This window comes from Pseudarthrobacter sp. MDT1-56, from assembly GCF_059383555.1.
In genome coordinates, this window is record NZ_JBWZCK010000001.1 from 55136 (window position 1) to 110979 (window position 55844).

General features: G+C 68.9%; 51 protein-coding genes and 1 tRNA gene (2 of these 52 running past the window's edge). 27 read left to right on the forward strand and 25 right to left on the reverse strand.

Annotated features, from left to right (window positions below):
- The 3 genes in view from AC50YC_RS00275 to AC50YC_RS00285 are tightly spaced (at most 58 nt apart) and all read right to left on the reverse strand, a layout consistent with a single transcriptional unit that may run on beyond the window.
- Window positions 1–755: the 5' portion of an App1 family protein phosphatidate phosphatase gene (locus tag AC50YC_RS00275; protein WP_494951656.1), read on the reverse strand. It extends 316 nt beyond the left edge of the window; only the first 755 of its 1071 coding nucleotides appear in the window; the start codon lies at window positions 753–755; its stop codon lies off the left edge, out of view.
- A gap of 58 nt (window positions 756–813) precedes the next feature.
- On the reverse strand, window positions 814–1569 hold the full coding sequence (locus tag AC50YC_RS00280; RefSeq protein ID WP_494951657.1) for a DUF72 domain-containing protein: 756 nt from the start codon (window positions 1567–1569) through the stop codon (window positions 814–816).
- Window positions 1570–1597: 28 nt separating this feature from the next.
- Window positions 1598–2479, reverse strand: a complete 882-nt coding sequence (locus AC50YC_RS00285) for an aldo/keto reductase (RefSeq protein WP_494951658.1) — start codon at window positions 2477–2479, stop codon at window positions 1598–1600.
- Between the two features lie 47 nt (window positions 2480–2526).
- On the opposite strand from AC50YC_RS00285, the gene AC50YC_RS00290 reads away from it, so the two are divergent.
- From AC50YC_RS00290 to AC50YC_RS00310, 5 genes are all read left to right on the forward strand, one after another.
- Window positions 2527–4320 (forward strand): glycoside hydrolase family 15 protein, encoded by a 1794-nt coding sequence (locus AC50YC_RS00290; RefSeq protein WP_494951659.1) that lies wholly within the window; start codon window positions 2527–2529, stop codon window positions 4318–4320.
- A gap of 124 nt (window positions 4321–4444) precedes the next feature.
- Complete coding sequence (locus AC50YC_RS00295; protein WP_494951660.1) at window positions 4445–4753, forward strand: YegP family protein; 309 nt, start codon at window positions 4445–4447, stop codon at window positions 4751–4753.
- A 43-nt stretch (window positions 4754–4796) separates the two neighbouring features.
- Complete coding sequence (locus tag AC50YC_RS00300) at window positions 4797–5513, forward strand: HAD family hydrolase (RefSeq protein WP_494952157.1); 717 nt, start codon at window positions 4797–4799, stop codon at window positions 5511–5513.
- A 65-nt stretch (window positions 5514–5578) separates the two neighbouring features.
- Complete coding sequence (locus AC50YC_RS00305; RefSeq protein WP_494951661.1) at window positions 5579–5887, forward strand: hypothetical protein; 309 nt, start codon at window positions 5579–5581, stop codon at window positions 5885–5887.
- A gap of 94 nt (window positions 5888–5981) precedes the next feature.
- A complete protein-coding gene (locus AC50YC_RS00310; protein WP_494951662.1) occupies window positions 5982–6743 on the forward strand; it encodes an SDR family oxidoreductase in 762 nt (253 codons plus the stop codon).
- 14 nt (window positions 6744–6757) lie between these two features.
- Here the strand turns inward: AC50YC_RS00310 and AC50YC_RS00315 are convergent, their stop codons facing one another.
- Window positions 6758–7165, reverse strand: a complete 408-nt coding sequence (locus AC50YC_RS00315; protein WP_494951663.1) for a sterol carrier family protein — start codon at window positions 7163–7165, stop codon at window positions 6758–6760.
- Window positions 7166–7420: 255 nt separating this feature from the next.
- Here AC50YC_RS00315 and AC50YC_RS00320 point away from each other — a divergent pair, with 255 nt between their 5' ends.
- Window positions 7421–9784, forward strand: a complete 2364-nt coding sequence (locus AC50YC_RS00320; protein ID WP_494951664.1) for a PIG-L family deacetylase — start codon at window positions 7421–7423, stop codon at window positions 9782–9784.
- A 107-nt stretch (window positions 9785–9891) separates the two neighbouring features.
- Here AC50YC_RS00320 and AC50YC_RS00325 read toward each other — a convergent pair whose 3' ends face one another.
- Entirely contained in the window at window positions 9892–10908 is a 1017-nt protein-coding gene (locus tag AC50YC_RS00325; protein WP_494951665.1) for an asparaginase, read from the reverse strand.
- A gap of 35 nt (window positions 10909–10943) precedes the next feature.
- Complete coding sequence (locus tag AC50YC_RS00330) at window positions 10944–12596, reverse strand: molybdopterin-dependent oxidoreductase (RefSeq protein WP_494951666.1); 1653 nt, start codon at window positions 12594–12596, stop codon at window positions 10944–10946.
- Window positions 12597–12975: 379 nt separating this feature from the next.
- Between AC50YC_RS00330 and purD the strand changes: the two genes are divergently transcribed.
- The gene (gene purD, locus AC50YC_RS00335; protein ID WP_494951667.1) at window positions 12976–14286 is read left to right on the forward strand and encodes a phosphoribosylamine--glycine ligase; all 1311 of its coding nucleotides are present in this window, start codon (window positions 12976–12978) and stop codon (window positions 14284–14286) included.
- A 2-nt stretch (window positions 14287–14288) separates the two neighbouring features.
- Window positions 14289–15263 (forward strand): phosphoribosylaminoimidazolesuccinocarboxamide synthase, encoded by a 975-nt coding sequence (locus tag AC50YC_RS00340; RefSeq protein ID WP_494951668.1) that lies wholly within the window; start codon window positions 14289–14291, stop codon window positions 15261–15263.
- A 22-nt stretch (window positions 15264–15285) separates the two neighbouring features.
- Here AC50YC_RS00340 and AC50YC_RS00345 read toward each other — a convergent pair whose 3' ends face one another.
- Window positions 15286–16554: a helix-turn-helix domain-containing protein gene (locus tag AC50YC_RS00345; protein WP_494951669.1), complete on the reverse strand. Its 1269-nt coding sequence runs from the start codon at window positions 16552–16554 to the stop codon at window positions 15286–15288.
- A 143-nt stretch (window positions 16555–16697) separates the two neighbouring features.
- Here AC50YC_RS00345 and AC50YC_RS00350 point away from each other — a divergent pair, with 143 nt between their 5' ends.
- Window positions 16698–16943 (forward strand): hypothetical protein, encoded by a 246-nt coding sequence (locus tag AC50YC_RS00350; RefSeq protein ID WP_494951670.1) that lies wholly within the window; start codon window positions 16698–16700, stop codon window positions 16941–16943.
- A gap of 142 nt (window positions 16944–17085) precedes the next feature.
- Here AC50YC_RS00350 and AC50YC_RS00355 read toward each other — a convergent pair.
- From AC50YC_RS00355 to AC50YC_RS00375, 5 genes are all read right to left on the reverse strand, one after another.
- Window positions 17086–17162 (reverse strand) — tRNA-Pro (locus AC50YC_RS00355).
- A gap of 105 nt (window positions 17163–17267) precedes the next feature.
- A complete protein-coding gene (locus tag AC50YC_RS00360) occupies window positions 17268–19097 on the reverse strand; it encodes an ABC transporter ATP-binding protein (RefSeq protein ID WP_494951671.1) in 1830 nt (609 codons plus the stop codon).
- A complete protein-coding gene (locus tag AC50YC_RS00365; RefSeq protein ID WP_494951672.1) occupies window positions 19094–20926 on the reverse strand; it encodes an ABC transporter ATP-binding protein in 1833 nt (610 codons plus the stop codon). The genes AC50YC_RS00360 and AC50YC_RS00365 overlap by 4 nt, the downstream gene beginning before the upstream one ends.
- 271 nt (window positions 20927–21197) lie before the next feature.
- Window positions 21198–22145: a metallophosphoesterase gene (locus AC50YC_RS00370; protein WP_494951673.1), complete on the reverse strand. Its 948-nt coding sequence runs from the start codon at window positions 22143–22145 to the stop codon at window positions 21198–21200.
- Window positions 22142–24430, reverse strand: a complete 2289-nt coding sequence (locus tag AC50YC_RS00375) for a transglycosylase domain-containing protein (RefSeq protein WP_494951674.1) — start codon at window positions 24428–24430, stop codon at window positions 22142–22144. Before AC50YC_RS00375 ends, AC50YC_RS00370 begins: the two co-directional genes overlap by 4 nt.
- Window positions 24431–24467: 37 nt before the next feature.
- Between AC50YC_RS00375 and sp36 the strand changes: the two genes are divergently transcribed.
- The 3 genes from sp36 to AC50YC_RS00390 are packed head-to-tail and all read left to right on the forward strand — an operon-like array spanning window position 24468 to window position 26125.
- Window positions 24468–24623 carry a Sp36 family protein gene (gene sp36, locus AC50YC_RS00380; RefSeq protein WP_494951675.1) on the forward strand — a complete coding sequence of 52 codons (156 nt, stop codon included), beginning with the start codon at window positions 24468–24470 and terminating at the stop codon, window positions 24621–24623.
- A 2-nt stretch (window positions 24624–24625) separates the two neighbouring features.
- Window positions 24626–25195, forward strand: a complete 570-nt coding sequence (locus AC50YC_RS00385) for a RidA family protein (protein ID WP_494951676.1) — start codon at window positions 24626–24628, stop codon at window positions 25193–25195.
- Window positions 25196–25213: 18 nt separating this feature from the next.
- Complete coding sequence (locus AC50YC_RS00390; protein WP_494951677.1) at window positions 25214–26125, forward strand: NUDIX hydrolase; 912 nt, start codon at window positions 25214–25216, stop codon at window positions 26123–26125.
- A gap of 798 nt (window positions 26126–26923) precedes the next feature.
- Here AC50YC_RS00390 and AC50YC_RS00395 read toward each other — a convergent pair.
- Window positions 26924–27601: a Crp/Fnr family transcriptional regulator gene (locus AC50YC_RS00395; protein ID WP_011693220.1), complete on the reverse strand. Its 678-nt coding sequence runs from the start codon at window positions 27599–27601 to the stop codon at window positions 26924–26926.
- Window positions 27602–27808: 207 nt separating this feature from the next.
- On the opposite strand from AC50YC_RS00395, the gene AC50YC_RS00400 reads away from it, so the two are divergent.
- Window positions 27809–28993, forward strand: a complete 1185-nt coding sequence (locus tag AC50YC_RS00400; RefSeq protein ID WP_494951678.1) for a MarP family serine protease — start codon at window positions 27809–27811, stop codon at window positions 28991–28993.
- 35 nt (window positions 28994–29028) lie between these two features.
- Here AC50YC_RS00400 and AC50YC_RS00405 read toward each other — a convergent pair whose 3' ends face one another.
- Together AC50YC_RS00405 and aroQ are read right to left on the reverse strand one after the other, a co-directional pair.
- A complete protein-coding gene (locus AC50YC_RS00405) occupies window positions 29029–30141 on the reverse strand; it encodes a DUF2332 domain-containing protein (RefSeq protein WP_494951679.1) in 1113 nt (370 codons plus the stop codon).
- Window positions 30142–30143: 2 nt separating this feature from the next.
- The gene (gene aroQ, locus AC50YC_RS00410) at window positions 30144–30617 is read right to left on the reverse strand and encodes a type II 3-dehydroquinate dehydratase (protein ID WP_494951680.1); all 474 of its coding nucleotides are present in this window, start codon (window positions 30615–30617) and stop codon (window positions 30144–30146) included.
- Window positions 30618–30805: 188 nt separating this feature from the next.
- Between aroQ and AC50YC_RS00415 the strand changes: the two genes are divergently transcribed.
- Window positions 30806–31783, forward strand: a complete 978-nt coding sequence (locus tag AC50YC_RS00415; protein ID WP_494951681.1) for an SMP-30/gluconolactonase/LRE family protein — start codon at window positions 30806–30808, stop codon at window positions 31781–31783.
- 32 nt (window positions 31784–31815) lie between these two features.
- Here the strand turns inward: AC50YC_RS00415 and AC50YC_RS00420 are convergent, their stop codons facing one another.
- Genes AC50YC_RS00420 through acs form a run of 3 tightly spaced genes read right to left on the reverse strand, consistent with a single transcriptional unit; the run spans window position 31816 to window position 35499 of the window.
- A complete protein-coding gene (locus AC50YC_RS00420; protein WP_494951682.1) occupies window positions 31816–32187 on the reverse strand; it encodes an SRPBCC family protein in 372 nt (123 codons plus the stop codon).
- On the reverse strand, window positions 32184–33425 hold the full coding sequence (locus tag AC50YC_RS00425) for a flavin monoamine oxidase family protein (RefSeq protein ID WP_494951683.1): 1242 nt from the start codon (window positions 33423–33425) through the stop codon (window positions 32184–32186). Before AC50YC_RS00425 ends, AC50YC_RS00420 begins: the two co-directional genes overlap by 4 nt.
- Window positions 33426–33468: 43 nt before the next feature.
- Window positions 33469–35499, reverse strand: a complete 2031-nt coding sequence (acs, locus tag AC50YC_RS00430) for an acetate--CoA ligase (protein WP_494951684.1) — start codon at window positions 35497–35499, stop codon at window positions 33469–33471.
- Window positions 35500–35906: 407 nt separating this feature from the next.
- Between acs and AC50YC_RS00435 the strand changes: the two genes are divergently transcribed.
- The 3 genes from AC50YC_RS00435 (at window position 35907) to AC50YC_RS00445 (ending at window position 38869) form a co-directional block, all read left to right on the forward strand.
- A complete protein-coding gene (locus tag AC50YC_RS00435) occupies window positions 35907–37271 on the forward strand; it encodes a hypothetical protein (protein ID WP_494951685.1) in 1365 nt (454 codons plus the stop codon).
- A gap of 132 nt (window positions 37272–37403) precedes the next feature.
- Window positions 37404–38174: an endonuclease III gene (gene nth, locus AC50YC_RS00440; RefSeq protein ID WP_494952158.1), complete on the forward strand. Its 771-nt coding sequence runs from the start codon at window positions 37404–37406 to the stop codon at window positions 38172–38174.
- Window positions 38171–38869, forward strand: coding sequence for an NUDIX hydrolase (locus AC50YC_RS00445; RefSeq protein WP_494951686.1), 699 nt, complete (start codon window positions 38171–38173; stop codon window positions 38867–38869). The genes nth and AC50YC_RS00445 overlap by 4 nt, the downstream gene beginning before the upstream one ends.
- A 19-nt stretch (window positions 38870–38888) precedes the next feature.
- On the opposite strand, the gene AC50YC_RS00450 is transcribed toward AC50YC_RS00445, so the two are convergent.
- Window positions 38889–39122 carry a YegP family protein gene (locus AC50YC_RS00450; protein WP_494951687.1) on the reverse strand — a complete coding sequence of 78 codons (234 nt, stop codon included), beginning with the start codon at window positions 39120–39122 and terminating at the stop codon, window positions 38889–38891.
- Between the two features lie 144 nt (window positions 39123–39266).
- Window positions 39267–40988: a bifunctional 3'-5' exonuclease/DNA polymerase gene (locus AC50YC_RS00455; RefSeq protein WP_494951688.1), complete on the reverse strand. Its 1722-nt coding sequence runs from the start codon at window positions 40986–40988 to the stop codon at window positions 39267–39269.
- A gap of 246 nt (window positions 40989–41234) precedes the next feature.
- Between AC50YC_RS00455 and ssd the strand changes: the two genes are divergently transcribed.
- From ssd to AC50YC_RS00490, 7 genes are all read left to right on the forward strand, one after another.
- Window positions 41235–42293 carry a septum site-determining protein Ssd gene (gene ssd / locus AC50YC_RS00460; protein WP_494951689.1) on the forward strand — a complete coding sequence of 353 codons (1059 nt, stop codon included), beginning with the start codon at window positions 41235–41237 and terminating at the stop codon, window positions 42291–42293.
- Window positions 42290–43549 carry a TadA family conjugal transfer-associated ATPase gene (locus tag AC50YC_RS00465; protein WP_494951690.1) on the forward strand — a complete coding sequence of 420 codons (1260 nt, stop codon included), beginning with the start codon at window positions 42290–42292 and terminating at the stop codon, window positions 43547–43549. Before ssd ends, AC50YC_RS00465 begins: the two co-directional genes overlap by 4 nt.
- Window positions 43546–44373, forward strand: coding sequence for a type II secretion system F family protein (locus AC50YC_RS00470; protein ID WP_494951691.1), 828 nt, complete (start codon window positions 43546–43548; stop codon window positions 44371–44373). The genes AC50YC_RS00465 and AC50YC_RS00470 overlap by 4 nt, the downstream gene beginning before the upstream one ends.
- On the forward strand, window positions 44370–44981 hold the full coding sequence (locus AC50YC_RS00475; protein ID WP_494951692.1) for a type II secretion system F family protein: 612 nt from the start codon (window positions 44370–44372) through the stop codon (window positions 44979–44981). Before AC50YC_RS00470 ends, AC50YC_RS00475 begins: the two co-directional genes overlap by 4 nt.
- Window positions 44982–45138: 157 nt before the next feature.
- The gene (locus AC50YC_RS00480) at window positions 45139–45459 is read left to right on the forward strand and encodes a DUF4244 domain-containing protein (protein WP_494951693.1); all 321 of its coding nucleotides are present in this window, start codon (window positions 45139–45141) and stop codon (window positions 45457–45459) included.
- A gap of 107 nt (window positions 45460–45566) precedes the next feature.
- Complete coding sequence (locus AC50YC_RS00485) at window positions 45567–45950, forward strand: TadE family type IV pilus minor pilin (protein ID WP_494951694.1); 384 nt, start codon at window positions 45567–45569, stop codon at window positions 45948–45950.
- Window positions 45947–46336 (forward strand): Rv3654c family TadE-like protein, encoded by a 390-nt coding sequence (locus tag AC50YC_RS00490; RefSeq protein ID WP_494951695.1) that lies wholly within the window; start codon window positions 45947–45949, stop codon window positions 46334–46336. Before AC50YC_RS00485 ends, AC50YC_RS00490 begins: the two co-directional genes overlap by 4 nt.
- Before the next feature lie 56 nt (window positions 46337–46392).
- On the opposite strand, the gene AC50YC_RS00495 is transcribed toward AC50YC_RS00490, so the two are convergent.
- Window positions 46393–48780 (reverse strand): DEAD/DEAH box helicase, encoded by a 2388-nt coding sequence (locus AC50YC_RS00495; RefSeq protein WP_494951696.1) that lies wholly within the window; start codon window positions 48778–48780, stop codon window positions 46393–46395.
- A 61-nt stretch (window positions 48781–48841) separates the two neighbouring features.
- Window positions 48842–49534 (reverse strand): GNAT family N-acetyltransferase, encoded by a 693-nt coding sequence (locus tag AC50YC_RS00500; protein ID WP_494951697.1) that lies wholly within the window; start codon window positions 49532–49534, stop codon window positions 48842–48844.
- Window positions 49535–49732: 198 nt separating this feature from the next.
- Between AC50YC_RS00500 and trhO the strand changes: the two genes are divergently transcribed.
- Window positions 49733–50626 (forward strand): oxygen-dependent tRNA uridine(34) hydroxylase TrhO, encoded by an 894-nt coding sequence (trhO, locus tag AC50YC_RS00505; protein ID WP_494951698.1) that lies wholly within the window; start codon window positions 49733–49735, stop codon window positions 50624–50626.
- A gap of 65 nt (window positions 50627–50691) precedes the next feature.
- On the opposite strand, the gene AC50YC_RS00510 is transcribed toward trhO, so the two are convergent.
- The 3 genes from AC50YC_RS00510 to srmL form a co-directional block, all read right to left on the reverse strand.
- Window positions 50692–51156, reverse strand: a complete 465-nt coding sequence (locus AC50YC_RS00510; RefSeq protein WP_494951699.1) for a DUF6023 family protein — start codon at window positions 51154–51156, stop codon at window positions 50692–50694.
- Between the two features lie 211 nt (window positions 51157–51367).
- Entirely contained in the window at window positions 51368–51850 is a 483-nt protein-coding gene (locus tag AC50YC_RS00515) for a DUF6023 family protein (protein WP_494951700.1), read from the reverse strand.
- Between the two features lie 79 nt (window positions 51851–51929).
- Entirely contained in the window at window positions 51930–53087 is a 1158-nt protein-coding gene (srmL, locus tag AC50YC_RS00520) for a PheS-related mystery ligase SrmL (RefSeq protein WP_494951701.1), read from the reverse strand.
- 311 nt (window positions 53088–53398) lie between these two features.
- On the opposite strand from srmL, the gene AC50YC_RS00525 reads away from it, so the two are divergent.
- Both AC50YC_RS00525 and AC50YC_RS00530 read left to right on the forward strand, forming a co-directional pair.
- Window positions 53399–54169, forward strand: a complete 771-nt coding sequence (locus tag AC50YC_RS00525) for a MerR family transcriptional regulator (protein ID WP_494951702.1) — start codon at window positions 53399–53401, stop codon at window positions 54167–54169.
- Between the two features lie 42 nt (window positions 54170–54211).
- Window positions 54212–55844: the 5' portion of a DUF7059 domain-containing protein gene (locus AC50YC_RS00530; RefSeq protein WP_494951703.1), read on the forward strand. 110 nt of this gene lie beyond the right edge of the window; the window shows 1633 of its 1743 coding nt (coding positions 1–1633); its start codon is at window positions 54212–54214; its stop codon lies beyond the right edge, outside the window.

Below are 55844 nucleotides of genomic sequence, written 5' to 3' on the forward strand. Positions count from 1 at the left end.
GTGAGGCCCCAGTCGGTGAGCAGCAGGGCGCCGGAGGGGTACATGTTCCGGGTGATGAAGCGCCCCAGCGTGGGGGCGGCGTTCCACGGCCCGGTGGACAGGTAAATCACCGGAGCCTCCGGGTGCTCCACCTTGAGCCGGTCCAACAGCACGGCCATCCCGGGCGTCGCCATCCGGGCGCGCTCGTTGAGGACAAAGGTGTTCCAGAGCGCAAGGAAGGGGCGGGGGAGAGCCGTGACCATGATCGTGTCATCGATGTCGGACACGATCCCGAGCTTGGTGTCGGCGGCAATGACAAAAATCTTTGCGGAGGCAGGCTCGGTCCCCTCGGCGCGCAGCACAGCGGTGTGCCAGCCCGGGGTGAGCTCCACCTGCACGACGGTGTCCACGAGTCCGCCGCGGTCCGCGTGCACGCGGGCGGTTACCCCGCCGATCTCAATCTCCACGTCGGAGTACTGGATCGGGACGGACGTGAACGCCCGCCAGCCGCGGATGTTCTGGTTGCCGTTCTGCGCTGCCTTCTCAGTCCGGCTGCCGGGGTGGGGCCTGCTGGTCAACACCACCCGGCCGAGCACCCGGACCCAAGCCGTGGATCCGTAGCCTTGGTAGGCGACGGTCGTGGGGGCAAAGTCCCAGCGGCGGGCCGCCTTCAGGCGGGCACGATTAACGGTGTCCGAGACCCAGTGCGCCAGGCGGAAAGCCCGGTTGCCGGTGACTGGTTGCTGTCGGGGAGATTCCTGTGACGCCAATTCCATGCCTCCACTCTCCCACAAGCGCCCGTCCCGGCGCGGACCGTGTCCGGAAACGCACCGTTCATCCGTCGCCCAGCAGATCCCGCAGCGCAACGGCGTTACGCACGGCGTTCCCGCCGCCGTCGTTGTTGAAATACACAAAGACTTCCTTGCCGGCCGCCTGCCATTCACGGATCCGGTCCGCCCACCAGCGCAGCTCATCGTCCGAGTAGGAGCCGCCGTAGAGGTGCTCCCAGTCCGGGCCATGCAGCCGGAGGTAGACGAATGGTGCGGTGGCGCGGAGGACGCACGGGAGTCCCGCGCCGCTCATGACGCAGTACGCGGCGCCGTGCCGTTCCAGCATGGTGTAGACCTCGGGTGCGTCCCAGCTTGTGTGGCGGAACTCCACGCTGACCCGGATCCAGTCGGGCAGCGCCGTGAGGAAGTACTCCAGCCTCGCGTCGTCCCGGGCGAAATTCGGCGGCAGCTGGACCAGTAACACCGCCCGCTTCTCGCCAAGTTCGTGCCAGCAGCGGGCGATCCGCTCAATCCAGACCTCCGGGGCGTAAAGCTTCTTCCCGTGCGTCAATCCGCGGGGGGCCTTGACGGACAGCAGGAACCCGGGCGGAAGCCGCCGGCGCCAGCTGGCGAAGGACGTGTCCCGCGGCCAGCGGTAGAAGCTGGCATTGAGTTCCACCGTGTTGAAACGGGCCGCGTAGTGCGCCAGCCGTTCCCGCGCCGGCAGCCCCGGCGGGTAGAGCACGTTCTCCCAGTGGTCATAGCTCCAACCGCTGGTGCCGATGTGGACTGTCCCGTGCTGGGTTGAGCCGTGGTCCATCCCGTCCCCTTTCCCGGCCGGCCGGGCCCTAGACTTCCCCTGCCCACTCACCGGCGTGCGGGGCGAAGGCCCGCTCCCACCGCATCCGCTCGGCGTCGGGCAGCGGTCCGCGCGCGACGGCGGCCGCCGCCGCCTCGAGGTTCACGGCCCGGGAGGTCCCCACGATTGCGGTGCTCACCCCGGGCGTGAACGCCGAGAACCGCAGGGCCGTTCCCTGCCAGTCATCGGACTCCGGCTCCAACCCCAGCTCACGAAGCCGCCGCCAGTAGGTTTCGCCGTAAACGCCGACCGGCCGTTCGCTGTGGCGCCAGGGCGCATTGGCGAGCGGACGTTTGGCCACGACGCCGAGACCCCTCCGGGAGGCCTCCGGAAGCACCTCGCGCAGCGAGCGCTGGTCCGCCAGGTTCACCGAGGACTGGAGCGCTCCGAAGACCCCGGCGCCCGCCGCCCAGGCGAGCGCCTCGTTCTCGCCGCTGTAGCCAGGCACCCGGACCTTGCCCGCCTCGACGCAGGAAAGGAGCGCCTGCACGGCGTCCCCGCGTTCCAGCACGGTGAGGGGACAGGAGTGCAGGAAGACGACGTCGAGCGCGTCCGTGCCCAGGGTCTGCAATGCCTCGTCCACGCCGCCGGTCACCGCGGCGGCGCTCCAGTCCGTGGCGCCCGCGACGCCGTAGCCAACCTTGGTGGAAAGCACCACCTCGTCGCGGTGCGCCGGAAGCCAGCGGCCGATCCGTTCCTCGGACAGGCCGTAGCCGCGCGCCGTGTCGATGAAGTTAATGCCGAGATCCAGGGCCCGGTCCAGAAGTGCGTGCGCCTCACGTTCCGTGACGCCGTCATAGCCGATGTGCCCGGCGCCGAATCCGAGGGCGGAGACCTGCAGGGACGTTGTTCCGAAGTTCCGTTTCAGCATCTAAGGATCCTAGTACCAGGGGAAACCTGTGTGGCACTGTATGTCCCATGGCTCGGATTGAGGATTACGCACTGGTCGGCGATCTGCACACGGCGGCCCTGATCAGCACGGAGGGTTCGATCGACTGGCTCTGCCTGCCTCGCTTCGACTCGCCGGCCTGCTTCAACGCTTTGCTGGACACTCCCCGGGCCGGGCGATGGCTGCTGGCGCCGGAGGGCGCCGGCGAATGCACCCGAAGGCACTACCGCAAGGGCACGCTCATTCTGGAAACGGAGTGGGAGATGCCCTCCGGAAAGGTCAAGGTCGTTGACTTCATGCCGCCCCGCGACGCCGTGGCGGACATCGTGCGCATCGTCGTGGGCATCAGCGGCACGGTGAGGATGCGCGGCGAACTGGTCCTGCGTTTCGACTACGGCCACATTGTCCCGTGGGTTCGGCACGACGATCAAGGGATCCACGCGATCGCCGGTCCGGATGCCGCGTACCTTGTGACCGAGGCGCCGCTCCGGGGCGAGCGACTGCGTACCATCAGTGATTTCACCATCAAAGCGGGGGATCGGGTGCCGTTCGTGCTGACTTGGGCGCCGAGCCATCTGGACCGTCCCCGCTCCGTGGACCCGGAACGGGTCCTGGCATCGACGGAGGAATTCTGGCGGCACTGGTCTGCCCAGTGCACGGTCACGGGGCCCTACCGCTCAGCCATTCAGCGCTCGCTGATTACGTTGAAAGCGCTCACCTTTGCCCCCACTGGAGGGATAGTGGCGGCCGTCACGACCTCGCTGCCCGAGGAGCTGGGTGGCGAACGGAACTGGGACTACCGCTTCTGCTGGCTCCGTGACGCTACCCTGACGCTCCAGGCGCTGCTCGCGGCCGGGTACACGGAGGAGGCCGCATCCTGGCGCGACTGGCTACTGCGGGCAGTGGCGGGAGACCCTAAGGATCTGCAGATCATGTACGGCATCCACGGTGAGCGGCGCCTGCCCGAGGTGGAACTCCCCTGGTTGCGGGGGTACGAGAATTCCGCACCGGTCCGGACGGGGAACGGCGCGGCCGGGCAGCTCCAACTCGACGTCTGGGGCGAGGTACTTGACTGTCTGTCCCTGACCCGGAATTCGCTGCTGACAAGCACCGACGAATCCTGGGACGTGCAGCTCGCCTTGATGGAGCACCTGGAGACGGCCTGGGACCGGCCAGACAACGGGCTCTGGGAGATGCGTGGGCCGCGGCGGCACTTCACTCACTCCAAGGTAATGGCCTGGGTGGCGGCCGACCGCATGGTGAAGGGCGTCCGGGATTTCGGACTGGCCGGCCCCGCGGACCGCTGGGAAGAGCTCCGGGACACTATCCGCACTGACATTATGGCCAAAGGGTTCGATGCCGACAGAAACACCTTCGTGCAGTCCTACGGGCGGCCCGAGCTGGACGCGAGCCTGCTGCTCATCCCACGCGTCGGGTTCCTGGCCCCGGATGACCCGCGCGTGATCGGAACGATTGATGCTGTCCAGCGGGAACTGACTCATGACGGCTTCCTGCGCCGCTACAAGCCGGCCGAATGTGACGACGGGCTGCCTGGCGGGGAGGGGGTATTCCTCGCCTGTTCGTTCTGGCTGGTCGAGGCGCTCCTGGGGGCTGGCCGGCAGCACGAAGCGCGGGAACTGTTCGAGCGGCTGCTGGCGCTGCGCAACGACGTCGGACTCCTCAGTGAGGAATGGAGCATCGAGGCCGGACGCCAGTTGGGAAACACGCCGCAGGCGTTCAGCCATTTCGCCCTCGTGATGAGCGCGCTGGAACTCCAGGAGGACCACGTGCGCCGCAGCGACTCGCCGACCCCCGGGCGTTGATTCGAAAGGCCGAGCCGGCGCGAATTCGGCGTTCCATTTGCCAGGACCGGGGTTTTCGTCAAGACCTTAGATAAGTATACTTACTAATACCCCAGTGCGGGGTAAAGGATTAAAGGAGTGTGCGATGGCTGGTTATTTCGAGCTCGTGGACGCGCCCGACGGCGGCTACCGGATTCGGATGCTTGACGGGGCTGGAAGCCTGATGGCAATTTCCGTCACGTTTCCCACGAAGAGGGCAGCGGTGGCCGGAATCGCCCAAGCCCGCGAAATAGCCGGCACCGGGCTCATCCGGGACCGCAGCGTCGGCGGGCAGGCCGCGCCGGCGGGGCCACTCTCCAGGGCGTCCCGGAGGACAGCCGGAGGGGCGGGCCGCGGAACCTCCTTGTCCGGCGGATCGCTGGCTGCCGGTAAACGGGCCCGCGCACACCACTGACTTGCGTCCTGACAGTCCCCTCCGCCTTGGCCCCGCAGACCTTATGGTCACCGTCCCGCCCCGTGACCGGCGCCAGGCCGCCGTGCTGTTCGACGTCGACGGCACCCTGGTTGACTCTGTCTACCTGCACACCCTGGCTTGGTGGCAGGCATTCCGACAGGCCGGTTATGACGTGCCGATGGCGAGCATTCACCGCTCGGTCGGCATGGGTGGTGACAGGATCCTCGCCGGGCTGCTGCCCGCTGGCCGGGACAAGGATGAGGACGGCGCGATCATGGCCTCGCACGCCGCCGTGTTCGGCACGTTCTGGCCGGCCCTGCGCCCGCTGGACGGTGCCCGCGAGCTGCTGGCGCGGTGCCACGACGGCGGGCTCGCCGTGGCGCTGGCGTCCTCCGCCAGGCAACGGGACCTCGAAGTGCTGAGGGCCGTGATCGGCGCCGACGCCTTTATTGACGCGGCCACGAGCTCGGCGGACGCCAAGGAAAGCAAGCCGGCGCCGGACATCCTCGTCGCCGCCCTCAACGTCCTTGGTGTGCCGGCGTCGAACGCCGTCTATGTGGGCGACGCCGTGTGGGACATCTACGCCGCCGGGAACCTCGACATCCCGGCCATCGGGCTGACGAGCGGCGGCACCAGCGCAGCGGAACTCCGGGATGCCGGCGCCGTCGAAATCTACACCAGCCCCCGGGAGCTGCTGGAAAACCTCGGGGACAGCGTGATTGGGCGGCTCGCCGCCCGTCCGCCCGGGCGGGCGGGTTAGCCCTCGGGCGTCAGGCGGCGAGGTTCCGGAACCCCCGCGCCCTAGCCAGCCGCTACAGTGTGTCCATGAATCCATCCGGGGATCAGGAATCCGCGCCGTCCGGGCAAGCGCGGCTGGCCCGGCTCGCGGTGCCGCTTTTGGCTGTGGCCCTGCTGGCGGCGGGTGCGGTCTTCTTGTCGCTGCCGGTGCGCCAGGAGGAGTTCGGCTGGTTTGCCTACGCCCCGCTGTCACAGCAGGCTTTTGCCGCCCCGGGCCTGTTGATCATGGATGCGGAGAAATGGGCGGGCGTCGTACTGGTCGGTCTCGGACTGTTGATGCTCGCGTTCTGGACGGGCTTCCGCGCGGGCCGGCGCGTCCGCCGGCACTCCGGCTGACGCGGGGACGGCCGGACCTTCCCGCGATGACATGTGGCCGCAATGTTGGTGCGGAACACTGTCCTGCTGCGGGATCTCGGCATACGCTAGCCGGATGACACGACAGCACCTGCCCGGCCGAGTAGCCGTAGTCACCGGCGCAGGCTCGGGGATCGGCCGGGCGGTCGCCCGGCTCATGCTCGCCGACGGGTACCGGGTGGTGCTGGCCGGCCGGCGGGAAGCGCAGCTGCTCGAGACCGGGGCCGGCCATGCCCAGGCTTTTGCCGTTCCCTGCGATGTCACCATGCCCGACGACGTCGAGCGGCTTTTCGCCGCCGCCCACGAGCGTTGGGGACGGGTGGACGTGCTGTTCAACAATGCCGGTGCGTTCGGTCCGGCCGCCTCCGTGGACGAGATCAGCCTCGCGGACTGGGATTCCACGGTGGCGGTGAACCTGACCGGCTCCATGCTGTGCGCTGCGGCCGCCGTCCGGGCGATGAAGGCACAGTCACCCCAGGGCGGACGGATCATCAACAACGGTTCGATCGCCGCACACTCACCCCGGCCCCGGACGGTCGCCTACACCGTCACCAAACATGCCATGACCGGGTTGACCAAGAGCATTGAACTCGACGGCCGCGGTTTCGGCATTAGCTGCGGGCAGATCGATATCGGCAACACGGCCACGGAGCTGATGGACACGATCGGTGTCGGCTCCGGGGCGGTCCAGGCCGACGGCAGCAGCCGCGTGGAGCCGACCTTCCCGGTCGAGGACGCCGCGCGTGCGGTGCTGCTGATGGCCGGGATGCCGCCCTCCGCCAGCGTTGGATCCCTCGTGATCACCGCAGCCGGGATGCCTTTCATCGGACGCGGCTAGCCCGCCCAGCCCGTCTAAAGCGGCAGCAGGCCGGACAGGTCGGCGCGCAACCCGGACGCGGCTACCCGGCCGGCGTCGACGGCGTCCGCCCAGCTCAACTGCCCGCTGACCATCGCCAGCCAGGTGGCGGCGTCGCACTCAATGACGTTCGGGGGGGTGCCGCGGGTATGCCGGGGGCCCTCCACGCACTGGGTGACGCCGAACGGCGGGACGCGCACTTCCACTGAATTCCCAGGTGCCCGCGCGGTGACCTCCTCCAGGGAGTAGCGCACCGCCGTCGCGAGCGTGCTGCGGGAGACCGGGGGGCCGGCATCGGGGCTGGCGGCAACTGCGGCGTCCGGCCCGGGGGAGGTGGCTGCCTGCCAGGCGGCGAGGGCTGCCCGGCCCTCGTCGAGGGCTATACGACGTCGCGGAACCACCACTAATTTGCCTCCCGGCCGATTCAAAGTGTTAGCGGCAAGCTGCCCCTGCCGCATCTGCATCCACCTTACCTTCACCCTTTTTCGCCGGGAGTCCCGGCAATCCGTGGCATCCTCAGCTCCTTAACTATGTCGAAAAACATGTAGCTTGAATATTAAGTAAAACAGTTATAGTTTTATTTTACGGGTTGCCGCAATGGAATCCGCGCCTGTTGTCATGACCGACAGGGGGATGTGATGACAGCAAGGATGAGCCAGATGCCGTTTTCCAGGCCTCGTAGAGGGTCCCTTGTCCTGCTGGCGTTCGCGCTCGTAGCGGCGCTCACCGGAAGCATGGCGACTGCACCGGACGCCTCGGCCGACGCCGGGTGCCCTGCGGGAACAGCGATGAACATCGTCGCCCACCAGGATGATGACCTGCTGTTCCAGAGCCCCGGGCTCCTCTCGGCCATCCGCGACGGGTTGTGCGTACGCACCGTGTACCTGACGGCCGGCGATGCAAACGACTCAGAGGCCTACTGGAACGCGCGGGAGGACGGTGTGAAAGCCGCTTACGCCCACCTCGCAGGGGTTGCCGACACCTGGACCACCGCCGATGCCGGGATTGCCGGGCACCCGATTCCGGTGGCCACCCTTGACGGGGCAACGAAGCTCTCGCTGGCCTTCATGCGGCTGCCGGACGGGCACCGCGACGGAAGAGGCGGGTCCGACTACGGTTACGAAAGCCTGCAGAAGCTCTACAGCGGCGCGATCAGCACGATCACTGCCGTCAACGACTCGTCCTCATACACGCTCCCGGAGCTTCGGAGCACGTTGCTGGCGTTGATGAACAGCTACCAGCCGGACCAGATATCCACGCTGGACTTCGCCGGTACCTTTGGCGACGGAGACCACAGCGACCACCACACCGTGGCCTACCTCGTGCTCGCCGCGCAGCAGCTTTACACCCTGCCCCACACGATCACCGGCTACCAGGGCTACCCCATCTCCCAGCGCCAGGCCAATGTGGTCGATCCCGATCTGACGGCCAAGACCGATGCCTTCCTGGTCTATGCCCAGCATGATTCCAAGACCTGCACCACAGCCCTTGCATGTTCCGACAACTCGGTCGGGAAATGGCTTTCCCGGTCCTACACCGTGCCGCGGACTGCGGTGGCGCCGGCTGCCGGCGCGGAAACCACCAATGTTGAGGGCGATCCCGCCAACGTCGCGGCCTCGGCGTCGGTCACCGCCAGCTCCCAGAACACGGCCTCAGGCCAGACCGCCGTGAAAGCGGTCGACGGCGTGATCGCCGGCCACCCGGTCGACGCCACCCGGGAGTGGGCGACCATGGGCGGCAAAGCCGGAAGCTACCTCGATCTTGCATTCCCTGCGGCCGTCACCCTGAACCGGGTTCTGCTCTATGACCGGCCCAACCCCAGTGACCAGATCACCGGCGGCACCCTCAGCTTCTCCGACGGAACCAATGTCGCGGTGCCCGCCCTGGACAACGCCGGCCAGCCGACCAGCATCAGCTTCCCCGACACTGCCACCACGAGCCTGCGGCTGACTGTCACCACCGTCAGCGGCACCACCAGAAACGTCGGACTCTCCGAAATCCGGGCCTACCTGGGCACTGAGGCGCCTGCGCCGACTGCGCCCGTTACTGAGGCGCCTGCGCCGACTGCGCCTGTTACTGAGGCGCCTGCGCCGCCTGCGCCCATAACTACTACGCCCGGCGGCGAGGCCCCCGGCCCCGCCGTTCCCGGCACGGAAACCGCCAATGTCGCGGCCTCAGCCTCGGTCACGGCCAGTTCCCAGAACACGGCCGCGGGACAGAACGCCGTGAAGGCCATTGACGGCGTCATTGCCGGCCACCCGGTCGATGCCACCCGGGAGTGGGCCACCGTGGGCGGCCGGGCCGGAAGCTACCTCGACCTCGCCTTCCCCGCCGCCTTAACACTGAACCGGGTGGTGCTCTATGACCGTCCCAACAGCAAGGACCAGATCACCGGCGGCACCCTGACCTTCTCCGACGGAACCACCGTCCCGGTGCCTACGCTGGACAACGCCGGCCAGGCGACGAGCGTCAGCTTCCCTGACACCTCCACCACAAGCTTGCGGCTGACCGTCACCACTGTCAGCGGCACCACCAGGAACGTCGGGCTCGCCGAACTCCAGGCCTACCCCGGCACCGGGACGCCCGCGCCGACGGCCCCCCTGGCCGCCAATGTCGCGGCTTTGGCGTCGGTCACCGCCAGTTCCCAGAACGACCCCGCGGGACAGACCGCCGTGAAGGCCGTCGACGGCGTCATTGCTGGCTACCCGGTCGACTCGACCCGGGAATGGGCGACTGTGGGCGGCCGGGCCGGAAGCTACCTCGATCTTGTCTTCCCCACCCCTGTCACCTTGAACCGGGTGGTGCTCTATGACCGGCCGAACGCCAAGGACCAGATCACCGGCGGAACCCTGACCTTCTCCGACGGAACCACCGTCGCGGTGCCTACTCTGGACAACGCCGGCCAGGCGACCAGCATCAGCTTCCCCGATACTTCCACCACTAGCCTGCGGCTGACCGTCACCACCGTCAGCGGCACCACCAGAAACGTCGGGCTCGCCGAACTCCAGGCCTACCTGAATTGACCGCAACCGCCCGGACCCGCGTCCGGTTGGGCAGCCCGCCGTCGGTCGGATCCGGTGAGTCGAGCAGCGCCGAGACGGCGTGGCAACCCGTCGTCGGGCGGCGCCGGTCAGTCGAGCAGCGCCGAGACGGCGTGGCCGAGGCGGATTTTACCTACGGGACGGCCGCCGCCGAGCACCGGGGTGACCACCTTGTCCAGGACACTGGCCACTTCCGGGACGTCAACGGCGCCAGCTGCCGCCAATAGGGTCAGCCCGACCAGCGTGGTGGCCCGGATGTTGCCGTCGAGGATCTTGATGGCGACGGAGGCGCCCGTGGGGGTGGCCATCACCAGCACACCTTCGGCGCCGATCTTGGCGAGGATGCCGAGGTCGTCCATGACGATCGTGTTGCTTTCGCCCTTGCCCTGCACGGCCCACGGGTAGTCCAGCATCGACGTCGCGATGGTGGCGGCGCGGGCGTTGGAGTTCTTGTCGCCGGGGGCCTTGGCCAGCTTGGAGAATGCCCGGGCCAGTCCGGTTAGGGAGACGGCGGCCACGGGAGCGCCGCAGCCGTCGATGCCGAGGTGGGCGATGCTTTCGCCGCAGTATTCCTCGATGACGGACCGGATGCGCTGCTGCAGCGGGTGGTTGGGCTCGAGGTAGCTGTTGGTGTCCCAGCCGTTCTCGGTGCAGGCCCAGAGGAACGCGGCGTGCTTTCCGGAGCAGTTGAAAGCGAGCTTGGACTTGCCCCCCTCGGCGCGGACCAGCCAGTTTCTGGCGGTCTCGTCCTCGGGCCAGGCTGCCGGGCACTGGAGCTGCTCTTCCCTGACGCCGGCGGCCTTGAGCATGCCTTCGACGACGTCCATGTGGTCCAGTGAGCCGACGTGGCTGCCGCAGGCGATAGCTGCCTGCGCGCCGCGCAGGGGCACGCCGGATTGCATGGACGCGAGGGCCTGCAGCGGCTTGAGGGTGGACCTGGCGTAGATCGGGGTGGTGATGTCGCCCAGTTCGGTGACGACGGTGCCGTCCCCGGCAATGAGGACGGCGGAGCCGATGTGCCGGGACTCCACAAAGCCGCTGCGTTCAACGACGGCCAGTTCGACGGCGGACTCGACGGTGAAGGTGGCGTGTGAATTCAGGGGCATGCGCCAAGTCTATGGTGCCCAGCGGTGATACCCCGTTATTCCACGGTCACCATTAGCGACTGCCAGCCGGAGGCGCCGTCGGGCACCGGATCCGCGCGCTGGTCCGTCTGGACCTCGCCGGTTCCGTCGGTGGCGCGGGCCTTGATGTAGTGCGGGCCCGGGGTGGCTTCCCAGTCGAAGGACCACTGCCGCCAGGTGATGAGGGAAGCCTCCGTGGAGAGCACGGCCTCCGTCCAGGGCCCGTTGTCGATCTGCACCTCGACCTTGGTGATGCCGCGCGTCTGGGCCCAGGCGGTGCCCCCGATCGCCACCCGCCCGGCCGGCACCTTCGCGAAGGACTTCGGGACTTCCACCCGGGCCATGGTCTTGATGGGGCCGCGCTCGGACCAGCCGCGCTGCGTCCAGTAGGCCTTGCTGTCCGCGAAGCGGGTGACTTCCAAATCCACGACCCATTTGGTGGCGGAGACGAAGCCGTACAGGCCTGGGACCACCATGCGCACCGGATACCCGTGTTCCAGCGGGAGGGCTTCGTCGTTCATGCCGAACGCCAGCATGGCGTCACGGTCATCCTGGAGGACCTCGAGCGGGGTCGAGGCGCTGAAGCCGTCGATCGAGGTGGAGAGCACCATGTCTGCGCCGTCCTTGGGCCCCGCCATTTTGAGCAGGTCGCGGATGGGCATGCCCAGCCATTTGGCGTTGCCGGCGAGGTTTCCGCCGACCGGGTTGGACACGCAGGTCAGGGAGATGTGGGATTCAATCAGCTCCGCGTCGAGCAGGTCCTGAAAACTGAGCCGGATTTCCCGCTCCACCAGGCCGTGGACGCGCAGCTCCCAGTCCTGGGCGTTGATTTCGGGCACGCTCAGGGCGGTGTCAATGCGGTAGAAGTCGTTGTTGGGCGTCACCCACGGCGTGACCCCGGGAGCCTTGGACTGCACGCCGGCGGGTACTGGCGGGGCCGGTTTCGCCGCCGCGGGGAGCTGCAGGGCCTCGCGCGCCTGGGCCACGTTGCTGCGGGCCGCGCTGAGCAGGCGTCCGCCGGTCGCGGCGATGGCCGAGGCCGCGGCGGTGACTCCGGTCGCGGCGAAGAAGGCGCGGCGGCTGGTGGCGGGGCGTTCCGGTTCCTTGGCGGCCAGGTCCGAGTCCATGTCCGGCCACTGCTGCATCCGCCAAAGCCGCGTGATCAGGAAACGGAGGACAATCAGCCCCGCCACGGTGCCGATTACTGACGGAATCGCATCCAGCGGTTCTACCCCGGCCCGCGTCACGACGGCGCCCACGATCACCGCGCCCATCAGCAGCACGCCGGCGACGCCGAGGGCCCACTTGCGGTACGCCACGATGCCCAGGACACAGGCGAGCAGCAGGATCGTCACCGCCATGCCGACGAACAGGGCGAGCTTGTCATTGGTGCCGAAGGTGGCGATCGCGAAATCCTTCAGCCACGACGGCGTGAAGTCGATGAAGGTCGAGCCGAGGGCGATCACCGGCGTCGCCCGTGCCGTGAAGAACGCTCCGATCAGTTCCGCCACGGACAGGACGACGGCGGCCGCAGCGACCCCGGCCAACGCGGCGAGGACGGTGGGGCCGGTCAGCCGCTTCGAGGCTGTGTGTTGGCCGCGCCGCTTCCGGGCGGGCTTCTCTATCCTGAGTTCTTCCGCGCGGGGCGTCTGCATGCTGGGCTTGTCCATACTTGGTCTTCGAAGCAGTTCGGGCCGCGGATTGCCCGCCGAGGTGCCGGCACGCCCGTGGGACATGCCCTCCCTTGGGGCTCAGGGATGGGCATGTTGGCATTATGTCCGGTGGGGGCGGCCAGGACTGGGCATGTCCCGTGGATCTGAATGCGGCATCGTGGACATGCCCTCTCCTTGGATACAGGGATGGGCATGTTGGCATTATGTCCCGTGGGCGCCGCCAGGGCTGGGCATGTCCCGTGGGGCCCGCGCTGGGCAGCGGCCAGGACTGGGCATGTCCCGTGGGGCTCGCACTGGGCAGCGGCGGGGACTGGGCATGTCCATCGGTGGTCACAGCTTAGGAGCCTGCCCGGTCCACAAAGTACCCTTGGGAACTGTGAAGGTACTTGTCATCGGCCCCGGCGGCCGCGAACACGCCATTGTCCGATCCTTGCTTGCAGACCCGAATGTGTCCGAGGTCCACGCGGCCCCGGGCAACGCCGGCATCAGCAAACTGGTCCCCACACACGCCATCGACGCGAACGACCCCGACGCCGTCGCGGCCCTGGCCACCAAGCTCACCGTTGACCTTGTGGTGGTCGGCCCCGAGGCGCCGCTTGCCGCCGGAGTGTCCGACGCCGTCCGTGCCGCCGGCATCCCCGTGTTCGGCCCCAGCAAGGCGGCGGCCCAGCTCGAAGCCTCCAAGGCCTTCGCCAAGGAGGTCATGGCCGAGGCCGGAGTCCCCACCGCCATGGCCCGGGTCGCCGGCAACGCCGAGGAAGCCGCGGACGCGCTCGACACCTTCGGTGCCCCCTACGTGGTCAAGGATGACGGTCTCGCCGCAGGCAAGGGCGTGGTCGTCACCAACAACCGGGACGAGGCCCTGGCACACGCGCAGAGCTGCTTCGATGCCGGCGGCACGGTGGTGATCGAGGAATTCCTCGACGGCCCCGAGGTCTCGGTCTTCGTCCTCTGCGACGGCCTTAACACCGTCGCACTCTCCCCGGCCCAGGACTTCAAGCGGATCTTCGACAACGACGAAGGCCCCAATACCGGCGGCATGGGCGCTTACACCCCGCTGGAATGGGCCCCGGAAGGCCTCGTCCAGGAAGTCCTCGACCGGGTCGCCCAGCCCACGGTCAACCAGATGGCGCACCGCGGCACCCCGTTCGTCGGTGTCCTTTTCGTCGGCCTGGCCCTGACCTCCCGCGGCACCCGCGTGATCGAATTCAACGTCCGCTTCGGCGATCCGGAAACCCAGGCCGTCCTCGCCCGCCTCAAGACCCCCCTCGGCGGGCTGCTGATGGCTGCCGCTAAGGGCGAACTGGACAAGGTCCAGCCGCTGCGCTGGTCGCGGGACACCGCCGTCGCCGTCGTCGTCGCCGCCGAAAACTACCCCGACAAACCGCGCACCGGCGACCGCATCCGGGGACTCAAGAAAGCCGAGTCCGTCGAGGGCGTCCACGTCATCCACGCCGGGACCAGGCTCGACGACGAAGGCAAGGTGGTGTCCGCCGGCGGACGGGTTCTCGCCGTGGTGGCGCTCGGCACGGACCTCGTGGAGGCCCGGGAACGGGCGTACGACGGCGTTGAACTGGTCCACTTGGAGGGCAGCCAGTTCCGCACCGACATCGGCGGCAAAGCGGCCCGCGGCGAGATCAAAGTGCAGACGCCCGGCGGCCCCGCCGGCACGAAAGCGAAGGCCTGAGCATGTCCACCCCCGAATCCGTGCCGGAAGCCAGTGCACCCGCCCCGGCTGCGCCCAAGGGCGGCCTGGACACCGCAACGCTGGACCTGCCCGGCTGGAAGCACATTTACTCCGGCAAAGTCCGTGACCTCTACGTGCCGGCGGACGAGTCCATCACGGAGCGCATCGGCCAGGAGTGCGTCCTTGTCGTGGCCAGCGACCGGATCAGCGCCTATGACCACGTCCTCGCCAGCGAGATCCCCGACAAGGGCCGCGTCCTGACCCAGCTGAGTCTCTGGTGGTTCGAGCAGCTCGGCGTGGAGCACCACGTGCTCGCGTCCACGGCCGAGGCCGGCGTGCCCGCCGCGGTGGAGGGCCGGGCGATGATCTGCAAGAAGCTGGACATGTTCCCGATCGAATGCATCGCTCGCGGCTACCTCACCGGCTCGGGCCTCCTGGAGTACCGGCAGTCCGGCACCGTGTGCGGCATCCCGCTGCCCGACGGACTGGTGGACGGGTCCCGGCTGGACGCGGCCATCTTCACCCCCTCCGCGAAGGCTGAGGTGGGCGAGCATGACGAGAACATCACCTACAACGCCGTCGTGGAAACCGTGGGGGAGGACATTGCCTCCCGGCTGCGAGAGCTCACGCTGGAGATCTACACGAAGGCCGAGGAGATCGCCCGCGGCCGCGGCATCATCCTTGCCGACACCAAGGTGGAATTCGGCGTTGACGCCGCCACCGGCGTCATCACGCTCGGCGACGAAGTGCTGACCCCGGACTCGTCCCGGTTCTGGGACGCGGCTACCTATGAGCCGGGCAAAGCCCAGCCCTCCTATGACAAACAGTACGTCCGTGACTGGCTGACCTCGGCTGAATCCGGCTGGGACAAGTCCTCGGACGTGACACCGCCGGCGCTGCCCGCCGACGTCGTCGCCCGAACCCGCAGCCGCTATGTCGAGGCCTACGAAAAGCTCACCGGCCGGACGTTCGCCTAGGCCGTCGCGCGGGCCACGCCGGCTAGGTTCCGGTGGGCGAGGCGGCCTGCGCGCGGCGCTGGGCGAGCCGGATTTCGAGCACGGCGTCCATCGCCTGCTGGACCCGGTCCGAGGCGCCGGCTGCGCTGAATTCCTTCTGGGCTTCCTGGAGATAGACGAGGGCCTCGTCGGATTCGCCGGCAGCCTTAAGCGCCTTGCCGAGCAGCAGCGCCACCTCGCCGGCGACGTGCTTGGCGAGCGCATCCTTTTCGGCGTGGATTTCGCGCAGTTTCTGCACTGCTGCCACGATGTCACCGGTCAGGTAGAGCCAGCGGGCCCGGATGAACGCGACCTCGAGCTGGTCCGTCTTGTTGCCGCCAACGATCGAGAGCGCCAGCTCGGCACGCTCGATCGACGTCAGGGTCTCAGGTTCCACGATCCCGGAGGACAGCCGGACCGCGGCCGAGGCCTTGTTGAACCGCGCCCAGAGGTCGATGTCGTTGGCGGGGGAGAGCAGCTGGGCCGCCCGCTCGTGATATTTGATGCCCTCGGTGTAGTCATGGCGCATAAAAGCAACGTTCCCGATCACCCAGGCGACCTCGCCGGCGAGCTGGGTCATGGAGTGGTCATCCATCTGCTCGTTCATGGCCTGGCAGTACTCCCACGCCTCATCCAGCCGGCCGCTTTCGGCCAGAGCACCGATGAGGGCGCGCAGCGCGCCAATGATCAGGGTGGAACCCTTGGGCAGCTCGGCGCAGAGCCGCACGGCTTCCTGCGCGTGTTCGACGGCGACTGCCAACTGACCCTGGCCGTGGCACACGGCCGCGAGCATCTGCTGCGCGCGGACCCCCAGGCCTGCCGATTCGGCGGCCATCGGATGGTCCAGCAGCCGCTGCACAAGGTCCTGGCATTCCTTCAGCTGGCCTTGCTTCATCAGGCACTCGGCCTGCATGTAGGTCATGTTCCACCAGGCGCTGGTGTTCTTGGCCTCGAGGGCAATCTGGGCTGCAGCCGCGGCGTGGGTTGCCGCCAGCGCGTAATCCCTGAGGTCCCAGGCCTGGCGGGCATAGAGGCCCGCGAGAACATACTCGGCGTCGCTGACCGACACCGGCTGGCTCCACGCCTCCAGCGCCTTGGGGGCGAGTTCGAGCCGCCGGGCCAGTTCCTCGATCACATCCGCGGTCGGTTCACGGCGCCCGGTCTCCAACAGGGAGATGTAGCTGGGCGAGTACAGATCGCGGCCCAATTCCGCTTGCGTCAGGCCGCGTTCGAGCCGTTCCGCTCGGAGTTTCTCCCCGAATCCGTTCCCCACGGATACCTCCTAATTCCGGACAGTCTTTGTACTAAATGCTTGACAGTCTCTGTGCAAGCCATTTTACAATGTATGTCAACAAGGGCTCGTACTGGCTTTGTAATGTGTCCGACTCGCGTTTCCGACCCGTATTGAGGAACCACATGATCAAGAAGATTGCAGCTTCCGTCGCCCTGGCGGGGGCGCTGGCTCTCTCCGCAGCGGCTCCCGCAGTCCTGTCCGTCAATGCCATCGGCAACTGGCCCGATCCCATGGGCAACAGCACCCTGGCGATCGGCAACTGGCCCGATCCCATGAGCTCCACCCAGGGCAGCCTCTCGGCCATCGGCAACTGGCCGGACCCGATGACCTTCTCCACCAACATCGGCAACTGGCCCGACCCCATGTAGGCAACAGGTTTCTGAAAGCTCCGGGACAGGTGCGAACCCTGTCCCGGAGCTATTTTTATGCCGGCCGATGGGCCGGGCGGGCAGCCGGAGACCCGTGCACACAAAGAAGAGGGCCTTCCAGCTGGAAGACCCTCTTCTTGATTGGTCGGGATGACAGGATTTGAACCTGCGACCTCGTCGTCCCGAACGACGCGCGCTACCAAGCTGCGCCACATCCCGATCCGTTACTTCAAAAGCAACTTCACAAGAGTATCCGATCAGGACCCCGGATGCGAAATCGGGCGGCCGGCGCCCCGCAACGGACGCCGCGCAACCCTGGGCGTCTCAGACCAGCGAGTCCTTCCAGGCCCCGTGCAGCTGGGCGAAGCGGCCGCCGCCGCCGATCAGCTGCTCCGGGGTGCCGTCCTCAACGACCCGCCCGTCGTGGACCACGAGGACCCGGTCGGCCGTCTCCACCGTCGACAGCCGGTGCGCGATGATGAGGGCGGTCCGGCCGCTGTCGGCGCCGATCCCGTGCAGCAGCCCGGCGAGGCCGGCCTGCACGAGCCGCTCGGACGGGATGTCCAGTGAGGACGTGGCCTCGTCCAGGATCAGGACGGCGGGACGGGCCAGGAAAGCGCGGGCGAAGCTGATCAGTTGGCGCTGCCCGGCGGAGACGCGGCCGCCGCGCTTGTTGACGTCCGTGTCGTAGCCTTCCGGGAGCTCCTGGATGAAGTCGTGGGCTCCCACGGCCTTGGCGGCGGCCTCGATCTCCTCGCGGGAGGCCCCGGGCCGGCCCAGGGCGATGTTGTCCGCGACGGAGCCGCTGAACAGGAAGGCCTCCTGGGTGACCATCACGACGTTCCGGCGCAGATCCGCCGTCGCAAGCTCCCGCAGGTCCACGCCGTCGAGCGTGAGGGAACCGGCGGAGACGTCGTAGAAGCGGGCGATCAGCTTGGCAAAGGTGGACTTGCCGGCGCCGGTCTGGCCCACCAGCGCCACCGTCTGCCCGGCGGGGATGTGCAGGTCCATGGTGGGGATGATGACCGGGCCGTCGCCGTAGCGGAATTCCACCCCGTTGAAGTCGATGGCGCCCTTGGCATCGCGCAGGGCCACCGGGTTCTTGGGCGGCCGGACGGTGGGAACCTCCTCGAGCAGCCCGGAGACTTTCTCCAGCGCGGCCTGGGCGCTCTGGAAGGAGTTATAGAACATGGCCATCTGGTCCACCGGCTGGAAGAAGCGCTTGGTGGACAGGATCAGGGCCAGCAGCACACCGACGGCGAGCTCGCCGCTGAGCACCCGGAAGCCGCCGAAGAGCAGGACGACGGCGACGCAGACGTTGCCGATCAGCACCAGGCCGGGCTGGAAGATGCCGTTGAGGTTGATGGAACGGACCGTGACCTTGCGGTAGTCCTCGGAGAGTTCGGCGTAGCGGGAGGCGTTTTCGCGTTCCTTGCGGAATGCCTTGACCGCGCGGATGCCGGTCATGGTTTCCACGAAGTGCACGATCAGCCGGGCAGAGACAACGCGGGATTCGCGGAACGCGATCTGGGAGTGCTTCTGGTACCAGCGGGCCAGGAAGTACATCGGCACGCCGGCGGCCAGGACCAGGAGCCCGCTCCGCCAGTCGAGGGCGAACACCGTCACGGCCGTGAACACCATAAACAGCATCCCCGAGGCCAGTGAGCTGATCCCGGAGTCCAGGAGTTCGCGCAGCGCCTCCAGGTCCGAGGTCTGCCGGGCAATGATGCGCCCCGAGGTGTACTTTTCGTGGAATTCCAGGCTGAGGCGCTGGGTGTGCCGGAAGACCCGGACGCGCAGGTCCAGCAGCATCGCCTGGCTCAGCCTCGCCGTCGAGGTCACGTACAGGGCGGTGAGGCACGCCGTCGCAACGGCGGCGGCGAGGTAGGCGGCGCCGGTCAGCAGCAGCGGGAGGTTGTCGCCGGCGCGCAGGGCCGGCAGTGCCCGGTCGATGCCGAAGGCGATCAGCGCGGGCCCGGCGACCCGCGCCGCCTGGGACAGCACGACGGCGGCAATGGTCAGCCAGAACCGCCGGCGGACCGGACGGATGAGCGAGCCCAGCAGGGCCAGGGAACGACGCCGAACGGTCTTGCTTTCGCTCTTGGACAGGTGCGCGTTGTCCTCGTTCGCGGTGCCGAAGGTTGCGCTGCTCATCGGGAAACCTCCTCGGCGTTGAAGCCTGACAGTTCGGAGTCAATCAGATCCGAGTCCAGGTCCCGCGGTTCCGGGTCGAGGCTGGCGATCACGTAGCGGTAGTGGCGGTTCTCCGCGAGCAGTTCCGTGTGGGTGCCGACCGCGGTGATCCGGCCGTCCTCCAGCAGCGCCACCCGGTCCGCCAGTGCCACGGTGGAGGGCCGGTGGGCCACGATCAGCGTCGTGGTGTCGGAGAGCACCTGCCGCAGCCTGGCCTCGACGAGTTCCTCGGTGTGGACGTCGAGGGCGGAGAGCGGATCGTCCAGGACCAGGATCTTGGGGCGGGCGGCGATGGCCCGGGCCAGGGCGATGCGCTGCCGCTGCCCGCCGGAGAGGCTGAGCCCCTCCTCACCGATCAGGGTGTCCAGGCCGTCCGGGAGCGAATAGGCGAAGTGGGCCTGGGCGACGTCGAGCGCCTCCTCGAGGGCGTCCTCGCGGCGCTCGGCCGGCAGGCCGGCCGGGGCGCCGAGCAGAACGTTGTCGCGGACCGAGCTGGAGAACAGGGTGGTGTCCTCGAACGCGACGGCGACCACCGTGCGGAGCTCTTCGACGCTGAATTCGCGCAGGTCCACCCCGTCGATGGTGATGGACCCGTCGGTGACCTCGTAGAGCCGGGGGACCAGCTGGAGCAGGGCGCTTTTGCCGCTGCCGGTGATTCCCACCAGGGCCATCGTTTCGCCGGGCTTGATGTCCAGGTTGATGTCTTGGAGGATCGGCTTGTCCGGAGCGTCCTCATAGGCGAAGGTGGCGCTGTTGAAGCTGAGGGCACCCTTCAGCTCGGCGGGGCGGCGGGGCTGGTTGGGGCTGGTGATGGTGTTCTCCGAGTCCATGACCTCGAAGTGGCGGTCCACTGCGGTCTTGGCGGTGAGGGCCATGGCCAGCAGCATGCCGGAGAACTCCACCGGGGTGGCGATCACGGCGGCTGTGGCGAAGAACGCCACGAGGGCGCCGATGCTCAGCTCGCCGGTGGAGGCCAGCATGACACCGACGACGAGGCCGGCTCCGAGGGCCAGCTCGGGCAGGAGGGTGACGACGAGGCTGAAGGTCGCGAGGTGCTTGGCCTTGACGATCTCCGTCTGGCGGAGCTCTTCGGCCTGTTCGTTGAAGTTCTCCAGCGCCTCGCGGCTGCGGCCGAACGCCTTGAGCACGCGGATCCCGTGCACCGATTCCTCGACCGTGGTGGCGAGGTCGCCGGCCTGGTCCTGGCTGCGGCGGGCCACCTTGCTGAAACGGGTGCGGAACCGGAAGCCATAGATCATGATCGGCACGGCGGCGGCGAGGAAGATCAGGGCCAGCTGCCAGCTCATCGTGAACATCACCACGACGCCGATCACGACCGTCAGCGTGGTCACCACGAGCATGATGGCGCCGAAAGCCATCCAGCGGCGCATGAAGTTCAGGTCCGTCATGGCGCGCGAGAGCAGTTGGCCGGAGCCCCAGCGGTCATGGAAGGAGACCGTCAGGTCCTGCAGGTGGTCGTAGAGGGACACCCGCATCCGCGTCTCGACCGTGGTGGCGGGGTTGATCACGAACTGCCGGCGCAGCGCCACGAGGCCGGCTTCGGCGATGCCGAGGCCCAGGATAAGGGCGGAGGCGATCCAGACCGCGTCGGCGCTGCCGCCGGGCTGGAGCGATTCGTTGACCAGCACCCGCAGCACCTGGGGGATGGTCAGGGCCACCAAGCTGGCGAGCAGGGCGCAGATCAGCCCAAGGATCAGCCGCGGAATAATCGGCTTGACGTGGGGGTAGAGACGGCTGATGGAGGAGAAAAATGAGGTCTGCTTGGCCATGCCTGCTTCTTAAACACACGTGCGGATATCTAACGCAACTGGATGTAGTTTCCTGTAGCAACTACCCTAGGCCATCTGGTGACCGGGTTCACATGAATATGGACAGCATCAGGATCTCGCCCAGTAATTACATTCCGCAATGCTGCGCCGTCCCGCGTTGCAAGCGGGACATGTCCAGTTCCGTGTACCGGGAGTGGACATAAGCCCACTATGTCCAGCGGTGGCGTCCACGGGAGGGCATGTCCCGTGGTGGCGGGGGAGCCGGGCAGGCTCAGGGACGGGCGGTGAGCGTGAGCAGCACGGCTTCGGGCTTGCAGGCAATCCGGACCGGGGCGAAGCGCGAGGTGCCGATGCCGCCGGAGACGTTAACCGGCGTCGTGCGTCCCTTGCTGTCCCAGTCGTGCAGTCCCTTGGCGCGCCAGGTCGGGATGTCGCAGTTGGCGACGAGGGCCCCGAAGCCCGGCACGCAGATCTGGCCGCCGTGGGTGTGCCCCGCCAGCAGCACGTCGGCGCCGTCCTCGGTGAAGTGGTCCAGGACGCGCTGGTACGGGGCATGGATGACGGCGACCCGCAGGTGCGGTTTGGTGTCCTGGCCCTTGGTGCCCCGGGGCCAGCCGGCGTACCGTTCGAGGCCCAGGTGCGGATCGTCCACGCCGGAAAAGTCAACGCGCAGGCCCTTGATCACGAGCGACTGGCAGCGGTTGGTCAGGTCCACCCAGCCGCCCATGCCGAAGCCGGCCCGGAGCCGCGGCCAGTCAAGCGTGGCCGGTTCCTTGGGCTTCGAGGACGGCCCCAGGAAGTACGCCGCCGGGTTCTTCAGCCGCGGCGCGAAGTAGTCGTTGGAGCCGGGAACGAAGACGCCGGGGAACTTCATCAGCGGGCGCAGCGACTCCAGCAGGGGCTCCACCGCTTTGACATGGCTGAGGTTGTCGCCGGTATTCACCACCAGGTCCGGCGCCAGCTCCGCCAGCGAGGACAGCCACTCGGCCTTGCGGTGCTGGCCGGGCACGAAGTGGATGTCGCTCAGGTGCAGCACCCGGATGGGGCCGAACCCGGCCGGGAGGATCGGCAGGGTCTCTTCGCGCAGGACGAACTGGTTCTTCTCCCACAGCCCGTATCCGGCGGCGGCCGCACCGGTCACGGCACCGGCGGCGGCGGTGACGGCAAAGCCGCGCCCGATGCTCCGGGCGCGGCTTGCCAGCGTCTCAAGCCCGGTCACGGCTTGGGCTCGTCTTCCTTCTTGTCCTGGCCCGGCGGAGCGGGCTCACTCGGCGCCGGGCTGGACGGTGCCGAGCTGGACGGCGCCGGCGTCGACTGCGTGGACTGCCGGGGGGCCGGTGTCGGTGCCGGACCGTTCACCAGGCTCGACGGCGGGGCTTTGAACGGGTCGGTGCCGTAGGCCGGCGCCACCTGGGTCATGTAGTTGGAGAACTGCGGGCCAGCGATCATGTAACCGTCAATGGCCTTGTAGAACTTGCCATTGAGGGTCAGGTTGCGTCCCGGCCGGTCCTGGCCGCCCAGCGCGTCGCCGAACCAGGACGCCGTCGCCAGGCCGCTGGTGTAGCCGACGACCCAAGTGGAGTTGTTGGGGTCGTTGGTGCCGGTCTTGGCGGCGATCGGGAAGCTGGTCCGGGTCGAGATCCGCGGCTGGATCAGCGAGCCGGAACCGCGGTTGAGGACTTCCTGCAGCGCGAAGCTCACGCCGCGGGCAACCTCAGGTTTGATCGCGTCGCGGCAACTGGCGGCCTGGGCCGGCAGTTGGGCGCCGCTGGCGTCGGTCACCGATTCAATCGCGATCGGCTCGCAGTACTTGCCGTCGTTCGCGAAGGTGGCGAATGCGCTGGCCATGGTCAGCGGCGAGGTCTGGGTGGCGCCGAGCAGGTTGGACAAGCGCGTCATCGGAACCGGCTCGTTGGTCTGTCCGGCGTGGATTCCCGCGGCATCGACGATTTTCTGGATGCCGCAGAGGTCCACCTGCGCCGCCGTGGCGAAGGTCATGGTGTTGATCGAGTTCGCCAGGCCGTCGACGACGCTCATGTTCTTGTAATAGCCCTCTTCGGCGTTCTGCAGGTCCTTGGCCGCGCCGAGGCCCTCTTCCGCGGTGTTGTAGGCGCCGTCGACCCGGGTGGGGCAGGTGTTCTTCCACCGGTAGTTCAGCGGGTACCTGCGCACGGAGCCGTTGAGGATGGTGTTCATGGACTTGCCTTCGTCGAGCCACTGAGCGAAGGTGAACGGCTTCATTGTGGAACCGGGCTGGAAACCGCCCAGGCCGCCGAGGTCGTTGCCCTGGGCGTCCCGCATGTCCACGTTGAAGTTGATGACGTTGTTGAACTTGCCCTCGGCCTCCAGGAACTGCGTGTTCTGGGCCATCGAGATGATCTTGCCCGACCCCGGCTGCACGGAGACCAATGACGCGCCCCACTTGTCCGGGTTCTCGCCGGCGGAGCCCTCAACCTGGGCCTGCGCCACCGCCTGGGCGTTCGGGTCCAGGGTGGTCTTGATCGTCAGGCCGCCGCGGAAGACCTTCCGTTCGCGCTCTTCGGCGTCGGCGCCGTAGGCCGGGTTGTTCAGCAGCAGGTGCAGCACGTAGTCGCAGAAGTAGGGGGCCGTCGCCGAGTAGGCGCAGCCCTGGCGCGCCGGCGTGACCTTCGTTTCCACCGGGGTGGCCACGGCGGCGTCGTAATCGGCCTGCTGGATCTTGCCCTGGGTCAGCATGGACTGGAGCACCAGGTCGCGGCGGGCCTGGGCGTTCTCCGGGTTGTTGATCGGGTCGAAGAAGGAGGGGCTGTTGACCAGCCCGGCCAGCAGGGCGGCCTGCGGCAGGGTCAGATCCTTGGCCGTGGTGCTGAAGAAGAACTTGGAGGCGGCCTCGATGCCGTAGGCGTCGCGGTTGAAGAACACGATGTTGAGGTAGCCCTCAAGGATCTGCTCCTTGGTGAACTTCTTCTCCAGCGCGATGGCGAGCTTCATTTCCCGCAGTTTGTCGCCGACGCCCTTGTTCACGCCGTTGAGCAGGACCTGGTCGCTCTTGCCCTCGGCCTCGAGGGAGGAGTTGATGACGTTGTTCACGTACTGCTGGGTGATGGTCGACGCGCCCTGCCGGTTGCCGCGGGCCGTGCTGACGAGGGCGCGCATGATGCCGGTGGTGTCCACGCCGCCGTGCTCATAGAAGCGGCTGTCCTCGATGGCGATGACCGCGTCCTTCACATACGGCGACATCTGGTCGAGGGAGACCCGGGTGCGGTTCTCGGCGTAGAGGTTGGCGATCACGCTGCCGTCGGACGCCAGGATCGACGTCGACTGGCTCGGCGGGTCGACCTGCAGTTCGGCCGGCAGGGTCTCGAAGAACTTGATCGATCCGCTCGCCGAGCTGCCGGTGACGGCGGCCGCAGGGACCAGCAGTCCCGCCACCAGGACGCCACAAATGGCGCTCACGCCCAGGAAAAGAAGGATCTTTCCGAGGGTGGTGGCCGTGTCAAATAAAGGGTTCTTACCAGTCGCCATGTTTTCCACTTTACCGGCAAGGACTAGGCTTTAGCTCATGACCAAATGGGAGTACGCCACGATTCCGCTCATTATTCACGCCACAAAGCAGATTTTGGACCAGTGGGGTGACGACGGCTGGGAGCTTGTCCAGGTTGTCCCTGGCCCCGAAGGAAACGGCCTCGTTGCCTACCTGAAGCGGGAGAAGCCGTAGTCATGAGCACCCCCGCATCGGCCGCCCCGGGCGCCACCGAGGGCTCCGGAACGCCGGCCCACAGCACTGCCGAAGCGGGCGCGCCGTCCGCCGTCGAGCAGCGCCTGGCCGAGCTTGGCCTGAGCCTGCCGGAGGTCGCCGCCCCGGTTGCCGCCTACGTCCCCGCTGTGATCTCCGGCAACCACGTCTACACCTCCGGCCAGCTGCCGTTCATCAACGGCAAGCTCGAGGCGACCGGCAAGGTCTCCTCCGGGGCCGAAGGCGCGTCGGACGAAGCCACGGTCTCGCCGGAAGCCGCCAAACAGTATGCCGCGGTGTGCGCCGTCAACGCCCTGGCCGCCGTCAAAAGCGTCATCGGGGACCTGGACCGGATCACCCGGATCGTCAAGGTTGTCGGGTTCGTCTCCTCGGACCCGTCCTTCACCGGCCAGCCCGGTGTCATCAACGGCGCGTCCGAACTGCTCGGCAGGGTCCTTGGCGACGCCGGCCAGCACGCACGCTCCGCCGTCGGCGTTGCAGTTCTTCCCCTCGACTCCCCGGTTGAAGTCGAACTGATCGCTGAATTCGCCTAGAGGCCAGGTCCGTTTCCCGTGCCCCAATTAGCCCGACGCCTGTTTGCCCTTCCCCCGGATCTTGAGGGGGCGGCCCGCAGCTGGATTGAACACGGCGAACGCACCCCCCGCGCGGCCCGGTTCGCGTCCTCGGTTGTGCTGCTGCGCGACTCGCCCACGGGCCTGGAGACCTGGCTGGGCTACCGGCCCGGGTCCTCACCGCTGGGTGTCCTCGCTTTTCCCGGCGGGTCGCTGGAGGCCTCCGACGACGACGCCGTCGGCTGGCTGGGCCCCTCGCCGCAGTATTGGGCCGAGCACATGGGGACGGCCGACGTCGGACTCGCGCGCCGCCACGTGGTGGGCGCCATCCGTGAACTGTTCGAGGAAACCGGCATCCTTCTGGCCGGACCGGACCTGTCCACCACGGTGGAGGCGACGTCCTCGGCCGAATGGATGCGGGCCCGGGTGGCGGTAGCGGAGCAGGAGAAGTCCTTCACGGAGGTGCTCGCGAAACGCGGCCTCTCGGTGCGGACGGACCTGCTGAAACCGCTGGTCAACTGGCTCAGCCCGGACTTCGCGCACCGCCGCTTCAACACCCGCTATTTCGCGGCCACGGTGCCGATGAACCAGCAGCCGTCGTTGCTGGCCAGCAAGGGTGTGTGGGGCCGCTGGGTGTGCGTCCGCAAGGTCGTCGAAGGCCGGAACATCTCCGCGCTCGGTGACGAGGTAGGCCAGGAGAACACGGTCGGACGCAGTCTCGGCGAACTGCTGGTTCCCGGTTCGGAGATCATGCTTGAGAAGATGGCCGCCGCCAACGGCTGCATCGCCTACCTGAGTTACAAGCGCAAGGCCCACGTCTACCAGCCGAAGCTTGTCGAGGAAGACGGCCAGCTCATGCTGGAGGTCGAGGCGGCCAAGACCGTCGCCGGAATACCCCAGCGCGAACGCTGACCCGGGCGGGGCACCCAGGGCCCGGCTTCCCGCTGGACATGCCCTCTGCTCACCCCGCCCCGCCGCTGGACATGTCCCCTGCTGGGCCGGGCGGGTGGACATGATGGCATTGTGTCCACTCGTTGCACCCAGGAATGGGCATGTCCTATGGAGCCGGAGGCCCGGAATGAGCATGCCCTCCGCTCACCCCGCCCCGCCGCTGGGCATGTTCCCTGCTGGGCCGGGCGGGTGGACATGATGGCATTGCGTCCACTCGTTGCACCCAGGAATGGGCATGTCCTATGGAGCCGGAGGCCCGGAATGAGCATGCCCTCCGCTCACCCCGCCCCGCCGCTGGGCATGTTCCCTGCTGGGCCGGGCGGGTGGACATGATGGCATTGCGTCCACTCGTTGCACCCAGGAATGGGCATGTCCTATGGAGCCGGAGGCCCGGAATGAGCATGCCCTCCGCTCACCCCGCCCCGCCGCTGGGCATGTTCCCTGCTGGGCCGGGCGGGTGGACATGATGGCATTGCGTCCACTCGTTGCACCCAGGAATGGGCATGTCCTATGGAGCCGGAGGCCCGGAATGAGCATGCCCTCCGCTCACCCCGCCCCGCCGCTGGGCATGTTCCCTGCTGGGCCGGGCGGGTGGACATGATGGCATTGCGTCCACTCGTTGCACCCAGGAATGGGCATGTCCCGCGGGCGGGGAGACCAACAAGGGGCATGTCCCACTGCGGGAGCGCTCATCAGGCTTAAACGCCGAAGGCCGGCGCCGTTTTCACGGGCCGGCCTTCGGGGTGATGCCAATCAGGCTTAGCGGGAGCGCTGGCGCAGGCGCTGCATGTCAAGGATGACGACGGCGCGGGCCTCCAGGCGCAGCCAGCCGCGCTGCACGAATTCGGCGAGGGCCTTGTTGACCGTTTCACGGGATGCTCCGACCAGCTGGGCCAGTTCTTCCTGCGTGAGCTCGTGCGCCACCAGCACGCCGTCGGTCGCGGGCCGGCCGAAGCGGTCCGCCAGGTCCAGGAGTGCCTTGGCTACGCGGCCCGGAACGTCCGAGAAGACCAGGTCGGACAGGGAATCGTTGGTGCGGCGCAGGCGGCGGGCCAGGGCCTGCAGCAGCTGCGCCGAAACCTCCGGGCGGGTGCGCAGCAGGGCGTTGAGGCTCTCATTCTTCAGCCCGGCCAGGCGTGTTTCCGAGACGGCCGTGGCTGTGGCGGTACGCGGGCTCGGATCGAACAGCGCCATTTCGCCGAAGAGCTCGCCCGGGCCGAGGATGGCCAGCAGCGACTCCCGGCCGTCCGGGGACGTGCGTCCGAGCTTGACCTTGCCGGAGACGATGAAATAGAGCTGGTCGCCCTGGTCGCCTTCCCGGAATACCGAGGCTCCGCGTGAGAGGTCCACCTCGGTGAGTTCGTCCGTCAGCAGACGGAACGCCTCGTCGTCGAGCGTGGCGAAAAGGGGTGCGCGGCGCAATACCTCGATATCCATGAAATCTCCTGACTAAAAACTGTGTCGGCTGGGGCGCTTCAGCCATTGTTTCAGAATTTTGGCGCATCTGTGACGTACTTGGCACCGAAACGCGCCAAACGTCGTGCCAGGGGGAGAGTCTGGCCCGGCTCCGGGCTCCGCCTGCGCGCGGCAAACTGTCAGCCGGCGCCGGTAGAATTGGGGCTTACCTGCCTAAAAGGAGCATTGGTGTTCGGCTTGACCATCTTGGACCTCGTGTTGATCGTGACGCTGCTGTCCTACCTGTTCCACGGCCTCCGCAACGGCTTCCTGGTCACCGTCGGCGGCATCGCAGGGTTCGCCGCAGGAGCTGTGGCCGCCTTTGTGTCCGTCCCCATCGTCAGCGGCCTGGTGGAGGATAGCGGCTGGCGCCTCACGGCGATCATTGCCACCGCCGTGCTGCTCATGGTCCTGGGGCACGGTCTGGGCACCGCAATCGGCCACCGGATCCGCAGCGTCGTCCGGATCCAACCGCTCCGGTCCATTGACCGGCTGGCCGGCGGCGGCGTCAACGTGGTGGTGTCCGCCCTGGTCATGTCGATGCTGGCCTTCAGCATCGGGGCGCTCGGCGTCCCCTTCGTCTCGCAGCCGCTCGCTGAGTCCAAGGTGATCCGCTTCATTGACGGCGCGACCCCCGTGCCCTTGAAGACCTCCATGGCCCAGCTGCGGTCCGCCGTGATCGGCAACGGCATCCCGACGCTGTTTGAGGGAATCGGGCAGGGCGAGCCGGTGGTGGTCCCGGATGCCAGCACCGACACCCCCGCCCTGAACCGGGCCGCGGCGTCGGTCCTGAAGATCGCGGGAACCGCCTACCAGTGCGGTCAGAACCAGACCGGAACCGGTTTCGTGGTGTCGCCGGGCCGGGTCGTCACGAACGCCCATGTGGTCGCCGGCGTGCCGGAGCCGGTGGTGGAGATTCCCGGCGGCGGCGCGCTGCCCGGGCGCGTGGTGTACTTCGACGCCCAACACGACCTCGCGGTTGTTGCCGTGGACGGTTTGCGCTCCGCCCCGTTGCCGCTCGGATCCGAACTGCCGGCCGGCAGCCCGGCAGCGTTCTCCGGCTACCCCCATGGCGGCCCGTTCCAGTCAAAGCCGGCCACGGTGCAGGACATTGCGACGGTGCTGGTCCCGGACATTTACGGCGACAACCCCGCGCCGGCGGATGTGTACCGGATCGCCGGAGACGTCCAGCCGGGGAACTCCGGCGGCCCGTTGCTCACCACCGACGGCCAGGTCGCGGGAGTGATCTTCGCGAAGGCCACGGGCGAATCCTCGCTGGGCTATGCCATCACGATGGCGGATCTGGGACCCGTGGCTGCCCAGGCCCCAGGCCTCGGCAACGCTGTCTCCCCGGGCCAGTGCATCCAGAAGTAACAGGGAACGCGGCCTAAGCCCGTGGGGCGCCACGGTCAGAGCCACTCCAGGCTCTGGCCGTGCGGGCCGGCGATCGCCGTCGGGTTCCCGTTGTGCAGCAGCAGGAACCGTCCGCGAAGCCGGGACTCGTCCATTTCGGGGACCACGCTGGAGCCATCCGCCTGGATGATCACCGTGTGCCCCTCGTTGGAGAGCCAGTGGCAGCCGCGCTCGGCGGCCAGCCGCGCGATCGTGGCCCGGAACCGGTCCCGCGCCCCCGCGTCCAGGTAGGCCATGACCGCGCTGTGGTAGACCACCAGGGTGGCGTTCGACGGCGCCCGCGCTGCCAGGGCGGGCAGCTGGTCATTGAGGTCCCCGGCCACGAGCAGGGGCGGATCCGCCTGGGCAATCGCGATCGCCCGGCGCAGCCGCTCGCGGCGGAAGTCCTGCTCGGGCCAGATCAGCGCCTCCAGCCAGGCGACATCGCCGGGGTTCCGGACGTCGAGGGGGTTGAGGTCGATCCCCGCACGCCACACCACCTGCGGGAGCTCCGCCGGCAGCGGGACCGGGCCGGTGACGGCGCAGCCCAGGACCGGGTAACTGCCGGCCGCGGCGCCGGCCGGGGCCAGCCGCGTAACCACGGGACCGGCGTTGTACGCGTAGCCGTAGCGGTCCGGAAACAGGGCGAGCCCGGCGGAGGCCCCGACCTCGATGAGCGCCAGCGGGCGCCCGCCGGCGCTGGCGATCTGCGCCAGGGACGGCAGCAGGGTGGCGCAGCGCCCGGCCTCATTGGTCTGGGTGGCGCGGGTGAGCACGATCCGCGAGAGGTCCTGCCAGTGCGCGTCCAGGAACGCCCGGAAGCCCGGGTAGGGGCTGATCCGTGCGCCCAGGAAGCGGGCGGCGGCGAGCATCAGCAGGGGCTGGCGCTTGTTGTACGGCCACTCGTCGATCCGCCGGAGCAGCTCCGGGTCCCCCGCGATGCCCACCGACCATTCGGCGTAGCAGTCGGAGTTGCCGGGCGCGTCCACAGTGCCGAAGTGCCGGTACCACTGCGCCGTCGCAGACTCCACACCGGCAGACTCCTCGCCGGCAGACTCCACACTGCCGGATCCGAGGCGGGCCGGTTCCCCGCGGACCGGTTCCCCGCGGGCCGGATCAACGGGGGACATGCTCAGTCCCGGCTGGCCTGCAGCCCGGCGAGGTACTCGACGGCGAACCGGTAGCCCAGGATCCCTGCGCCGGCGATCACGGCCTTGCTGATGTCCGAGAGGTACGAGTGGTGCCGGAACGCCTCACGGGCGTGGACATTGGTGATGTGGACCTCGACGGCGGGCAGCTGAACCGCGGAGATGGCGTCCCGGATGGCCACCGAGGTGTGCGTGTACGCGCCGGCGTTGATGACGATGCCGACGGCCTTCCCTCGGGCGGCATGGATGGCGTCCACGAGGGCACCCTCATGGTTGGACTGGAAGCACTCGACGTCGAGACCGTGCGCCGCGCCGGTGTCCTTGGCGAGCTGTTCGACGTCGGCCAGTGTGGCGGTGCCGTATTTCTCGGGTTCGCGGGTGCCGAGCAGGTTCAGGTTGGGTCCGTTGAGGACCAGGATGGTGCCGCGGCCGGCGCCGGCGGGGGTGGCTTCGCTCATGCCTGCCAATGTATCGCGTTGCATTGCGGCTGACGCCCCGGCGGCGGAAAACGGCACGCAGATGACAGCCCGTTCAGCGGCCTGCCGGCTCTGGCCTGCACCGGCCCGCCTGCCTAAACTGGAAGGACCATCGTGCGGAGCTCCCGTACTGGTCAGCTCGCGCGGACAGCCCGATCTCGGAGCAAATCATGCGCAACATTCAGGCAGGAAAATCAATCCGAAGGGTCGCCGTGGGCATCCTCGCCATTGCGGCGTTCCTTGTGCCGGCGCCCCTGGCGACCGCCGCCCGAGCGGACCGGGATGACCGGACCTCGGTGATCAGACTCCCCGGCGCCACCGGCGCTGAAGGCATCGCCGCAGGGGAGGGCAACACTTTTTTCGCCGGAGACCTGCTCAGCGGGAACATCTTCCGGGGGGATATCGACAGAGGCAAGGCAAAACTGTTCATCACGGCGCCGGAGGGCAGGGCAGCCGTCGGCATGAAGGTTGATCAGGATAACGACCTGCTGTTCGTCGCGGGCGGCGGCACCGGCCAGGCCTATGTCTATGATTTGGACACGAAGAAAACCGTGAAAGTCTACGATCTGGCGCCGGCCGGTGCCGGCTTCATCAACGACGTCACCCTGACCCACGACGGCGCGTGGTTCACCAACTCCCGCGCCGGTGAGCTCTACCGGATCCCGATCAGCCACGACGGGAAACCCGGCGCCGCCCGGACACTGGCACTCGACGCACCTGCCGGCACCGTGGACGGGGGGTTCAACCTCAACGGCATCGCCGCCGCCAAAGATGGCCACCGGCTGATCGTCGCGCACACGGGCCGCGGAGCCCTTTACAGCGTGGACCCGGACAACGGATCGAACAGGTTGATCGACTTCACGGACTCCTCCGGGGCCCCGGTCACCCTGGCGAACGTGGACGGCATCGTCATCCGTGACGACACCCTGTGGGCCGTGCAGAACTTCCTCAACCAGGTCAGCCGGATCGACCTGGGCAGGTCGCTGCGCAGCGGAGAGGTGCAGGAAGTCATCACCAGCAAGGACTTCGACGTCCCGACGACGGCGGCGCTGTTCGGCGATACTCTCGCCCTGGTCAACGCCAAATTCGCCACCCCCTCAGCAACCAGCTTCGAGGTGGTCCTCGTCGCAGCCTGCTCCCGCGGCTAAGATCCCGGGCTAAGCGGCGGCGGCACGAGCTCCTAACGTGTTGCGAGCCGCTCGATCCGGCGCAGCGCCAGGGCGCACACCGGCAGGTAGGCGGGGGCCCACCACGGGACCGTGAAGGTGACGAGGCAGCCGCCGTCCTGCGGAATGACGCGGTGGCCGGTGGCCGGGATCCCCGCCACAGACCAGGCCCAGTACCGTCCGGGCTCAAACGCCGTCACGGTGTACGGCAGCGCCGCGCCCACGACAGTGCGGACCTTCCCGCGGCTGCCGAGCGCCAGCCCTCCGGTTGCCGGCTCGGCGCCTGTGACGGAGGGCCCCCAGTCCGGCCACTTCCCGGTGTCGGTGAGCAGGGCCCAGACGTCCTCCGTGGGCGCGGCGACCCGGCGTGACACGGAGAAAGTCACCGGGGCCGTCCGAGGATTGCGAGTGCGGCGCGGTGGCCGCTGACGAGCGCACCGTTAATGGACGCCGTCTCCCGGTGATCCCCGCAGATGATCAACCCGGACGGGCCCTCCATCGGCTGCTGGGACCGGAGCGGCGGCGGCTGAAGGGGCAGGGCCTGCGGGACCTCGTGCCTCGCCACCAGCTCCCAGCCGGCCGTGGAGGAGCTGAAAAGTTCCGCTGCGTGGCGGAGGACGTCGTCGTCGGTCGGAACCGGCCGGCCCGGGCCCAACAGCGCGGACGTCTGGATCAGGTGCCGCCCGGCGGGGGCGTAGCTCGGTGCCGCGTTGGAAATGACAGCCGCGTTGACCAGCGGCCCGCCCGCGTGCGCGCGGCCGTCAACATAGAGCATGTCCACCCCGCTGGGCGGCGCGTCGGCAGCGAACCAGTGCGTCAGTACCCCCTTCATGGCCGGCACGGTGCCGCCGGCCAGCCTGGCGGAGGTGACCGGATCCGCGGCGAGGACAACGTGGCGGGCCCGGATCCTGGAACCAGCGGCGGTGACCAGGGCCGCGTCTCCGTCCGGAGTGATCGACTCCACCCGGGTCGAGGTACGGACCGGTGTGGTGAGGGCGGCCGCCAGCTGCCGGGGGAGCGCCTGCATACCGTCGCGCGGCAATCCGGGCACCCCGGTCGCAAAGACCCGCACCAGCTGCAGCGCGAATTCGTTGGAGGTGCTGCCGTCGTCCTCCAGCAGGACTCCGGCGAGGAACTGGTCCACTGCCCTGCGGAGTTCGCCCGAGCATCCGGCCCGGTCCAGGGCATCCCGCAGCGGCACGTCGCTGCCGGGATGCCGCCGTCGACTGGCAAACGCCGGGGCGGCCCACCGCAGCAGCCCCGCGACGGAGCGGGGGTTCAGCAGTCCGCTGCGCAGGGTCTGCAGAATCAGGCCAGGCTCGCGCACGGGGTGGGCGAGCACCGCGAGGGTGTCCTGCCGGCGGACCCGGAGTCCGGCGCCGAAAGCCTGCAGCGACAGGGCCTCGACGTCGACCCACCGGCGGACCGCAGGATAGGCGGGATTAAGCACCTGAAACCCGCGGTCCACCAGGAAGCCGTCGATCCGGTCGGTCCGTATCCTGCCTCCGACGTCGTCGGAGGCTTCCCACACCTGCACATCGCGCCCGGCAGCCTGCAGCTCCCGGGCGCACTGCAACCCGGCCAGGCCGGCGCCGACCACCAGCACGTCACACGCGTCCGTCATCGCTGCAACGTTCCGCCTTGGGCCGCCCGGGCCGGGTGCTTGCTCACTTTCTCAGCGAGTGCGCGATCTGGGCCATGACGGTGTTGTCGGCCAGGGTGGTGGCGTCGCCCACTTCGCGTCCTTCCGCGACGTCCTTGAGCAGGCGGCGCATGATCTTGCCCGAGCGGGTCTTGGGCAGTTCGGGCACCACAAGGATGGTCTTGGGCTTGGCGATCGGCCCGATCTCCTTGCTGACGTGGTTCCGGAGTTCCTGCACGATCGCGTCCCCGGTGTCCACGGCGTCGCCGCGCAGGATCACAAAGGCGACGACCGACTGGCCGGTGGTCTCGTCCGCGGCGCCCACGACGGCGGCCTCCGCCACCGCAGGGTGGCTGACCAGCGCCGATTCGATCTCGGCGGTGGAGAGCCGGTGGCCGGAAATGTTCATCACGTCATCGACCCGGCCGAGCAGCCAGATGTCCCCGTCCTCGTCCTTCTTGGCGCCGTCCCCGGCGAAGTACATGGTCTCGAAGCGGGACCAGTAGGTTTCCTTGAAGCGCTCCGGGTCGCCCCAGATGCCGCGCAGCATGGCCGGCCACGGCTCGCGGATCACGAGGTAGCCGCCGGAGCCGTTGGGCACGGACTCGCCGGCCTCGTCCACGACGTCCACGGCGATGCCGGGCAGCGGGACCTGGGCGGAGCCGGGCTTGGTGGCCGTCACGCCGGGCAGCGGTGCGATCATCTGCGCGCCGGTTTCGGTCTGCCACCAGGTGTCCACGATCGGCGCCGGGTTTTCCTTGCGCTCGCCGTTCTTGCCGGCGTTGCCGCCGATGACCTCGCGGTACCACATCCAGGCTTCGGGGTTGATGGGTTCGCCGACGGAGCCCAGGACACGGATCGAGGAGAGGTCCGACTTGGCCGGGATCTCCTTGCCCCACTTCATGAACGTCCGGATGGCGGTCGGGGCGGTGTAGAGGATGGAGACCTTGTACTTCTCCACGATCTCCCACCAGCGGCCCTGGTGCGGGGAGTCCGGGGTGCCTTCGTAGATCACCTGGGTGGCGCCGTTGATGAGCGGGGCGTAGGCGACGTAGGAGTGCCCGGTGATCCAGCCGACGTCGGCCGTGCACCAGTAGACGTCCGTTTCCGGCTTGAGGTCGAAGACGGCCTTGTGCGTGTAGGCGCCCTGGGCGATATAGCCGCCGGTGGTGTGCAGGATGCCCTTGGGCTTGCCGGTGGTGCCGGAGGTGTAAAGGATGAAGAGCGGGTGCTCCGAGTCATGCCCGACGGCGGTGTGCTCGGCGGAGGCGGTCCCGACCGTGTCGGCCCACCAGTGGTCCCGGCCCCCGTGCCAGTCGACGTCCTGGCCGTTGCGCTTGACGACGACGACGTTCTGCACGGTGTGGCCGCTACCATCCCCCTCGTGGGCGAGCGCCTCGTCGACAGCGGGCTTGAGTGCGCTGGGCTTGCCGCGCCGGTAGGTGCCGTCCGCGGTGACGACGAGCTTGGCTTCGGCGTCGTCGATCCGGGAGCGGAGCGCCTCGGCGGAGAAGCCGCCGAAGACCACCGAGTGGATGGCGCCGATCCGGGCGCAGGCCAGGAGCGTGATCACGGCCTCAGGAATCATCGGCAGGTACACGGCCACCCGGTCGCCCTTGGCGACGCCGAGCGACTCGAAGGCGTTGGCGGCCTTCTTGACCTCTTCGGTGAGCTGGGCATAGGTGTAGGTGCGGGTATCGCCGGGTTCGCCCTCGAAGTAGATGGCGACGCGGTCCCCGTTCCCGGCCTCGACGTGGCGGTCCAGCGCGTTGTAGGCGGCGTTGATCTCGCCCCCGACGAACCACTTGGCGAAGGGCGGCGTGGACCAGTCCAGGGCCTGGCTGAAGTCCTTGGACCAGGTCAGCAGCTCGCGGGCCTGCTTCGCCCAGAAGGCGGGCCGGTCGGCATCGGCCTCGGCGTAATCCGCGGCGGTGACCACCGCGTCGGCGGCGAACTCGGGGGAGGGGGCGAACTTGCGGTTTTCCTGCGACAGGTTTTCAAAGGCATCGCCTTGGCGGGCCTGCGTCGTCGTGGAGCCGGGGGTCTGCTGGGACATGGTGAACCTCATCATTCATCGATCCGTGCTACGCGGTACCCCGTTCCGCCGCAGCGCCGGGCCGCTTGCGCGTCGTCGGGCATCGGCTGGTCACGGACGTACCGCAAAGAGCTGTTCCGAAATACACACTAACGCCTGCGCCGGCCCCAACGTGTGCCGCGTCACACAGCGAACCGTGAGCGGTGTTTGTTAAGCGACGAATGGTGGCGGGGCGGCCCGCGGAGGCTCTGCCGCGGCCCGACTCCATGCCGCCGTCCCCGGCTTGTCAGCTAGTGATCGGCGGGCCACTTGACTAGGCTGAGATGGAATTGTGACATCCGATGGAGGCGACAGGACCGCTCGCGGTCCCAGCTCGGCCTGCCGTTAGACGGTGCTGTCCAGAGTGCCGCCATGCTAAGGAGAACCGAATGAACGAGCAAACAAACGGGCAGCTCAAGCCGCCCGCCCAAAGCCAGGGCAACGGTGGCGCGGACCGGTCCGGCGGCTTCGGGGAAGCACCCCGATTCACGGTGGACAAGGCAGACAAGGCAAATGGGAAGTCGGCCGGGAAGAAGAACGAAGCGGTCCTCGGACCGTTCACCATCCGCGATCTCACTGTTTTCGGCTCCACGCTGATTCTCTTTGTCGCCTCGCTGATCCCGATGTTTGCCGTCCGCTACAACCTGTGGAACCTGGGCAGCCTCTTCTTCCTGGGTCTCGGGATCCTGCTGCCGGTGATTGTTGCCGCCCTTTTCGTGGCACGTCGCCTCAGCCCCGGAACAAAGATCCGGATCGGCTCCCTGTCGGTGGACCAGTTCGGCTCCGTGGTGGCATCCTTCGCCGTTGCGTTCTTCTTCCTCGCCGTCGCGGGCGCCTACGTCCCGAGTATGCTGCTGGCCCTCATCGGCGCCCTCGGGCTCCTCGCGGCCACCGTGCTGGGCCGCCTGATTCCTTTCTTCGCCGGAGATTTCCTGGACCGCGCAGAAGTGCCCGCCCACGTCGTGGCCCGCGAGTCGGCGGTCCCCGTCCGTAAGCCGCGCGCCCCCAAGGAGCCGAAAGAAGCCAAGGACGACACCGCGCCGAAGGCCGCCGGTACCAGCGCCGTCGCCGGTTGGGCGAAGCGGATGACCTCGGGCGGACAGTCCGGTGCCGCAGCGTCAGCCGGCGCCTCGGGTGCTCCCGGCGCAGCAGCAGCTTCGGGCGCCGCAACGGGCTCATCCGCAGTCCGCCCCGCAGCTGCGACGCCCGCCGCGGGCCAGGAGGCACCGGCCCGGGCCGCCGCGCCTACGCCCGTCGTCAGCGCTCCGGAAACCCACGTCGCGGGTATCGTGCCCGCCGCGACCGGGTCGAAGGTGCCGTCCCCGGCGGAACAGACCCACGCGGGCGCCGTCGTGCCCCCGGGCGCCTCTGCCCCCGCGGACGAGCAGCCCAAGGATCCCCGGGCCGCTTCGGCGGCTGAGGAAACCCGGGCCGCCGAGGTGCCCGCCACGTCAGGCACCAGTGCCCCCACCACGGTGAACCCGCAGGTGCGCCAGCAGGAGCCGATCGGCGCCACCGTCGACCCGGCACACCGCCCCGAGGACCATAACGCCCCGGTCGTGCACGAGGCATTCTGGTTCGCCGTCGCCCAGCCCCGCACCGCCGTGGATGAGCACAGCGGCACGGCAGCTTTTGTGATCGAACCCGGCGGCTGGGTGCTCGCCCTGGAGGACCGGGGTCACGAATTCCTGGTGCAGCACACAGACGGCCGCGTGGGCGTGCTCCGCGACCTCAGCAACATCGAACGCGGTTAGTCAGCCCCCGTGGCCAGCGAGTCCAGCACGTCAGGCCCCGGCAGCGCCGTGGCCAACCCCACAAGCACGGGCACCAAGGGCGCGGGCACCAAAAGTGCCGGCGCGCGGGCTGCGCGGGCCGCGGGGGAGTCCCTGCTGGGGTTGAAGCGGCGCGCACGCCGAATCAACAAGGCGCTGGCGGAACAGTATCCGTACGCCCACGCGGAACTCGACTTCCGAAGCCCGTTTGAGCTGGTGGTGGCCACGGTGCTGTCGGCCCAGACCACGGATGTGACGGTCAACCAGATCACGCCCCTGCTGTTCGCCCGGTACCCGGACGCGCGGAGCATGGCCGAGGCGGACCCGGCCGAGCTGGAGGCCATCATCAAACCGACCGGGTTCTTCCGCGCCAAGTCCAGGAACCTGATGGCGCTGTGCAACCGGCTCGTGGATGAGTACGACGGCGAGGTGCCGGGCCGGCTGGCGGATCTGGTGACGCTTCCCGGCGTCGGGCGGAAAACCGCGAACGTGGTGCTCGGCAACGCCTTCGGCGTCCCCGGGATCACGGTGGACACCCATTTCGGCCGGCTCGCCCGGCGCTTCGGCTGGACCGAGTCCGATGACCCGGTGCGGATCGAGTCCGACGTCGCGGAACTGTTCGAGCCCAGGGACTGGACCATGCTCTCGCACCGGGTGGTGTTCCACGGCCGGAGGGTGTGCCATTCCCGCAAGCCGGCTTGCGGCGCCTGCGCTGTCGCGAACTGGTGCCCGAGCTACGGGATGGGGGAGACGGACCCCGACAAGGCCAGGAAGCTGCTGAAGTACGAGCTCGCCCCGGGGCAGGAGGAGCTGCTGTCGAAGCTCCTCACAGAAACGCACCGGGCCGCGGAAATCCGGATGGAATCCCAAAGGAAGCCACTGTGACGGCCCGCCAGGACCTCATTGACCTGCTGGCTGCGGTGGACGCCGGCACGGCGCCGCCCCCCGATCCGCGCTGGCGGGAAATCCCTGTCGAGTCCGGGGGGCGGATCCGCCGTGCGGCCGTGCTGATGCTTTTCGGCTCCCTCGACGACGTCCCGGCCACCTCGGTCAAACTCCTCGCCCCGGCCGATCTGGATGTCCTGCTGCTGCAGCGTGCCCATACCCTGGATGACCATCCGGGCCAGGTCGCGTTCCCCGGCGGCGGGATCGACCCGGGCGAATCCGTCATCGGCGCCGCCCTGCGGGAAGCGGAAGAGGAAACCGGGCTGGATCCGGCCGGCGTCGAGGTCCTCGGCGTGATGCCGGAACTTGCACTTCCCCGCGGAAACTTCCTGGTGACCCCGGTGCTGGGCTGGTGGGCATCCCAGTCGCCCGTGCGGGTAGTGGACTACGGCGAGTCCGCCCAAGTGTTCCGCGTTCCGGTCCGGGATCTGCTGGACCCGGACAACCGTGTGATGGCCACCGTGACCCGGGCAAATCAGACGTTCCTGAGCCCTGCGTTTACCGTCAATGACGTCGTGGTCTGGGGCTTCACCGGCATGATCCTCAGCCAACTCTTCGACCAGCTGGGGTGGGCGGTCCCTTGGGACCGCGAGAGCCTGCTCAGCGTGGACACCTGGAGCAGGCTCGACGGCTGAGGCCGGGTTCAGCGGGGAGTCAGCCTGGCACCGGACCCTGTGCCGTTCTTTTGGGGGCGGACTTGCCGCGGGCCTGGGACTTGTCGACGATCAGCCCGGTGGCGGCGTTCTCCCGCACGGCGGTGATGCCTGCGGCCGCGCCCTTGATCGTGTTGAACAGTGGTGAAACGGCGACCACCGTGCCGTCGGATGCCGTCAGCTTGAAGAAGTACTTCTTCCCGCCGGCCTCGGCGATCTCAAAAATGCCAGCCAAAATGTGCTGCCTTCCCAAAAAACTTTGCGTCGTTGCAAGGCCGGCGGATGTCGGATCGATAAGCGGCCTTTTCGAGCGTAGCCGCCGTCAGGCACGGTTCTCAACGCTACCGGCGGGTACGTTACGGCGGGCGACTCCGCAGGTTTATTTCGCGTTGTCGTAGGAGTCCACAACCGCGACGCTCACCGGGAACTCCACGGGGATCCGGCCGAACAGCAGTTCCTTGGCGGCGTTCGCGGCTTCCTCGATGGCCCGGATGCAGTCGGCCACCGCGGCCTCGGGGCAGTGGACCATGACCTCGTCGTGCAGGAAAAACACCAGTTCCCCGGCGGGGCCACCGTCCGCGCGCATGGCGCGCAGCCGGCGTCGCAATTCTGCCAGCCAGCAGGCCGCCCAGTCCGCCGCGGACCCCTGGACAACAAAGTTGCGCGTGAACCGGCCCCGCGAACGGGCGATCGAATCCGCCCGGCGTTGTTCCTCGGCGCTGGTCGACTGCTGGCTCTGCAGCCAGCGCTCGGACGGCGGCGGGCTGCTGCGGCCCAGCCGGGAGGTGACCGTCCTGCCGGCCTCGCCTTCGCGGGCTGCCTGCTCCACGAAGCCCACGGCACGGGGGTAGGTCCGGGTCAGCTGCGGCATCAGGCGCCCTGACTCGCCGGTTGTTGCTCCATAGATCGCTCCGAGCAGCGCCACTTTGGCCTTGGCGCGGTCGCCGCCGAATCCCTGCGCGGCGATACCGGCGTACAGGTCCTTGTCGCGCGCGGCCTCAGCCATCTTGGAGTCCTGCGCGAGCGCCACGAGCACCCGGGGCTCCAGCTGCGAGGCGTCGGCGACGATCAGCTTGTGGCCCGGATCGGCATGGACGGCGCCACGGATCTGGCGCGGAATCTGCAGCGCCCCGCCGCCGCGGGAGGCCCAGCGGCCGGACACGACTCCGCCGACCACATACTCCGGCCGGAACCGGCCGTCCTTCACCCAGGCATCCAGCCAGGCCCAGCCGTTGGCGGCGTGCAAGCGGGAGAGTTTCTTGAAGGCCAGCAGCGGCTCGATCGCCGGATGGCTGGATTCCTTCAATTCCCACTGCCGGGTGGTCTTCACTTCGATGCCGTTCCGGTGCAGGGCCCGCATGAGCTCCTGCGGCGAGTCCGGGTTCAGCGAAGGGGAATTCAGCAGCTGCCGCAGCTCGGCGGTGAGCGCCTCCAGCTTGGCCGGACGGTGGCCCAGGGGCGGCCGGGGGCCGAGGTAGTCCGCCAAAATCTGCTCATGCAGTTCCTCGCGCCACGGCACACCGGTATGCTGCATTTCCGCCGCGATCATGGCGCCGGCGGACTCTGCCGCGAGCAACAGCTGGAGGCGCTGCTTGCGGTTGTCGCTGAGGCGTTCGACGCCGGCCGCACCCACTTGGTCCAGCGCCTGCTGCTGGGCGGCGAATTCGGCGCGGAGATTCTCGGGGCTGTGGCGGGGTGTTTTGCGCACGCCCGGATCATCGAACAGCGCGCCCTGGTCAGCCGGCGGGGGAGGCGGCTGCAGCGCGCGCGGCGGCTGCAGCTCATCGTCCTGGACCAGTTTCTCCGCGTTCTGCGCATACGCGGTGTGGGCGGTGAACTCCGAGTGGGCCAGGATCGCGCCGCACAAGGTGAGGTCGTAGCAGCGTTCCAGCTCGACCCCGGCGGCCAGCAGGGCGGGGTACCAGTCCTGGGTGCGGTGCCAGATCCAGCGCGGCCTCCGCAGCTCGAGTTCACGCACGACGCCGGTCAGCTCTGCGGCGCTCACGGTCCGGGGTTCCGGTGTGGATGGGTGCGGGGCGCCGTCCGCGGTGAGTTCCTGGAGGGCTGCGCCGTCGGCGTGGGCGGCGAGCAACAGGTACATAGGATCAATTCTGCCCTGCGCTGCGGCGTCCCCCGTTCACCTGGCCCGATGACGTGGCTTATCCACTGACGTTCGTTGTCCACATAGCGGCCGGCGCGGGTTACGGCAGGTCCCGGGGGCGGGAAGAGTGGCCGCATGAGCCGGCACCAGCTATCAGCGTCGAGCCCAGGCCCCAGTCCCGGCCCGAGTCCCGGCCCGGACCCCGGACCCGGGGCCGGGCGTTTGCCGGGTCCGGGGGCCGGTGCTGTGCCGTGGCTGCCGGACGAGTCGCCGGAGACGCTGCTGGTGACGGCGGTTGAGGTGCTGCGCGGTGAAGTGGAACGCGTTGTCGCGGCGGCCGGCGGCCAGCTGCGCACGGTGGCGAGCCTTAGGGAAGCGGCGCCCTTCTGGGACACTGCCGCCGTGGTGCTGCTCGGCAGCGACATCCGGGAGTTGCCGCCGCGGGGACGATCCCCGGCCGTGCTCGTTGGCCTGACCGGGGATGGCGACAGCCTGTGGCACCTGGCCGCCGCCATCGGTGCCGAACGCGTTGCCGTGCTGCCCGAGGCCGCGACCTGGCTCGCCGAGTACCTTAGCCGCTCGCGCACACCTGAATCCGGCGGACTCGTCCTCGGGATTGTTGGGGGTTGCGGCGGGGCGGGTGCCAGCACCGCAGCCGTCTGGCTGGCGCATGCTGCCGCCCGGGAGGGTGTGCGTGTCCTGCTCGTGGACGGTGATCCGTGGGGCGGGGGCCTAGAGCTGGCGCTCGCCGCTGAGGACGCGCCCGGCCTCCGCTGGCCGGACCTGGCGGATGCCAGCGGCACGATCAATCCCCGCCAGCTCGCCGATTCGCTGCCCCTGGCCGGTGGATTCCCGTTCCTATCCTGGCCCGGAAACAAGGAGCGCCACAGCGGAGTGGACCACACGGTCGTGGCCGGGGTGCTGGATGCCGCCCGGCGCGGCTTCGAGCTGGTCCTCGTGGACATTGGCCGGGGACCGGAAGCGCTGCGGACTTTCGCCTTGGACTGCGACCGGATGATCGTCGTGGCGCCCGCGCTGCTGCGCGCGGCCGTCGCCACGGCCCGGCTGCTGCAGGATCTACCTGCGGTGGAGACGGTGCTGGTGGTGCGCGGCAAACCCGGGGCCCCGCTGGATGCGGAGCTGATTGCCGAGTCCGTCGGGTTGCCCCTGGCCGGCATCATGCCGGACGTCAGGCGCGCCGCGGCCGCCACGGAGCTCGGGCGTCTGCTGGACACCGGACGGCAGCGCAATGTCCGGCGGTTCGCCGGCTCGGTCCTCGATTTCGGCGTAGGAGCCACCGGATGAGCGCCCACTCGGCACCGGGGCCTCCGGACGCCGGTGCCGGCCCGGGCGGCCTGCGCTACCGGCCTCCGGCCCGGGGCTCAGTTGATGCGCGGCTGCTGGAGTCCGTCCGCGAATCCGTGATGTCCGATGCCGGGCCGGTGACGCCTTCTCGCGTGGCAGCCGCCGTGCAGGCAAGCGGGCGCCTGCTGGGCACCGCCGGAGCGCTGGCCGCGGTCGAGGGAATCAGCGCGGAACTGAACGGCCTCGGGCCCCTGCAGGTCCTGGTCCGGGACCCGGCCGTGACCGACATCTTCGTCAACGGGCCGGGTTCCGTCTGGTTGGACCGCGGCGGCGGACTCGAAAGGGCGCCGGTCGCGTTCTCCGGGGAGCAGCAGGTCCGGGCACTGGCAGCCCGGCTCGTGTCGGCGGGCGGGCGGCGGCTGGACGACGGCTCCCCCTGCGTCGACGTCAGGCTCGACGGCGGGTTCCGGGTCCATGCCGTCCTTCCGCCGATCTCCACGGCGGGGACACTCCTGAGCATCAGGATCCGGCGTGAACGGGTGTTCTCGATGGACGAGTTGCGGCGGAACGGAATGTTCGGGGCCGTGGTGCAGGCTGTGCTGGAGCGGATGGTGGAACACCGGCTGAGTTTCCTGATTAGCGGCGCCACCGGGTCGGGGAAAACCACGCTGCTCGCCACGCTCCTTGGCCTCTGTGCGTCCGGCGAACGGCTGGTCCTGATCGAGGACGCCTCGGAACTGAACCCGGTCCACCCGCACGTCGTCTCGCTGGAGGCGCGGCACGGCAACCTCGAAGGCGGCGGTGCTGTGGATCTGGGCGAGCTCGTGCGGCAGTCCCTGCGGATGCGGCCGGACCGGCTGGTCGTGGGCGAGTGCCGGGGCGCAGAAGTGCGTGAACTGCTGGCCGCCATGAACACCGGCCACAGCGGGGGCGGCGGAACCATCCACGCCAACACCGCGGCCGACGTGCCGGCAAGGCTAACCGCGTTGGGTGCGCTGGCCGGGATGGGGCAGGACGCGGTCCGGCTGCAGGCAGCCAGCGCCCTCGACGCCGTGGTCCACGTGGAAAGGATGGACAACGCGCGGACCGTGGCCTGCATCGGCGTGCTGGAAGACAGTCCGGCGGGCCTGGTAGTCGGTTCCGCGCTGGACATTTGCGCCGGCGCCGTCCGCTGCGGGCCGGCGTGGCCGCGGTTGGCGGGCCGCCTTGGAATGGACCCGGCCGGAATGGACCAGACTGGAGTGGGCCCGGCATGACCGCCCTACTGACCGGGGTGCTGGCCCTCGCCGTATTCCTGGCCCTCACCCCGCCGGGAGCCCCGGGCCGCCAGCTTCGCGCGGCGCTGGCCGGCGCCCGGCGCCGCCAGGCCGCCGGCTCGCCTGCGCCACCGGGCGGAGTGAGAGGATGGCGGCGACGGAGCGCCCCGACAGTTTCGATGACCCTGCTCGTGCAGCAGATGGCGGCTTTGCTCAAGGGCGGCCGCACTCCCGCGAGGCTGTGGGATGAACTGTGGCTCCTGCATGGGGGCGATCCCGCCGCGCCCGTGTCCGGGGAGGGTGCTGCTGGCCGGAACGTGGTGCTCGCCCCGGGCTCCGTCCGGATGCTTTCCGCAGCCCGCGCGGCCGCCGTGCGCGGGTCTCCGGTAGGAGCGGCCATCCGCTCCGCCGCGGCCAGATCCGGCGGAACGGACTCCGGGAAGACGTGGGGAATTGGTGCATTAGAGGCCGTCCGTGCGCGCCGCGTCTGGTTTCAGCTCGCCGCGTGTTTTGACGGTGCCGAGGCCAGCGGTTGCCCGCTGGCGGACGTGTTGACGCGTTTCGCCGCCCAGCTTGAGGCCGAGGACGACGCCGAGGCCGCCCGCCAGACGGCGCTGGCCGGCCCCCGTGCGACCGTTCGGCTGCTGACCTGGCTTCCGTTCCTGGGTCTGGGCCTGGGCGTGCTGCTGGGCGTGGACCCTGTCGAGGTCCTGCTGGGAACCCCGTTGGGGGTGGCGGCGCTCGCGGCGGGCCTCGTCCTCACCGCCGCAGGCCGGATCTGGTCGTCACGGCTGGTCCGGACGGCTGAGGGGCTTCAGCCATGACAGCGGACGCGGCTGGACTTGCCGTGCTGGCGGTGCTGGCACTCGCAGCCGTGACCGCGTGTTCGGACCGCGGCATGGCCAGGCGAAGATTTCGGCGCCAGACGCAGCCCGACCCGAACACCGGAAGCTCGGGCGGTTCAGAAGACAGCCGCGGGCCGGCCGGCGACGCCAGCGGGCCCGGGCTGGGTGACGCGGCAATGCTGCTGGAACTGATCGGCGCGATGCTCGAGGCGGGGGCCGGACTCGGCCGGGCCCTGGCGCTGGTAGCCGAGCTGGCAGAGCCGGAAATCCGTGGTCCGCTGCGGCCGGTCGCCGCCGCACTCGCCATTGGCGCCGATTGGGACACCGCCTGGCGCAGCTCGGACGTCCGGGCGCCGGGACTCCTCGCCGTGCGCGATGCGCTGGGGTTTGCCGCGCTCACCGGCGCCCCGTCTTCCGCCATCCTCTACGCCCAGGCGGCACGCATACGGCGCGAGCGGTTCCGGGATGCGGAAAAACAGGCCGCAGCCCTGGGGGTGAAGCTCGTCGTGCCGCTCGGTTTGTGCTCGCTTCCGGCTTTCATCTGCCTCGGCGTTGTCCCGGTGCTGCTGGCGATGATGCCGGGCTGACCCGTGGTGGCATGCGGTGGTGGGCGAGGTATTCCTCCACAGTCCGCGTGGGGGGTCGGTTTTCCACTTGGCTCGATAGGCGCCTTACGGGTTTCCGTCCCGGCCTGAAGAGTCTAAGAACAGCCGGCGGTCCCGTTGGCCCGAGGAAAGGAAAACCATGTCACTCCATCACGTTGCGCCCGCCGGATCCCGCCAGGCGCTGAAGGCCCGTCCTGAGAGGGAGAACGCTGAAATCCACGAAATTTATCCGGGAGCCAGTGCCGCCGACCCCCTCAGGGTGCGAACGCCCGGAAGGCCCGGAGGGCCCGGAGGGCTAAGAATGCTGTTTGGCTCGGAGACAGGAATGGCCACGGCCGAGTACGCCATCGCCACGCTCGCCGCTGTGGGATTTGCCGGCATCCTCGTGTTCATTATGCGCAGTGACGAAGTCCGCGGTTTCCTGTTGAACCTCATCCGTACGGCGCTCGCCTTGCCATGAGCTGCGGATGGCCGGCCGGGAGAGGGAAAGGGGAAGCGTCGCCCCCGCCTGGCGCCGGGCACCAAAGCTGGCGGCGGGGTGCGCGCGGCGAGACGTGCCGCGGCGCCGTGACGGCCGAATTCGCGGTGGCGCTGCCCGCCGTCCTGCTGCTGCTCGCCCTGCTGCTGGCCGGCTCAGCGGCGGGAGTGACCCAGTTGCGGCTGGAGGAAGCGGCCAGGGCCGGTGCCCGCGCCCTGGCCCGGGGCGAGGATGCCGCCGCGGTGGATGTGATCGTCCGCCGGCTCGCGGGTGCCTCGGCGGCATCGGCTGTGGCGTCCGATGGCGGATGGCTCAGTGTCACGGTAACCGGCAAGGTTCCGGGGGCCGTTGGCTCGGTCCTTCCCTGGACCCTCACGGCTCGCGCCTGGACCAGGGGCGAAACGTCCGGACCTTCGGCTGCGGCCCGGGTCCCCCCGATCTGGCGCCATCAGCTGCAGAGTCTGGCCGCATGAGCCAGCCGGGCAGCCGCAGCACACCTCCGGTCGAGCGACCGGACACTTCGAGGGAGCGAGGCGCCGGCACTGTACTGGCGCTCGGGCTGGGACTGCTGGTCGTGCTCGCCGCGGTCCTGATCGCGCTGCTGGCCCAGTCGGCCGCGATGGCGTCCCGGGCGGCGGCAGCCGCGGACCTGGCGGCTCTTGCCGCCGCGGACGCTGCCCGGGGAATCGCTCCGGGAGAACCCTGCGCCGTCGCCGTGGACGTCGCTCACCGGAACGGCGCCACGGTCCTCAGCTGCGCGGAAGGCGCCGGGTATACGGTCCAGGTCCGCACTGAACTCGCTGTCCGCACGCCGATGGGTGCGGCCACGGGTCTGGCCCGGGCCGGGCCTCCCTCGTGAGCCCGTGGCTGTACTGGTGGCTGTACTGGTGGCTGTATCGGTGGCTGTCGCCGCGGCTACGCCTGCAGCGGTGTCGCGGCGTGGTCCGGCCGTCCGGTGCGCATCTGGTCCGTCGCGTCGTTGAGCAGCACGTCGATGAGGGTCACTGCGGCGTCCTTGTCGAGGGGATTGTTTTTGTTGCCGCACTTGGGCGATTGCACACAGGACGGGCAGCCGGACTCGCATTCGCAGGCCTTGATGGCGTCGCGGGTGGCGGCGAGCCAGACCTTGGCCTTGTCGTAGCCGCGCTCGGCGAAGCCCGCCCCGCCGGGGTGGCCGTCGTACACAAAGATGGTCGGAACCCCGGTGTCGGCGTGGATGGCGGTGGACACCCCGCCGATGTCCCAGCGGTCGCTGGAGGCAACCAAGGGCAGGAGCCCGATGGCCGCGTGCTCAGCGGCGTGCAGCGCACCCGGGAACTGGGCCTCAATCAGTCCTGCGCCGGTCAGCGAACGGTTGTCCATGACAAACCACACCGCCTTGGTGAACAGGTCCCGGGCACCCAGCTCCAGCGGCTCCTCACCGAGGATCTCATTGGAAATCAGCGCCTTGCGCTGGAAGGAGACCACCTGTGTTGTGACCTTCACATCCCCGAAATGCACGGCCACATCGCCCCACTGGGTGGTGCGCTGCGTCTCGAGCACCTCGATCTGGGTTACGTCGCGTGCGGTGGTGTAGTAGTCCGGGTTCGCCCGGCGCACCACCACGCAGTGATCGTCCTCGTTCAGGTCCTCCACCACGTAGCTCTCGCCCTGATGGACGTAAATCGCACCAGTGTGGGCCTGGTAATGCGTCTGTGGGGAATCCATGGTCCCCAGCAGCGATCCCGTGTCGGCATCCACGATGCTCACCGGGCCGCCGCCGTCAGCCCTCAGGTTCACCATGGCCGCGGCGCTTTGCGGGTGGGTCCAGAACCACCCCGCCGGGCGACGGCGCAGATACCCCTGAGCCACCAGCTGGTCCAGCAACTTCTCGGACGTGGCACCAAACAGTTCCAGCTCCGCATGCCCCAGCGGCAGTTCGGCGGCGGCGGCACACAGGTGGGGACCCAGCACATAGGGATTGGAGGGATCGAAGACGGTGGCCTCCACCGAGACGTCGAAGATCGCCTCGGGGTGGTTCACCAGGTAGGTGTCCAGCGGGTCATCGCTCGCGACGAAAGCGGCAATGGCATCCTGCCCGGCCCGGCCGGCCCGTCCGATCTGCTGGAACAACGACGCGCGGGTTCCCGGCCAGCCGGCCACGAGCACGGCGTCGAGGCCGGAGATGTCGATGCCCAGTTCCAGCGCCGAGGTGCTGGAGACGCCCAGCAGCTCACCCGATCGCAGCGATTTCTCCAAGGCCCGGCGCTCCTCCGGCAGGTAGCCCGAGCGGTAGGCCGCGACCCGTTGCGGCAGGCTGGGATCGACCTCGTCGAGGAGCCGCTTGGTGATGGAGGCAATGGTCTCGGCGCCGCGCCGGGACTTAATGAAGGCTATTGTCCGCACCCGCGAGGACACCAGATTGGCCAGCAGGTCCGCGGTTTCCGCGACAGCCGTGCGCCGCTCCTTGGCGCCGTTCTCGCCGCGGAGCTCGGTCAGGGCAGGCTCCCAGAACGCGACGGTGGTGGAGCCGTGGGGCGAGGAGTCCTCGGACACGGCCCGGACCGGGGCACCGATGAGCCGGCCGAAGGAGGTGCCGGGCTCGGACGCCGTGGCGGACGCGGCGATAAACACCGGCCCGGAGCCGTCCGGGCTGTAGTAGGCGCAGATGCGGCGCAGCCGGCGCATCAGGTTGGCCACGTGGGATCCGAAGACGCCGCGGTAGCTGTGCGCCTCGTCCACGACCACGTAACGCAGCCGGCGGAAGAACCGTGCCCACCAGGCGTGGTTGGGGAGAATCCCGAAGTGCAGCATGTCCGGGTTGGCCAGGATGAAGTTCGCGTGGTCCCGGATCCAGCGGCGGGACGCGGGGTCGGTGTCGCCGTCGTAGGTCTCGGCCCGGACGGTGGGGAGTTTCAGCGCCCGGATCGCTGCCAGCTGGTCGGCTGCCAGGGCTTTGGTGGGGGAGAGATAAAGGGTGACGGCACCGTCGTCGTGGATCTTGCCGGGATCGGCGAGGACCCTCAGCTCGGAACGGTGGATCGCATCCAGCGCCGGCAGCTGGTAGGCCAGCGATTTTCCGGAGGCGGTGCCGGTGGCGATCACCACGTGCTCGCCGGCGTGGGCGAGCTCGGCGGCCTGGATCTGGTGGCGGTAGGGCTCGTGGATGCCCAGCGAGCCGTAGGCGTCCACCAGATCGGGGTGGGTCCACGCCGGCCAGGGCGCGTGCACGGCCTGGCGGGCGGGAATGGTGCGCACATGACGGAGCTGTTCCGGGTCCGGGCCGCGGCCCAGCAACGGAATCAGGGACTCACGTGGGTTCACTCGTACATTCTTTCACCCGGCCTCAAATCGTCCGGGGCGCGCGACCCGCCGGCCCAGAGCCTCAGCCCACGGACAGGTCCGAGCCTTCGTCCGAGGCGGAGAGCATCAGCACATGGCTGACCGTGGTCCAGCCCAGGTGCGAATAGAGCTTCTGCCCGTCGAGTGAAGCGAGCAACAACCCGGTTTCGACGTCGTGCTCAAAAGCCTGGGCGGCGAGGGCGCGCATGACGAAGCTGCCCAGGCCCCGGCGCTGGTACCCGGGCCCGGTGACGATCTTGTCGAAGATTGCGGTGTTGCCCACCACGAACATGCGCCCGCTTGCCGCCACCTCGTCCCCGGCGTAGACCACGGCATGGTGGACTCCGTCGGTCCGTGACGGAACCCACCGGAGATCGTCATCCGGAAGCCAGGGATCCTCGGCGTCCTGGGTTTCCATGTCCACGATCATCATCGTCTGCGAGGCGGACGTGACGTTAAGCCCGTGCTGCTGGGCGAGGAAGTGGTACCGCGCAACGTCATTGGTGAGGACTGTGAGGACCCGGGCAGGCACGTCCGCGGTGGCGGCGGCCAGCGCCGCGAACTCCGTATCGGAGGGATCATGGGCGAAGTATTCCCATTCGTGGGTGGTGTCCGCCCTGAAAGCCGCCGGGAACCGGCCCTCCCTGCGTGTCTCATATCCCCGGCAGCCGGCCCAGCCGGTGACCCAGATTTCCAGCAGATGAGTGGTGTCTTCAACCATCGCCTCGAGACTCATGTGATGAGCGTATTCCAGCCCCGCCGCAAGCAACAGGGGCCGGGTCAGGGAACCGGCCTTGCTTACGTAATTGTGACCGGACCGCCCAGCCGGTAGCGGAGGGACGGTGTCCGGACCGCGGTCCTGGTCCGCGGCCCCGGTCCGCACAGCGGGTTCCCGGCGGCCCGTGGCTTCCGGTCCACCCAGTACCCTTAAAACGTGGCTTTGAACAGAATTGTGCTCTTTTACGGCTTTACCCCGCTCCCGGACCCGGATGCCATCCGGCTCTGGCAGCGTGCGCTCTGCGAGAAACTCGGCCTGACCGGCCGCATCATCATCTCCAGGGACGGCATCAACGCGACCGTCGGGGGCGAGCTGAACGCAGTCAAGCAGTACGTGAAGACCACCCGCGAATACAAAGGCTTCCACGGTATCGACGTGAAGTGGTCCGACGGCGGCGCGGCGGACTTCCCCCGGCTGAGCGTCAAAGTCCGCGACGAGGTTGTGTCCTTCGGTGCCCCCGGAGAGCTCAGGGTCGACGCCGGCGGCGTCGTCGGCGGCGGCACGCACCTCAAGCCCGAGGAATTGCATCAGCTCGTGGCGGCGCGGAAGGAAGCCGGCGAGGAGGTTGTCTTCTTCGATGGCCGCAACGGCTTCGAGGCCCAGATCGGCAAATTCAAGGACGCGATTGTCCCGGACGTGGCCACCACCCACGACTTCATCAGGGAGCTCGACTCCGGCAAGTATGACGCGCTCAAGGACAAGCCGGTGGTCACCTACTGCACCGGCGGCATCCGCTGCGAAGTGCTGTCCAGCCTGATGGTGAACCGCGGCTTCAAGGAGGTCTACCAGCTCGACGGCGGGATCGTCCGCTACGGCGAAACGTTCAAGGACCAGGGCCTCTGGGAGGGTTCCCTCTACGTGTTCGACAAGCGCATGCACCTTGAATTCAGCGAGGACGCGAAGACCATCGGCGAATGCGTCCGCTGCGCGGCGCCGACGAGCAAATTCGAGAACTGCTCCAACCCGTCCTGCCGCACGCTCACGCTCTACTGCTCGGACTGCGCCGCCAGCCCGGAGACGCTCCGCTGCCCGGATGGCTGCGCGGCCTGAGGCTTTGCGGCGGAGCCCCTGGCGGCCGAGCCCAGCCGTCTGAGATCGCAGACCGGCGTGCGATCTCAGATGCGGCTCACGCGGTAGGCGAAGTTTGCTCCGGCGTTAGCCTCCACTGTGATGGTGAGCACGGCGTTAGCGGGCAGATACACCACGTTCACCCGCGAGGTTCTGCACCGCAGGTTCAGGTCCACCAGCTCCTTGTTCGCGTGGCTGATACTGAAGGAGACCCGCCGCGGGCTCCGGCAGGCGAGGGTCAACGCGTAGCTGCCACTGGGCAGTTGGGCGGTGGTCTCCTCGCGTTCCTCATCTGCCTCCAGGGTTCCGTAGCCGGTGTGGAACACCTGGCCTTCGGTGGCGGGGAGTACCTCCGCCAGCCACGCGTCCAGCTCGGCCCCGGAGACGGGCTGTCGCGTCGAGGGATCCCGCGGCAGCGCCGCATCGGTGAAGGCCGGGGCGGGTGCGGACTCCGTGCCGCTGGCAAAACCATTGTCGTATTCGTAGGCGCAGCCGGCCAGTGCGATAGCCACGGCCAGCGCCAAGGACAGTCGCGCGGCCGGTGCCGTGCGAGTCCGGGCCCCGCTCGACGCCGGAACAGTGGGCATATCCCGACTTTAACCCCGCCCCTGCCGGGGCGCCAGAGCCCAACGGCGGGCGAAAGAAGCGCCGCACCGGTGCTTCCTCGTTGACGCTGATCCGGACGCCTTCCACGGAGCCGGTTTCCGGGGCGGGACCCGGCTGCTACGCCGCAGGCACCAAGTGGTAGGCGTAAATGAGCGGGGCATCCACGCTTGAGGCGCTGATCTGAAGCGTGCCCGCGGCGGGGACCTTGATGCGCGCCGTCTCGCGGCTGCCGTTGCAGGCTGCCCCGGCCTCGGTCAGGTTCCCGCCGTCGAGGGAGACGTCGAAGAAGGCCTTGCCGCCGCCCTCGCAGGTGATGGTCAGGACGTAGGTGCCCGCCCCAATGCCGGGAGCGGTCTTGACGATCGGATCCCGGTTGAGGATTTTTCCCGCATCCTCGAGCACTGTCCCGGCGGCAGAGGGAAGCGCCGTCGCTTTCCACGCCGGCACGTCGGCCGACTCGATGGAGCCGGCCGGGGAGCACGCCGCCGCGGCCAGGACGACGGCGGCGCCCGCCGCAACACCGAGCGCGGCGCGCCGGAAGGGCCGTCTGGCGCCCCCGCTAGGCAGAGCGCGACGGGGGCCGGGGATAACGAAGAGCATGCCTCCAACTTACCGCCGTTGCGGCCGGCAGCTGATTCCCCGGCTGCCGGCCGCAACGGTACCGCGACGGGCCGGCGGCCTACCGGGAGATCAGCTCGAGCACCTGGCCCCGGTGAAGGGCAAGGTACACGCGGTCGCGCAGGAGGTTGGCCTCCCCGTCCGTCAGCGTCCGGTCCAGCGGCTGCAGCACCAGCCGCAGCAGCACGTTCACCTGGCCCGGAGCGGGCCGGAGCCTTTCGACGGCGGCAGGCGGCAGGCCCGACGCCGGGGTGACAGCCCGAACCTCCAGCGCGGCCAGCACCTCGGCCTCCGCCCCGAGGGCCGTCCGCGCACGGTCACCGAGCAGCTCGACGTCGGCTTCCGCCGCGGAACCGAGCACGATGGACAGATCGCGCCTGACCTCCGGCATGACCGACACCGGCCGGTAGGGGTCCAGGTCCAGCAGCTGCGCCTGAATCCCGGCGTTTTCGGAGCGCAGGAGCCGGATGTCCCGGATGCCTTTGCGCAGCATCAGGGCACGGTCCAGCCCCAGTCCCAGGGCCAGGCCGGCCCAGCGGCGGGGATCCAGTCCGGAGCCGCGGAGGACCTGCGCGGCGGCAAGGCCGCCTTCGGCCAGCTCCAGCCATTCCCGGCTACCGTCCGGCTGGCTGACGAGCACGTCGAGCTGCCTGCCCGTGTCCGTGTAGTGGTGGCGTGCCGGGACCGCGCGCCATTGCACGTCCGGACACAGCGCGGCCGGCAGCACCGCTTCCACGACGGCCGCCATCATCCGGTCCAGCTCGCCGGAACCCAGCAGGCCGCGCGCCTTGAGCCGCCACAGATCCACCTGATGCGGGGCACCCACATGGGTGCGGTCGATCGAGTCCCGCCGGTACACCAGACCGGGCAGTGCATGCAGCCGGTCGTAGTGGCCCATTTCCTCGGCCAGCGAGTCCAGCAGGGCCGGCACGCCCGCCGAGGTGTGGCTCCGCAGCATCACCGTGGGGCTGACATGGCGGGAGTAGCGCGAATCCCGTGTGACGTCGTCGGGGGAGTAGCCCAGGCGGTCGTAGTTGTCGGCCGTGGCGACGAGGGGGTTGAGTCGGTGAGTCTCCATGCCGATGCCCCAGAGCCGCTCGAGCGCGGTGTTGATGTCCGCCAGCAGCACGGACATGGCGTGCGGGCCCTGGGCGGGATCGGACAAGTCGCGGAGCACGAGGGCGGCCTGGAGTTCAGCGGGGGTCAAATAGTTTTTCATGAGGGGTCCTTGGTGTGGAGTGCGGGAGGGGGGAACTTCACCCTCAGCCGCTGCACCGGACGGACCCCGGCGGCTGCGGTTACGCGCGCGACAAGAAGCCCGTGCGGCCGGAAAGCGGCCGAGGGCTGATAAATCGCTGCTGCGTGTGCATACCGCCAATGCTACGGCAGCCCGCCAGGGTCCCGGCCGAACTCCCAGCTCCCGGGTGAACGCCGGGCCCGGGCACAGCCCTTGACCTTGACGTAGCGTCAACCTCTAGCATCGGATTATCGCCCCGGAAAACGGCCGGTCTGGAACGGAAGGAGGGCCACGTGGAGTTGTCCGTACAACAGATCGCCAGGATCGCCGGGACCACGAGCCGGACGCTGCGCCACTACGACGACGTCGGGCTGCTGAAACCCAGCCGGACCGGCGAGAACGGCTACCGGTTCTACGACCAGGCTTCCCTCGTGCGGCTGCAGCGCATCCTGCTCCTGCGGGACCTCGGACTCGGGCTCCCGGTGATCGCCGAGGTCCTCGGCCACGAGCCTGATGCCGTGAAGGCCCTGGACCGGCACCTGGACTGGCTCCGGCAGGAACAGGACCGGCTGGCGCGGCAGATCTCCTCGGTCCGGCAGACGATTGACGCATTGAAAGAAGGAGGACAAATCATGGCGGAGAAAATGTTTGACGGCTTCGACCACACCCAGTACAAGGATGAGGTCGAGGAGCGCTGGGGCAAGGACGCGTACGCCCAAAGCGACTCCTGGTGGCGGGGGATGGGCCCGGCCGAGAAGGACGCCTGGCAGCAGCGGTCCCGGCAGCTGGGCAGCGACTGGATCGCGGCAGCGGAGTCGGGCGCCGCGGCGGACAGTGCCGAGGCGCAGGAGCTGGCCCGGCGGCAGGTCGAATGGCTCACCGGAATACCCGGCACGCCCGGGTCGGCCTCCGCGCCGAGCAATAACGGCGACCTGAAGGGCTACGTCACCGGCCTCGGCGAGATGTACGTGGCCGATCCGCGCTTCGCCGCCAACTACGGCGGCGAAGCCGGGGCAGCCTTCGTCCGCGACGCCCTCCGGATCTACGCAGCGAAGCACCTCTAGGCCCGCGCCCCCGGCCGCCGGGGCCGGGACTAAACTTGTCCGGTGACTCCCTCAACGCATTTCACCGCAGGCAACACCCCCGACGCCCCGCGCAGCGACCTCCCTGACCTGCTCGACGCCCTGGCCGCGGACCTGCGCGGCATCGGCTACACCGTTGACGGCGTCGCCGAACTCCTTGGCGAGGCCGCGCACAGCGCCCTGGGCCGGGATCAACTGGTTCCCGCGCTGATCGTCACCGGGACGGCCCGCCGCGGGGAGCCGACGACGGCGGCGCTCGCCGCCGTTGTCCGTTTCTGGTTGCTGGCAGAACCGCAGCCCGCCGCCACGCTCGACGCCGCCCTGCCCGGCATCCGCACGGCGGGTCTGCTGGAACTGGGCCTCGTGGAGCCGTCCGCGGACGGCCTGATCCAGGCGAAGGTGGACCTGCGGCCCTACGGCTGGGACGGAACCGCCGGGGAAGGCGCCCAGGGGGAAGACGCCCTGGGGGAAGACGCCCTGGGGGAAGACGCCCTGGGGGAAGACGCCCTGGGGGAAGACGCCCAGGGGGCAAACACCCAGGGGGACAATAATGTCAGCAGCGGCGGCGCGGAGCTCTGGGTGGCCAGCGATCTCGCCGCCCACCAGCGCCCCGGGGTACTGCGCCACGACCACGTACTCGGGATCGGGCAGGCCTCCACCACCCTGGTGCAGGTCACCGCACGCCGGCACGTGGCCCGGGCGCTGGACCTCGGCACCGGCTGCGGCATCCAGACCTTCCATTTGCTGCACCATGCCGAGCACGTCACGGCCACCGACATCTCGGACCGCGCCCTCGCGTTCACCCGCTTCAACCTGCTGCTCAACGCCGGCCAGCTGCACCTGGACCCCGCCGCTCCGGAAGCCCGGGTGAGCCTGCGCCGCGGCTCCCTGCTCGATCCCGTGGCGGGCGAGGAGTTTGAGCTGGTGGTCTCCAACCCGCCGTTCGTGATCACGCCCCGCAGCCGGGGGGAAGCCGCTGCAGACCAGTTCACCTACCGCGACGGCGGTCTGCCGGGCGATGACATCGTCGCCTCGCTGGTCCGGGACCTCCCGTCGGTCCTCACCCCCGGCGGAACGGCCCAGCTCCTGGGCAACTGGGAGATCCCGGCGGGCGCAGCCTGGGACGAACGGCCGCAACGCTGGGCCGGCCCGGACGCGGACGCCTGGTTCATCCAGCGCGAGCAGGTCAGCCCGGAACAGTACGCCGAAACCTGGCTGCAGGACGCTTCCGAGGCCCGCGACCGGAGGCTCTACCAGGACTCCTACGCCGCGTACCTGGACGACTTTGACTCCCGCAACGTCGAGGCCATCGGCTTCGGGATGATCTGGCTGCGGCGGCCCGCCGCGGGCTCCACCCCGGTGCTGCGGCGCTTCGAGGAGATCACCTATCCGATCGAGCAGCCTGTCGGCCCGCACCTCGGCGCCGCCGTGGAACGCGCCGACTGGCTGGCCGCCCACGACCTGGCGGCGGCGCACCTGCTCGTGGCCGAGGACGTCACCGAGGAGCGGCACCAGCGGCCCGGAGCAGAACACCCCGGCGTCATCCTGCTTCGCCAGGGCGCCGGCCTGCGCCGCACCAACCTGCTCAGCACCGAGCTGGCCGGCTTTGTCTCAGCGTGCGACGGCGACCTGTCCGTCGGGCAGATCATCGGCGCCC

What these genes read in the sequence shown, in the direction of transcription:
- AC50YC_RS00280 (WP_494951657.1), bottom strand. Translation starts at nt 1,569, where the DNA reads ATGGACCACGGCTCAACCCAGCACGGGACAGTCCACATCGGCACCAGC.
- AC50YC_RS00285 (WP_494951658.1), bottom strand. Translation starts at nt 2,479, where the DNA reads ATGCTGAAACGGAACTTCGGAACAACGTCCCTGCAGGTCTCCGCCCTC.
- AC50YC_RS00290 (WP_494951659.1), top strand. Translation starts at nt 2,527, where the DNA reads ATGGCTCGGATTGAGGATTACGCACTGGTCGGCGATCTGCACACGGCG.
- AC50YC_RS00295 (WP_494951660.1), top strand. Translation starts at nt 4,445, where the DNA reads ATGGCTGGTTATTTCGAGCTCGTGGACGCGCCCGACGGCGGCTACCGG.
- AC50YC_RS00300 (WP_494952157.1), top strand. Translation starts at nt 4,797, where the DNA reads ATGGTCACCGTCCCGCCCCGTGACCGGCGCCAGGCCGCCGTGCTGTTC.
- AC50YC_RS00305 (WP_494951661.1), top strand. Translation starts at nt 5,579, where the DNA reads ATGAATCCATCCGGGGATCAGGAATCCGCGCCGTCCGGGCAAGCGCGG.
- AC50YC_RS00310 (WP_494951662.1), top strand. Translation starts at nt 5,982, where the DNA reads ATGACACGACAGCACCTGCCCGGCCGAGTAGCCGTAGTCACCGGCGCA.
- AC50YC_RS00320 (WP_494951664.1), top strand. Translation starts at nt 7,421, where the DNA reads ATGCCGTTTTCCAGGCCTCGTAGAGGGTCCCTTGTCCTGCTGGCGTTC.
- AC50YC_RS00325 (WP_494951665.1), bottom strand. Translation starts at nt 10,908, where the DNA reads ATGCCCCTGAATTCACACGCCACCTTCACCGTCGAGTCCGCCGTCGAA.
- AC50YC_RS00330 (WP_494951666.1), bottom strand. Translation starts at nt 12,596, where the DNA reads ATGGACAAGCCCAGCATGCAGACGCCCCGCGCGGAAGAACTCAGGATA.
- AC50YC_RS00340 (WP_494951668.1), top strand. Translation starts at nt 14,289, where the DNA reads ATGTCCACCCCCGAATCCGTGCCGGAAGCCAGTGCACCCGCCCCGGCT.
- AC50YC_RS00350 (WP_494951670.1), top strand. Translation starts at nt 16,698, where the DNA reads ATGATCAAGAAGATTGCAGCTTCCGTCGCCCTGGCGGGGGCGCTGGCT.
- AC50YC_RS00360 (WP_494951671.1), bottom strand. Translation starts at nt 19,097, where the DNA reads ATGAGCAGCGCAACCTTCGGCACCGCGAACGAGGACAACGCGCACCTG.
- AC50YC_RS00365 (WP_494951672.1), bottom strand. Translation starts at nt 20,926, where the DNA reads ATGGCCAAGCAGACCTCATTTTTCTCCTCCATCAGCCGTCTCTACCCC.
- AC50YC_RS00375 (WP_494951674.1), bottom strand. Translation starts at nt 24,430, where the DNA reads ATGGCGACTGGTAAGAACCCTTTATTTGACACGGCCACCACCCTCGGA.
- sp36 (WP_494951675.1), top strand. Translation starts at nt 24,468, where the DNA reads ATGACCAAATGGGAGTACGCCACGATTCCGCTCATTATTCACGCCACA.
- AC50YC_RS00385 (WP_494951676.1), top strand. Translation starts at nt 24,626, where the DNA reads ATGAGCACCCCCGCATCGGCCGCCCCGGGCGCCACCGAGGGCTCCGGA.
- AC50YC_RS00395 (WP_011693220.1), bottom strand. Translation starts at nt 27,601, where the DNA reads ATGGATATCGAGGTATTGCGCCGCGCACCCCTTTTCGCCACGCTCGAC.
- AC50YC_RS00405 (WP_494951679.1), bottom strand. Translation starts at nt 30,141, where the DNA reads ATGTCCCCCGTTGATCCGGCCCGCGGGGAACCGGTCCGCGGGGAACCG.
- aroQ (WP_494951680.1), bottom strand. Translation starts at nt 30,617, where the DNA reads ATGAGCGAAGCCACCCCCGCCGGCGCCGGCCGCGGCACCATCCTGGTC.
- AC50YC_RS00415 (WP_494951681.1), top strand. Translation starts at nt 30,806, where the DNA reads ATGCGCAACATTCAGGCAGGAAAATCAATCCGAAGGGTCGCCGTGGGC.
- AC50YC_RS00425 (WP_494951683.1), bottom strand. Translation starts at nt 33,425, where the DNA reads ATGACGGACGCGTGTGACGTGCTGGTGGTCGGCGCCGGCCTGGCCGGG.
- acs (WP_494951684.1), bottom strand. Translation starts at nt 35,499, where the DNA reads ATGTCCCAGCAGACCCCCGGCTCCACGACGACGCAGGCCCGCCAAGGC.
- AC50YC_RS00435 (WP_494951685.1), top strand. Translation starts at nt 35,907, where the DNA reads ATGAACGAGCAAACAAACGGGCAGCTCAAGCCGCCCGCCCAAAGCCAG.
- AC50YC_RS00455 (WP_494951688.1), bottom strand. Translation starts at nt 40,988, where the DNA reads ATGTACCTGTTGCTCGCCGCCCACGCCGACGGCGCAGCCCTCCAGGAA.
- AC50YC_RS00465 (WP_494951690.1), top strand. Translation starts at nt 42,290, where the DNA reads ATGAGCGCCCACTCGGCACCGGGGCCTCCGGACGCCGGTGCCGGCCCG.
- AC50YC_RS00470 (WP_494951691.1), top strand. Translation starts at nt 43,546, where the DNA reads ATGACCGCCCTACTGACCGGGGTGCTGGCCCTCGCCGTATTCCTGGCC.
- AC50YC_RS00475 (WP_494951692.1), top strand. Translation starts at nt 44,370, where the DNA reads ATGACAGCGGACGCGGCTGGACTTGCCGTGCTGGCGGTGCTGGCACTC.
- AC50YC_RS00480 (WP_494951693.1), top strand. Translation starts at nt 45,139, where the DNA reads ATGTCACTCCATCACGTTGCGCCCGCCGGATCCCGCCAGGCGCTGAAG.
- AC50YC_RS00490 (WP_494951695.1), top strand. Translation starts at nt 45,947, where the DNA reads ATGAGCCAGCCGGGCAGCCGCAGCACACCTCCGGTCGAGCGACCGGAC.
- AC50YC_RS00500 (WP_494951697.1), bottom strand. Translation starts at nt 49,534, where the DNA reads ATGAGTCTCGAGGCGATGGTTGAAGACACCACTCATCTGCTGGAAATC.
- AC50YC_RS00515 (WP_494951700.1), bottom strand. Translation starts at nt 51,850, where the DNA reads ATGCTCTTCGTTATCCCCGGCCCCCGTCGCGCTCTGCCTAGCGGGGGC.
- srmL (WP_494951701.1), bottom strand. Translation starts at nt 53,087, where the DNA reads ATGAAAAACTATTTGACCCCCGCTGAACTCCAGGCCGCCCTCGTGCTC.